Origin of the sequence: Staphylococcus gallinarum (assembly GCF_000875895.1) — a bacterium.
GTDB classification, from domain to species: domain Bacteria; phylum Bacillota; class Bacilli; order Staphylococcales; family Staphylococcaceae; genus Staphylococcus; species Staphylococcus gallinarum.
The window spans coordinates 1-57671 of the sequence record NZ_JXCF01000012.1 but is presented as its reverse complement, the minus strand read 5'-3'; the positions used below and the strand labels follow the sequence as shown (position 1 = coordinate 57671).

Annotated in this window: 56 protein-coding genes and 3 pseudogenes (1 of these 59 running past the window's edge); 39 read left to right on the top strand and 20 right to left on the bottom strand. The window is 30.8% G+C overall.

Annotated features, from left to right (window positions below; translation table 11 throughout):
- The 5 genes from tsaE to SH09_RS09510 form a co-directional block, all read left to right on the top strand.
- Positions 1-26, top strand: the final stretch of a protein-coding gene (gene tsaE, locus SH09_RS09530; protein ID WP_042739417.1) for a tRNA (adenosine(37)-N6)-threonylcarbamoyltransferase complex ATPase subunit type 1 TsaE. 436 nt of this gene lie to the left of the window's left edge; only the last 26 of its 462 coding nucleotides appear in the window; its start codon lies off the left edge, out of view; the stop codon is at positions 24-26.
- Positions 7-669, top strand: coding sequence for a tRNA (adenosine(37)-N6)-threonylcarbamoyltransferase complex dimerization subunit type 1 TsaB (gene tsaB / locus SH09_RS09525; RefSeq protein WP_042739416.1), 663 nt, complete (start codon positions 7-9; stop codon positions 667-669). Before tsaE ends, tsaB begins: the two co-directional genes overlap by 20 nt.
- A gap of 11 nt (positions 670-680) precedes the next feature.
- A complete protein-coding gene (rimI, locus tag SH09_RS09520; RefSeq protein ID WP_371663842.1) occupies positions 681-1106 on the top strand; it encodes a ribosomal protein S18-alanine N-acetyltransferase in 426 nt (141 codons plus the stop codon).
- Entirely contained in the window at positions 1099-2121 is a 1023-nt protein-coding gene (gene tsaD, locus SH09_RS09515; protein WP_042739414.1) for a tRNA (adenosine(37)-N6)-threonylcarbamoyltransferase complex transferase subunit TsaD, read from the top strand. Before rimI ends, tsaD begins: the two co-directional genes overlap by 8 nt.
- A gap of 172 nt (positions 2122-2293) precedes the next feature.
- Entirely contained in the window at positions 2294-2716 is a 423-nt protein-coding gene (locus SH09_RS09510; protein ID WP_042739413.1) for a VOC family protein, read from the top strand.
- Between the two features lie 245 nt (positions 2717-2961).
- Here the strand turns inward: SH09_RS09510 and SH09_RS09505 are convergent, their stop codons facing one another.
- Positions 2962-4554: a MutS-related protein gene (locus SH09_RS09505; protein ID WP_042739412.1), complete on the bottom strand. Its 1593-nt coding sequence runs from the start codon at positions 4552-4554 to the stop codon at positions 2962-2964.
- Positions 4555-4917: 363 nt separating this feature from the next.
- A complete protein-coding gene (locus SH09_RS09500) occupies positions 4918-6846 on the bottom strand; it encodes an ABC-F family ATP-binding cassette domain-containing protein (RefSeq protein WP_042739411.1) in 1929 nt (642 codons plus the stop codon).
- Positions 6847-6992: 146 nt separating this feature from the next.
- On the opposite strand from SH09_RS09500, the gene SH09_RS09495 reads away from it, so the two are divergent.
- The 8 genes from SH09_RS09495 (at position 6993) to SH09_RS09460 (ending at position 15477) form a co-directional block, all read left to right on the top strand.
- On the top strand, positions 6993-7640 hold the full coding sequence (locus SH09_RS09495) for a redox-sensing transcriptional repressor Rex (RefSeq protein WP_107512835.1): 648 nt from the start codon (positions 6993-6995) through the stop codon (positions 7638-7640).
- A 195-nt stretch (positions 7641-7835) separates the two neighbouring features.
- Complete coding sequence (locus tag SH09_RS09490) at positions 7836-8828, top strand: glycoside hydrolase family 43 protein (protein WP_042739409.1); 993 nt, start codon at positions 7836-7838, stop codon at positions 8826-8828.
- On the top strand, positions 8821-10080 hold the full coding sequence (locus tag SH09_RS09485; RefSeq protein WP_235307496.1) for an oligosaccharide MFS transporter: 1260 nt from the start codon (positions 8821-8823) through the stop codon (positions 10078-10080). Before SH09_RS09490 ends, SH09_RS09485 begins: the two co-directional genes overlap by 8 nt.
- A 430-nt stretch (positions 10081-10510) precedes the next feature.
- Positions 10511-11605 (top strand): YeeE/YedE family protein, encoded by a 1095-nt coding sequence (locus tag SH09_RS09480; protein ID WP_042739408.1) that lies wholly within the window; start codon positions 10511-10513, stop codon positions 11603-11605.
- Between the two features lie 20 nt (positions 11606-11625).
- Positions 11626-11850, top strand: a complete 225-nt coding sequence (locus tag SH09_RS09475; protein WP_042739407.1) for a sulfurtransferase TusA family protein — start codon at positions 11626-11628, stop codon at positions 11848-11850.
- A 146-nt stretch (positions 11851-11996) separates the two neighbouring features.
- On the top strand, positions 11997-12959 hold the full coding sequence (locus SH09_RS09470) for a LacI family DNA-binding transcriptional regulator (protein WP_042739406.1): 963 nt from the start codon (positions 11997-11999) through the stop codon (positions 12957-12959).
- 67 nt (positions 12960-13026) lie between these two features.
- On the top strand, positions 13027-14508 hold the full coding sequence (locus tag SH09_RS09465; protein WP_042739405.1) for a sucrose-6-phosphate hydrolase: 1482 nt from the start codon (positions 13027-13029) through the stop codon (positions 14506-14508).
- A gap of 3 nt (positions 14509-14511) precedes the next feature.
- The gene (locus SH09_RS09460) at positions 14512-15477 is read left to right on the top strand and encodes a carbohydrate kinase family protein (protein ID WP_042739404.1); all 966 of its coding nucleotides are present in this window, start codon (positions 14512-14514) and stop codon (positions 15475-15477) included.
- 68 nt (positions 15478-15545) lie between these two features.
- Here the strand turns inward: SH09_RS09460 and agrA are convergent, their stop codons facing one another.
- The 6 genes and pseudogenes from agrA to SH09_RS09430 all read right to left on the bottom strand — a co-directional run bounded on the left by agrA (position 15546) and on the right by SH09_RS09430 (position 21014).
- Positions 15546-16262 (bottom strand): quorum-sensing response regulator AgrA, encoded by a 717-nt coding sequence (gene agrA, locus SH09_RS09455; RefSeq protein ID WP_042739403.1) that lies wholly within the window; start codon positions 16260-16262, stop codon positions 15546-15548.
- A gap of 12 nt (positions 16263-16274) precedes the next feature.
- Positions 16275-17535 (bottom strand): annotated as a pseudogene (gene agrC / locus SH09_RS09450) (quorum-sensing sensor histidine kinase AgrC).
- Between the two features lie 25 nt (positions 17536-17560).
- Entirely contained in the window at positions 17561-17698 is a 138-nt protein-coding gene (gene agrD, locus SH09_RS09445; protein ID WP_042739402.1) for a cyclic lactone autoinducer peptide AgrD, read from the bottom strand.
- On the bottom strand, positions 17698-18270 hold the full coding sequence (locus SH09_RS09440) for an accessory gene regulator AgrB (protein ID WP_042739401.1): 573 nt from the start codon (positions 18268-18270) through the stop codon (positions 17698-17700). Before SH09_RS09440 ends, agrD begins: the two co-directional genes overlap by 1 nt.
- A 1114-nt stretch (positions 18271-19384) precedes the next feature.
- On the bottom strand, positions 19385-20173 hold the full coding sequence (locus tag SH09_RS09435; RefSeq protein WP_042739400.1) for a carbon-nitrogen family hydrolase: 789 nt from the start codon (positions 20171-20173) through the stop codon (positions 19385-19387).
- 211 nt (positions 20174-20384) lie between these two features.
- Positions 20385-21014, bottom strand: coding sequence for a nitroreductase family protein (locus SH09_RS09430; RefSeq protein WP_042739399.1), 630 nt, complete (start codon positions 21012-21014; stop codon positions 20385-20387).
- 187 nt (positions 21015-21201) lie between these two features.
- Here SH09_RS09430 and SH09_RS15800 point away from each other — a divergent pair, with 187 nt between their 5' ends.
- Positions 21202-23415 carry an SdrH family protein gene (locus tag SH09_RS15800; protein WP_052495431.1) on the top strand — a complete coding sequence of 738 codons (2214 nt, stop codon included), beginning with the start codon at positions 21202-21204 and terminating at the stop codon, positions 23413-23415.
- A 134-nt stretch (positions 23416-23549) separates the two neighbouring features.
- On the opposite strand, the gene mroQ is transcribed toward SH09_RS15800, so the two are convergent.
- Entirely contained in the window at positions 23550-24293 is a 744-nt protein-coding gene (mroQ, locus tag SH09_RS09420; protein WP_042739398.1) for an intramembrane glutamic endopeptidase MroQ, read from the bottom strand.
- Between the two features lie 177 nt (positions 24294-24470).
- On the opposite strand from mroQ, the gene groES reads away from it, so the two are divergent.
- Positions 24471-24758, top strand: coding sequence for a co-chaperone GroES (gene groES, locus SH09_RS09415; RefSeq protein ID WP_042739397.1), 288 nt, complete (start codon positions 24471-24473; stop codon positions 24756-24758).
- A gap of 55 nt (positions 24759-24813) precedes the next feature.
- Complete coding sequence (groL, locus tag SH09_RS09410; RefSeq protein WP_042739396.1) at positions 24814-26439, top strand: chaperonin GroEL; 1626 nt, start codon at positions 24814-24816, stop codon at positions 26437-26439.
- A gap of 379 nt (positions 26440-26818) precedes the next feature.
- On the opposite strand, the gene SH09_RS09405 is transcribed toward groL, so the two are convergent.
- Positions 26819-27061, bottom strand: a complete 243-nt coding sequence (locus SH09_RS09405) for a hypothetical protein (RefSeq protein WP_042739395.1) — start codon at positions 27059-27061, stop codon at positions 26819-26821.
- A 280-nt stretch (positions 27062-27341) separates the two neighbouring features.
- Positions 27342-27905 (bottom strand): dihydrofolate reductase family protein, encoded by a 564-nt coding sequence (locus SH09_RS09400; protein ID WP_042739394.1) that lies wholly within the window; start codon positions 27903-27905, stop codon positions 27342-27344.
- Positions 27906-28274: 369 nt separating this feature from the next.
- Between SH09_RS09400 and SH09_RS09395 the strand changes: the two genes are divergently transcribed.
- From SH09_RS09395 to SH09_RS09385, 3 genes are all read left to right on the top strand, one after another.
- The gene (locus SH09_RS09395; protein ID WP_042739393.1) at positions 28275-29441 is read left to right on the top strand and encodes a YbfB/YjiJ family MFS transporter; all 1167 of its coding nucleotides are present in this window, start codon (positions 28275-28277) and stop codon (positions 29439-29441) included.
- 18 nt (positions 29442-29459) lie between these two features.
- Positions 29460-30305 carry a LysR family transcriptional regulator gene (locus tag SH09_RS09390; protein WP_042739392.1) on the top strand — a complete coding sequence of 282 codons (846 nt, stop codon included), beginning with the start codon at positions 29460-29462 and terminating at the stop codon, positions 30303-30305.
- A gap of 256 nt (positions 30306-30561) precedes the next feature.
- On the top strand, positions 30562-31029 hold the full coding sequence (locus SH09_RS09385; RefSeq protein ID WP_042739391.1) for a DinB family protein: 468 nt from the start codon (positions 30562-30564) through the stop codon (positions 31027-31029).
- Positions 31030-31109: 80 nt separating this feature from the next.
- On the opposite strand, the gene SH09_RS09380 is transcribed toward SH09_RS09385, so the two are convergent.
- Entirely contained in the window at positions 31110-32399 is a 1290-nt protein-coding gene (locus SH09_RS09380; RefSeq protein WP_042739390.1) for an aminotransferase class I/II-fold pyridoxal phosphate-dependent enzyme, read from the bottom strand.
- A 197-nt stretch (positions 32400-32596) separates the two neighbouring features.
- On the opposite strand from SH09_RS09380, the gene SH09_RS17010 reads away from it, so the two are divergent.
- The 7 genes from SH09_RS17010 (at position 32597) to pmtD (ending at position 36815) form a co-directional block, all read left to right on the top strand.
- On the top strand, positions 32597-32692 hold the full coding sequence (locus SH09_RS17010) for a Trp-rich small protein (RefSeq protein WP_229367409.1): 96 nt from the start codon (positions 32597-32599) through the stop codon (positions 32690-32692).
- A 222-nt stretch (positions 32693-32914) separates the two neighbouring features.
- Positions 32915-33103, top strand: a complete 189-nt coding sequence (locus tag SH09_RS17005) for an SE1626 family protein (protein WP_042739389.1) — start codon at positions 32915-32917, stop codon at positions 33101-33103.
- A gap of 151 nt (positions 33104-33254) precedes the next feature.
- Positions 33255-33635 carry a PSM export ABC transporter transcriptional regulator PmtR gene (gene pmtR / locus SH09_RS09370; RefSeq protein WP_042739388.1) on the top strand — a complete coding sequence of 127 codons (381 nt, stop codon included), beginning with the start codon at positions 33255-33257 and terminating at the stop codon, positions 33633-33635.
- A complete protein-coding gene (gene pmtA / locus SH09_RS09365; protein ID WP_042739387.1) occupies positions 33632-34519 on the top strand; it encodes a phenol-soluble modulin export ABC transporter ATP-binding protein PmtA in 888 nt (295 codons plus the stop codon). Before pmtR ends, pmtA begins: the two co-directional genes overlap by 4 nt.
- 12 nt (positions 34520-34531) lie before the next feature.
- The gene (gene pmtB, locus SH09_RS09360; protein ID WP_042739386.1) at positions 34532-35215 is read left to right on the top strand and encodes a phenol-soluble modulin export ABC transporter permease subunit PmtB; all 684 of its coding nucleotides are present in this window, start codon (positions 34532-34534) and stop codon (positions 35213-35215) included.
- Positions 35215-36087: a phenol-soluble modulin export ABC transporter ATP-binding protein PmtC gene (gene pmtC, locus SH09_RS09355; protein WP_042739385.1), complete on the top strand. Its 873-nt coding sequence runs from the start codon at positions 35215-35217 to the stop codon at positions 36085-36087. The genes pmtB and pmtC overlap by 1 nt, the downstream gene beginning before the upstream one ends.
- Positions 36087-36815: a phenol-soluble modulin export ABC transporter permease subunit PmtD gene (gene pmtD, locus SH09_RS09350; RefSeq protein WP_042739384.1), complete on the top strand. Its 729-nt coding sequence runs from the start codon at positions 36087-36089 to the stop codon at positions 36813-36815. Before pmtC ends, pmtD begins: the two co-directional genes overlap by 1 nt.
- Positions 36816-36889: 74 nt before the next feature.
- On the opposite strand, the gene SH09_RS09345 is transcribed toward pmtD, so the two are convergent.
- Complete coding sequence (locus SH09_RS09345) at positions 36890-37450, bottom strand: thioredoxin family protein (RefSeq protein ID WP_042739383.1); 561 nt, start codon at positions 37448-37450, stop codon at positions 36890-36892.
- A gap of 166 nt (positions 37451-37616) precedes the next feature.
- Between SH09_RS09345 and SH09_RS09340 the strand changes: the two genes are divergently transcribed.
- The 3 genes from SH09_RS09340 to SH09_RS09330 all read left to right on the top strand — a co-directional run bounded on the left by SH09_RS09340 (position 37617) and on the right by SH09_RS09330 (position 39612).
- Positions 37617-38111 carry a hypothetical protein gene (locus SH09_RS09340; RefSeq protein ID WP_042739382.1) on the top strand — a complete coding sequence of 165 codons (495 nt, stop codon included), beginning with the start codon at positions 37617-37619 and terminating at the stop codon, positions 38109-38111.
- Between the two features lie 92 nt (positions 38112-38203).
- A complete protein-coding gene (locus tag SH09_RS09335) occupies positions 38204-38764 on the top strand; it encodes an HAAS signaling domain-containing protein (RefSeq protein WP_042739429.1) in 561 nt (186 codons plus the stop codon).
- Positions 38761-39612, top strand: a complete 852-nt coding sequence (locus SH09_RS09330; RefSeq protein WP_042739381.1) for a DUF4097 family beta strand repeat-containing protein — start codon at positions 38761-38763, stop codon at positions 39610-39612. The genes SH09_RS09335 and SH09_RS09330 overlap by 4 nt, the downstream gene beginning before the upstream one ends.
- Positions 39613-39673: 61 nt before the next feature.
- On the opposite strand, the pseudogene SH09_RS09325 reads toward SH09_RS09330, so the two are convergent.
- Positions 39674-40715 (bottom strand): annotated as a pseudogene (locus SH09_RS09325) (C45 family autoproteolytic acyltransferase/hydolase).
- Between the two features lie 454 nt (positions 40716-41169).
- On the opposite strand from SH09_RS09325, the gene SH09_RS16365 reads away from it, so the two are divergent.
- Positions 41170-41340 carry a hypothetical protein gene (locus SH09_RS16365; protein WP_107512689.1) on the top strand — a complete coding sequence of 57 codons (171 nt, stop codon included), beginning with the start codon at positions 41170-41172 and terminating at the stop codon, positions 41338-41340.
- Between the two features lie 110 nt (positions 41341-41450).
- Here SH09_RS16365 and SH09_RS09320 read toward each other — a convergent pair whose 3' ends face one another.
- A complete protein-coding gene (locus SH09_RS09320) occupies positions 41451-41762 on the bottom strand; it encodes a YolD-like family protein (protein ID WP_052495430.1) in 312 nt (103 codons plus the stop codon).
- A gap of 195 nt (positions 41763-41957) precedes the next feature.
- On the opposite strand from SH09_RS09320, the gene SH09_RS09315 reads away from it, so the two are divergent.
- From SH09_RS09315 to SH09_RS09300, 4 genes are read left to right on the top strand one after another with little or no spacing between them, the layout of a single operon-like run.
- Complete coding sequence (locus SH09_RS09315; protein ID WP_000706213.1) at positions 41958-43070, top strand: tyrosine-type recombinase/integrase; 1113 nt, start codon at positions 41958-41960, stop codon at positions 43068-43070.
- Between the two features lie 2 nt (positions 43071-43072).
- A complete protein-coding gene (locus tag SH09_RS09310) occupies positions 43073-45136 on the top strand; it encodes a tyrosine-type recombinase/integrase (RefSeq protein ID WP_000026850.1) in 2064 nt (687 codons plus the stop codon).
- 8 nt (positions 45137-45144) lie between these two features.
- A complete protein-coding gene (locus SH09_RS09305; RefSeq protein ID WP_000410574.1) occupies positions 45145-45510 on the top strand; it encodes a DUF6262 family protein in 366 nt (121 codons plus the stop codon).
- 4 nt (positions 45511-45514) lie between these two features.
- Positions 45515-46885: a hypothetical protein gene (locus tag SH09_RS09300; RefSeq protein ID WP_000368919.1), complete on the top strand. Its 1371-nt coding sequence runs from the start codon at positions 45515-45517 to the stop codon at positions 46883-46885.
- A gap of 42 nt (positions 46886-46927) precedes the next feature.
- On the opposite strand, the gene SH09_RS09295 is transcribed toward SH09_RS09300, so the two are convergent.
- Together SH09_RS09295 and blaZ are read right to left on the bottom strand one after the other, a co-directional pair.
- Entirely contained in the window at positions 46928-47338 is a 411-nt protein-coding gene (locus tag SH09_RS09295; protein WP_000612779.1) for a YolD-like family protein, read from the bottom strand.
- Between the two features lie 313 nt (positions 47339-47651).
- Entirely contained in the window at positions 47652-48497 is an 846-nt protein-coding gene (gene blaZ / locus SH09_RS09290; RefSeq protein WP_000733622.1) for a penicillin-hydrolyzing class A beta-lactamase BlaZ, read from the bottom strand.
- Positions 48498-48603: 106 nt separating this feature from the next.
- Here blaZ and blaR1 point away from each other — a divergent pair, with 106 nt between their 5' ends.
- From blaR1 to pglS, 3 genes are all read left to right on the top strand, one after another.
- The gene (gene blaR1, locus SH09_RS09285; protein ID WP_001096367.1) at positions 48604-50361 is read left to right on the top strand and encodes a beta-lactam sensor/signal transducer BlaR1; all 1758 of its coding nucleotides are present in this window, start codon (positions 48604-48606) and stop codon (positions 50359-50361) included.
- A complete protein-coding gene (blaI, locus tag SH09_RS09280; protein ID WP_001284658.1) occupies positions 50351-50731 on the top strand; it encodes a penicillinase repressor BlaI in 381 nt (126 codons plus the stop codon). Before blaR1 ends, blaI begins: the two co-directional genes overlap by 11 nt.
- A 372-nt stretch (positions 50732-51103) precedes the next feature.
- On the top strand, positions 51104-52141 hold the full coding sequence (pglS, locus tag SH09_RS09275; RefSeq protein ID WP_042739380.1) for a 6-phosphogluconolactonase: 1038 nt from the start codon (positions 51104-51106) through the stop codon (positions 52139-52141).
- Between the two features lie 361 nt (positions 52142-52502).
- Here pglS and SH09_RS09270 read toward each other — a convergent pair whose 3' ends face one another.
- The 3 genes from SH09_RS09270 to SH09_RS09260 all read right to left on the bottom strand — a co-directional run bounded on the left by SH09_RS09270 (position 52503) and on the right by SH09_RS09260 (position 55560).
- Positions 52503-53882 carry an aldehyde dehydrogenase gene (locus SH09_RS09270; protein WP_042739379.1) on the bottom strand — a complete coding sequence of 460 codons (1380 nt, stop codon included), beginning with the start codon at positions 53880-53882 and terminating at the stop codon, positions 52503-52505.
- A gap of 141 nt (positions 53883-54023) precedes the next feature.
- Positions 54024-54953: a manganese-dependent inorganic pyrophosphatase gene (locus SH09_RS09265; RefSeq protein ID WP_042739378.1), complete on the bottom strand. Its 930-nt coding sequence runs from the start codon at positions 54951-54953 to the stop codon at positions 54024-54026.
- A gap of 55 nt (positions 54954-55008) precedes the next feature.
- Positions 55009-55560 (bottom strand): cysteine hydrolase family protein, encoded by a 552-nt coding sequence (locus SH09_RS09260; RefSeq protein WP_042739377.1) that lies wholly within the window; start codon positions 55558-55560, stop codon positions 55009-55011.
- Between the two features lie 139 nt (positions 55561-55699).
- Here SH09_RS09260 and SH09_RS09255 point away from each other — a divergent pair, with 139 nt between their 5' ends.
- Together SH09_RS09255 and SH09_RS09250 are read left to right on the top strand one after the other, a co-directional pair.
- A complete protein-coding gene (locus SH09_RS09255; protein ID WP_042739376.1) occupies positions 55700-56782 on the top strand; it encodes a glycosyl hydrolase family 28-related protein in 1083 nt (360 codons plus the stop codon).
- Positions 56783-56906: 124 nt separating this feature from the next.
- Positions 56907-57584, top strand: a pseudogene (locus tag SH09_RS09250) (SLC13 family permease); the annotation flags it as partial.
- Positions 57585-57671 lie beyond the last annotated feature (87 nt).

The window sequence follows — 57671 nt, the reverse complement described above, 5'->3', positions numbered from 1 at the left end:
TTGAACGTGAACTATCTTTTGATTGATACATCGAATCAACCATTATCAGTGGCAGTGGTACAAGATAAAGAAACGCTAAGTGAGATTAATACGAATATTAAAAAGAATCATTCCATACAATTAATGCCGTCGATTAAGCAAGTTATAGCAGATAGTGGTTTAGACAAAAGTGCAATAGATGGTATCGTTGTAGCAAAAGGACCTGGTTCTTATACCGGATTAAGAATTGGAGTAACAGTTGCTAAAACATTAGCCTATGCAATGAATGCTAAATTATACGGTGTTTCTTCATTAAAGGCGCTTGCAGCAACTGCAAAAAATGAACAAGGTCTTATTGTACCTGTGTTTGATGCGAGACGAGAAGCGGTCTATACAGGTGTGTATAAATATGTTGATCAACAACTTGTAACTGTTATTGAAGACCAATATTTGCCAATTACTCAATTACTACAAGCATTACATGAACTGGGGGAAGATTATACGTTTGTTGGACCTGACACAGACCATTTGCAGATACATCTAGATGGTAAATGTGTTGCAAATATACCCCAAGCAAAATATATGATAGAAATGCTCGAGTCACCCGAAAATGTGCATGAATTCACACCAAACTATATTAAATTATCAGAGGCTGAGAGAAATTGGTTAAACCAACAGAACAAGAATTAAATATACGATTTATGACAAAGGACGATGTACCACAAGTATTTGATATAGAGCGGGCTAGTTTTAATGATAGTAGTTGGTCAATTGATGCTTTTTTCCATGAAATTGAAAAGAATGAATTTGCAAATTATTTCATAATTGAATATGATGCACAAATCATTGGATATATAGGCATTTGGATAGTTATTGATCAAGCGCAAATTACTACTGTAGCTATAGATAAAGAATTTAGAGGTTATGGTTTAGGACAATTATTATTAAAATACGCCATGAATTATGCACAATCAAAATGCGATGTTATGAGTTTGGAAGTAAGAGTAGAAAATACGGTAGCACAACATGTGTACACAAATTTGGGTTTTCAATATGGAGGAAAGCGCAAAAATTATTACGGTGAAGGTGAGGATGCGTTAGTCATGTGGGTGAATTTAAATGAATAAAGATACGGTTATATTAGCAATTGAATCAAGCTGTGATGAAACAAGTGTCAGTATTATAAAAAATGGCACACAAATAATGAGTAACATCGTATTAAGTCAAATTGACAGCCATAAGCGTTTTGGTGGGGTTGTACCTGAAGTAGCTAGTAGGCACCATGTAGAAGGTATAACTACAACTGTTGATGAAGCGTTGTTAGAAGCAGGTATCAACATGGAAGATGTAGATGCGATAGCAGTTACACAGGGTCCTGGATTAATAGGTGCACTATTAGTGGGCATTAATGCTGCTAAAGCACTAGCCTTTGCATATGATAAACCACTTATACCTGTCCATCATATTGCAGGACATATTTATGCCAATCACTTAGAAGAGCCGCTTCAGTTTCCTCTTATTGCACTTATTGTTTCTGGTGGTCACACTGAATTAATTTATATGAAGGATCATTTGAACTTTGAAGTAATAGGTGAAACGAGGGATGATGCAGTTGGTGAGGCATATGACAAAGTAGCAAGAACAATTGGTTTAAGCTACCCTGGTGGTCCACAAGTAGATAAATTAGCTGCACAAGGTGCGGATGTATATGAATTTCCGCGTGTATGGCTAGAAAAAGATAGCTATGATTTTAGTTTTAGTGGTCTGAAAAGTGCAGTCATCAATAAACTTCATAATTTGAAGCAAAAGGGTGAAACTATAAATAATGCAGATGTGGCAACAAGTTTTCAAAACAGTGTTGTCGAGGTACTTGTTGGTAAAACAATAGCTGCATGCAATGCATATCACGTACAAAACTTGATCGTTGCTGGCGGAGTTGCTAGTAATAAAGGATTACGACAGTCTTTAAATGAAGCCTGTAAAGAAAATAATATTAGTTTAGCTATACCGAGTCCTAAGTTATGTACAGACAATGCTGCGATGATAGGAGCGGCAGGGTATTATCTATATAAAGAGAGTGCGACTGCTGACCTAGCGCTAAATGGCTTTGGTAATATGGATATTGAACTCTTTTCACAATAAGTTTTTTAAATAGAATTTGTATGCTAGATAAGATAGTTTGCCTTTGTTGCGAACTATCTTTTTAATTTATGCAAAGAATTGTAATATTTAAATTTAGTTAAAATGGGTATAAACATTTTAGTATCAAAATATAAAAAACATAGCAAAGGATAAAAATTAGGGGGACTTATTTATGAAAGCAGTTCAATATTTTAATTTTCAAAATAGCTTAGCGGCATTAAATTTCTATGAAAAGCATTTAGGAGCAACAAATATCCAACGCTTAGGTGGAGACAATGAGATGTTTGACGACATGCCAGATGAATATAAAGTAGATGCGGATTTCACTATGCATGCCTCATTTGAAGTGTTTGGCGAAACATTTTATTGTAGTGATACATGGAAAAATAAAAAAATTGATAACAGTGGTGCGATTGTTGCATTCACATTTGATCAATCAGATGAAGCAGCGAAAAAACGTGCAGTAGACTTCTTTAATAAGGCAGTAGAAGCGGGATGTGAAGCAACGATGCCTTTAGGTAAGACAGAGTGGTCAGAATTATATGGTATGTTTAATGATCCATTTGGGGTTACTTGGATGATTAATGCTGAATAACATTAATTTGATCTTGCATCGATCTTACTATTTAAGAAATTAAATTCAGTTGCAAATTGAAATATAAATATAAAAATTTAAATCAAAATCCAGCAAATGAAATGGCTCATTTGCTGGATTTTTATATTTTTGTAACAGAGTGTCATGTTGTATTAAGTAAGTACACCGTCTTAACTTTGAACTTAGGTAAGAAGTATTTGGCAATTTCAACTAACGTGTAGCTTAATTATTTATACAAAGTAAAGTTATTGTGTTGTCGATTTTGCGCGTTCATAAATAGAATTTGGAAAGTCAGTGATACGTAATAATTCAATAGCATTTCGTGTGTCAGCTTTTCCAGATTTAATCTTATAATCAAAGTCTATTGTGTTACCTGAAATGGATTCATTGAAATGGTAATTGGAATATTGATGATCTAATAGTTCAGATAATTCAATATCGTGCGTTGCAGCAATAACTGTATAACCATCTTGTTGGTCAAAATAATTGAGTACTGCTTCAGACGCTGCTATACGTTCAGTGGTATTTGTTCCTTTAAATATTTCATCTATAAAGCAATAAATATGGTCAGTTAGTGTTAAATCAAATAGGCGTTTGATTGACTTTATTTCGGTCATAAAGTAACTGTCACCAGAAAGAATATCATCTTGGTTAACCATTGATGTATAGACATAACCTGGTTGATATTTAAATATAGTTGCTGTTGCAGTGTGAATAGTTTGAGCTGTAATTAGGTTTAAGGCGATTGCCTTCATAAATGTTGATTTTCCTGAAGCATTTGAACCAGTTAATAAAATATGATTATCAACATTCAAAGTATTTGGTACAGCATTTGGAATTAAGGGATGGGTCAATCCTTCAAAGGTCACTTCTTGATGATTTACAACTTGAGGTAAGCAATATTCATCTAACGTTTCTCGCCACAATGCTACTGCATAATGATTATCTACTTCTGCAACATAGTCATAGCATGCCATGACTTCGGATTCATATTTTTTAAAGCTATTTTGAATGAGATGGAAAACATGATAATCAAACATAAATATTAACTTAATTAACATAATAAGTATGAAGGTTTCATCATTAGAATTAGCTCTCCCTAATAAACCACTGAACTTTCGTGCTACTACAAAGTGTTTAAAATTCACAGCTGTTTCTGGTGTACCATCTATTTTGTGAATATCATAAGCACGTTTAATTACATTTGAAGTATAGAATATAGAATTTAAATCTTGGTCAAATGTTTTGCGAATCGTTCCACTCAATACCATATTAAATAATAGTGAAGCTATGGTAAGTAATAATCCATATTTAGCATTGAATATAGATAATATGAGAAAGATAAATGGTAGGTAAGTACAGGCCATATAAAAATTATTTCGCTGTATGTATGCTAACTGATTAGGAAACAATGGATAAATTGATTTACCTAATTTTGCTAAGTGAATGGAGACATTTTCTCTGAATGATACATTTGATTTAAATCGCTTGATTAATGATTCATTCTTCACTTGATACATTTGCCTTAGAGTAGCGTATAAACGCATTTCACCAATAGAAGTGAAATTAAAGTTTATATTTTGAAATAACTGGTCCATATTTAAATCAGACCATGTTTTATCATCGATTAATTTGTCTGATTGATGCTGATGTTTGAATGTATCGTATTGATAATGATAACGATGGTATGGACGAATAAAGCACTCTAGTGGTTTTTGTCTATACCATAAGTTTTTAATATCATTCTTAAGACGGTAATTAATTACGATATTAGAAATAATCGCAATAATTAAACTAGCTAGAACAAAAGCAATAAAGAACCACAAAATCGTGGGCATGGTGAAACACAGTCCTTTCTCTCTATATAGTGAAGTCCTTTTTTATTATGACATTCATATAAAGAGATAACAATGTGGGTTCTTAATATTAAAACGTCTGAACAATGTCAATAGGGAACGTGCGTACTTATTAACAATAAGTGCATAAGTTGTGGATAAATAAGAAGATTAATGTGGATATGGAGTGTATTTCCAAAAAATCACAGCAATAAAAGTTACTTTTTACCTGTGTATAACTAGGATAACTTTGTGGATAGCTTACAATTCAAGGATTTTTATTGTGTATAAAAAAGTGTAAAATATATCCTATGAAAAAAAGCCAATGTATTAAAATATACATTGGCTTAAGTGTAAGTCAGGATATTATTGTAATAATTCTTGTAATTCTGCCCATTCTGACATAACCTGTTCTAATTTTTGTTCGGTTTCTGCTTTTGCTATTGCAATATCATTTGCTTTATCTGGATTTGAAAAAATTTCAGGTTTAGTGAGTTGAACGTTTAAATCATCGATTTGTGCTTCGTAATCTTCAATTGCTAATTCACATTGTTCTATTTTACGAGTGATTTGTCGCTGTTCTTTCTTTTGTTGCTTTTGATCAATGTAATTATTTGTTTTAGGTGTATTGTCTATTTGTTGTTCTACCTGTGATTGTTCATGCTTAGATTTTAATGCTTCAGTTTCTTCTAGTTTATCAACATAATATTGATAGTCACCTAAATAGAGCGTGCCTCCCGTTGTGTCTAAATCAAATACTTTGTTAGCTAATTGATTGATAAAATAGCGATCGTGGGAAACAAATAACAATGTACCATCGAAATTTAATAAAGCTTGCTCTAACATTTCTTTAGAATCAATATCTAAATGGTTAGTCGGTTCATCCAAAATTAATACATTATTACGTTCCAGCATTAATAGTGCAAGTTGTAGACGTGCTTTTTCTCCACCTGATAAATCATTGATAACTTTTTTTACGTCTTCTTGTACAAATAAAAATCTGCCTAATACTGCTCGAACATCTTTTTCATTCATGGTAGGGTATTGATCCCAAATATAATCAAGAATTGATTTTGTTGATTTAAATTCTGCTTGCTTTTGGTCATAATAGCCAATCTTTAAGTTTGCACCTTTAGTGATGTCGCCTGAAATTTTTGGTTGGCGTTCTGCTATAGTTTTGATCAGCGTAGATTTACCAATACCATTTGGTCCAATGATCGCGATATGATCACCTTTGGTAATTTCTAAATTGATATTTGAAGTGATTGGTTCGTCGTAACCAATGGCTAAATTTTTTATATGAAAAACATCGTTACCCGTATTGCGTTCAAAATCAAATTCAATATTTGCACTTTTAGCATCTAAGATAGGCTTATTAATAAGTTCGATCTTTTCTAACATTTTACGTCGGCTTTTTGCCATACCCGAAGTTGATGCACGAGCGATATTTTTTTCTACGAATGTCTCTAATTTTTTAATTTCTGCTTGCTGACTTTCATACTCTTGCATCTTTTTTTGGTAATATTTATCTCTTTGTTCAATGAATTGACCATAATTTCCAACATAATGTTGTACATCACCAAGTGCGACATCATATATTTGATTAACAATTTTGTCTAAGAAGTACCTATCATGACTGATTATGATAATAGCGCCTTTAAAGTAATTTAAGTAACTTTCAAGCCATTGTGTCGTCTCCATATCTAAGTGGTTAGTAGGTTCATCTAATAGTAGCAGGTCAGGTTCATTCAATAACATTTGAGCTAAAGATAATCTAGTCTTTTGTCCACCACTGAAATCGTTAATTGGTCGATTGAAATCATCTTCCGTAAAGTTTAATCCATGTAATACAGTTTTAATTTTACTTTCATATTGATAGCCTTCTTGTTGCTCAAATTGGTTTGAGATATTTTCATAGCGCGCAATATGTGCTTTATATTCGTCAGTATCATATTCCTCTGCATGTTTAGCTAACCAATCTGTTTCAAATTTCATTTGTTCTTGCATTTCTTTAATATGTTCAAAGGGCTTCGTCATTTCTGCGATTACCGTTTGATTGGTATTTAAAGTCATTTGTTGTGTTAAATAACCCATTTTTAAATTTTTAATTTTTGATATATGTCCAGAATCATAATCTTCGACACCTGCAATAATTTTCATTAATGTAGATTTACCAGCTCCGTTACGTCCAACAATACCGATACGTTCCCCCGTCTTAACTTCTAAATCTACGTTGTTGAAAATATCATCCCCGTCGAATGATTTTGTAATATCGTTTAATTGTAATAATATCATTCGAATTTGCACCTCTCTATTCAAAATCTATTTTACCGTATAAAGCGTATGGATAAAACTATCAGTGTTTATTTTTATATATCATTAATGTATAATGTTGTAGTAATTATTAGATTATTTAGTATTATTATTTAAATTAGGGGGACATGATCTTGGCTAATCAAAGCGATAAGATTCCTCGTGCAACGTTGAAACGTTTACCGTTATACTACAGATTCGTCAATACATTAAAATCAAAAGGTATAGATAGAGTGAATTCAAAGGCAATCAGCGAAGGATTGAATATAGATTCTGCAACTATTCGTCGTGATTTTTCATATTTTGGAGAACTAGGAAAAAAGGGTTATGGCTATAATATCGATAGCTTATTACACTTTTTCAAAAATGAAATTAGTGAAAATGATGAAATTAAAATTGCCATTGTTGGTGTTGGGAACTTAGGTAAAGCATTGTTAACTTACAATTTCTCAATCCATGATGAAATGACAATAACGGAAGCTTTTGATATACGAGAAGATGTGATAGGTACTGAAATCGGTCAAGTAAGTGTTAGTAATTATGCAGATATTACCGAGGTTCTAGAACGTGAACAAATAGATATCGTAATCCTTACTACACCTGAAGATGTTGCGCAGCAAGTAACAGATAAGTTAGTAGATGTTGGAGTGAAGGGGATATTAAACTTTACACCAAGTCGTGTATCTACGCCATCTGATGTGCAAGTTCATCATATTGATTTAGGTATAGAATTACAATCATTATTATTTTTTATGAAAAATTATAGTAACAAATAATTTTAACAAACGAGTTTACTTATTTAATAGAGATAAGTAAACTCGTTTATTTTTGACTTACTTTTTGTTAAAGAAAGATTTCAATATTATCTTTTATTTGTACGGACAAAGATTAAAATATATTGACTTATACGGACAAATATAATACATTGTAATTGTAAACGTTTTCATAAAAAAGGGGTTAAGGGGGATTTTATGGAGCAGATAAACAATCCAATTGTAATACAGAGAGCAGATCCGTTTGTTTTTAAGGAATCAGGAACATATTATTTTACTGGTTCTTATCCGAAATATGACCGTATTGTTTTGAGGAAAGCATCGTCATTGAATGAGCTAAATGAAGCAAAAGAACATGTTGTATGGACTAAAGATTTAGATGGAGAAAAAAGCGCATTGATTTGGGCACCTGAAATTCATAAAATAAATGATAAATGGTTTATCTATTATGCAGCAGCACCAAATGATTACATTGAGGATGATACATTTAATCATAGAATGTTCGTCTTAGAGAATAGTAATGATGACCCACTTACAGATAACTGGATAGATAAAGGGAAAATAGATACAGGATGGGAAACATTTTCGCTGGATGCAACCGTTTTTGAATTAAATGGGCGTTTATATTATGTTTGGGCACAACAAGATATAGAGATACCAGGACACTCAAATATCTATATTTCTGAAATGGAAAATCCATGGACATTAAAAGGGTCACCAACAATGTTAACGATACCCGAATATGACTGGGAGTGTAAGGGTTTTTGGGTGAATGAAGGACCAGCCGTTTTAATAAAAGAGCAACGTATATTTTTAACATATTCTGCGAGTGCAACAGGTATTGATTACTGTATGGGAATGCTTGTTGCTTCTGTAGAAAGTAATCTATTAGATGTTAATGCTTGGGATAAAGTTGAAGAACCTGTATTTACAAGTGCTATTGAAAATGGACAATACGGTCCAGGACATAATTCATTTACAAAATCTAAAGATGACTTGCATGATGTGTTGGTCTATCATGCTAGAAATTATACAGAGATTGAGGGCGATCCATTGTATGATCCAAATCGTCATGCACGTGCGCAATTTATAAAATGGTATAATGGTTGGCCGGATTTTGGTTCACCTGCTCGTGATACGCGTTCAACACCTCATTCTACCAATGTAATTGGAAGTGATGCCATTGATTAATTTAAAGCGTATTACATTTTGGAGATTTGGTGGCATTAATTTCTCTTATTTTGCTATCTGGACATTAATCATTACATTTTTGCCATTGTGGTTAAATAGAGTAGCACATTTAAACACAGCAGAAGCTGGAATTGTATTTTCAACAATGTCTATTGTAGCAATTGTACTTGAACCAATTTATGGCGTCATACAAGATAAATTAGGATTAAAAAAGTATTTGTTTGCATTTGTTATTTTTTGCTTACTGCTAATAGGACCATTTTTTGAATATGCTTTTATTCCATTAATCAATATGAATGTGCTGTTAGGTAGTGTATTAGGTGGTTCATTTATTAGTTTGTGTTTGTATAGTGGTGTGGGGGTCGTCGAATCATATTGTGAAAAATCGAGCCGAGCAAATAACTTTGAATACGGCCATGCAAGATTATTTGGTTCAATTGCTGGCGGTTCGTTCGCATTTATTGGTGGCATTATGTTTGTGAAACAGCCCAATAGTATATTTTGGGTATGTACTATAGTAGCACTATTACTTGGTATTATTCTCTGGTCTGTTAAAGTTAAAGCATTTGAATATCAAAAGGATGATAAAACGAAAAATGAAAGAGCATATGTAAATAAAAATACGATTCTAAAGTTATTTAAAAATAAAAGTTTTTGGGGATTGTGTTTATTAATTATTGGTAGTGCCAGTTTATATGATGTATTTGATCAACAATTTCCTAATTATTTTGTTAAATTTTTTACAAATCAAAGTAATGGGGAATCATTATTTAGTAAATTAACTTCAACTCAAATTTTTATTGAAGCGGTTGTTATGATATTTATGCCATGGATAATTAATAAAATAGGTTCTAAGAATGGCTTATTCTTATTTGGTATTATTTTATTTTTGAGGGTCATAGGTACGGCATTCACAGATGAAGTTTGGTTACTATCATTCTTTAGACTATTAGCAGCGATAGAAATGCCACTAATGTTAGTTTCTATAATGAAATATATCGTAGGTACATTTGATATTAGGCTATCTGCTACAGTTTACATGCTTGCATTTAATGTAGCGAAGCAATTAGGGGTGGCATTTTTCTCTTTAGTAATGGGGAAACTTTATGTAATTATCGGTTTTCAAAACACTTATATTGTTATGTCGCTAATTATTATTGTCCTTGTTAGTCTAGGTGCTTTATTAATGAGTAATGATAAAATAGATTATCAAAAACTTACGATGAATAGAAAAATAAAAAAAGTAAGTTAACCTTATATATATAAACCAAATATATATTAATCAAGCCTCTAGAACATAAATACCTAGCATTAAGCCCATCAAAGATTTTTGATGGGCTTGTTATTGCTTGCTTTCCTAAGGTAGCGAGTCTCGGTCTCGACACTCAACATACTCCCTCAGGTGTCTCGCAAACAATTCGCAGTTCTTAAATGTAATTACTACAATAAATAAGACACTTTAAAATGAATTAATTGAAACAGAAACTATCCTTGAGATAAAACAAAAAATAAAAAACAAATTAAGTGATGAAGATTTAAATAAAATCATAAATCATCGATTATTTACTAAAATTTCTATTTCTAAATATATTAAATATATAAAATGAGCAAAGAGGTTGAAAAGTTACTCTGATTCTAATATTATTAATCTTATTGATTTTATCGGGGAAAGAGGTTATTGAATGACTTGGTTAATTTTTAGTGGGCTCATTGTAGGTGCACTATTAGGTTTTGTAATGCAACGCACACGGTTTTGTTTAGCAGGTGGCTTTAGAGATATGTATGTACAAAAAAACAATAAAATGTTTTATGCATTATTAATCGCAATTACGGTTCAAAGTATAGGTCTATTGATTCTTACGTCAACTGGAATTGTTGAAATACCAACAGCATCATACCCATTAATAGGTACTATTATTGGATCATTTATATTTGGTATAGGGATTATCTTATCTGGCGGATGTGCAACAGGTACATGGTACAGAGCGGGTGAAGGTTTAATCGGTAGTTGGTTAGCACTTGCAGCATATGCATTTACATCAGCAGCAACTAAATTTGGGATTTTATTGCCATTAATGAATGGCTTAAATAAACCAACTAATGTCAATACAAGTATGGCACAAACAACAGGCATTCCAACTTGGATTTGGGTGTTAATATTAACAATTATTACTGTATTTGTAGTGGTTAAGACATTACGTAAGCCAAAACCTAAATTTGCAGTACCACAATTAAAACAAAAATTCACTGGAGTTAGACATTTACTATTTGAAAAGAAATACCATCCTTTTGTTGCCGCAATTGCTGTTGGATTAATTGCATTATTGGCATGGCCAGTCAGTGAGACAACAGGTAGAATGTATGGTTTAGGTATAACGACACCATCAGCAAATATAATTCAATTTCTCGTTACAGGTGATACAAAGTTACTAGACTGGGGCGTATTCTTAGTTTTAGGAATTTTCCTAGGTTCTTATATTGCAGCTAGAGGATCAAGAGAATTTAAATGGAGACTTCCAGATAAAGCGATAATACGTAATAGTGTTATCGGTGGTGTGCTGATGGGATTTGGTGCGTCAGTAGCTGGTGGATGCTCAATTGGTAATGGCTTAGTAGAGACAGCGACAATGTCTTGGAAAGGCTGGATTGCATTGGCATCGATGATATTAGGCGCATGGACAATGAGTTACTTTTTATTTATAAGACCTATGAAAAAAGCACAAAAATCACAAGTAAATAATAAAAATACAGTTACTTCAGGAACACAAATGACTTAAAGTTAAAGGAGATAATAACTATGGTATATGAATTAGGTACAGTAGGTATGGTTTGTCCGTTCCCATTAATTGAAGCTCAGAAAAAAATGGACACATTAGATAATGGTGATGAATTGAAAATTGATTTCGATTGTACGCAAGCAACAGAAGCACTACCAAATTGGGCTGCTGAACAAGGTTATCCAGTTACAAATTATGAACAACTAGACGATGCTTCTTGGACAATTACTATTAAAAAAGCTTAATAAATAAATTAAAGAAGAACCATCTTGGACAGGCATAAAATAATGCGTCAATTCAAGATGGTTTTTACTTTAAATGGTATTTAAAGCGGTTCCAATATGGTAGAATAGTAATGTTTACAATAGCTAAATAATGAGAGTGAGAGTATATGAAAAATATTGCTGATATTGCAAAAATTGCAGGCGTATCCAAGAGTACTGTTTCTAGGTATCTAAACAATGGATCAGTTAGTCTAAAGACAAAACAAAAACTAGATAAGATTATTCAAGAAAATGATTATCAACCTAATCAATTTGCTCAAAGTTTACGTGCCCATAGAACAAATATGATAGGCGCAATTATTCCGAGAATGAATTCTTATGCTGTGGATGAAACAGTCAAGGGAATTAAAACAATATGTGACGAATTAAATTATAGTTTGTTGTTAAATTACACTAACTTAAATTCAGAAAAGGAACTAGAAGCTTTAGAAACATTTTACCGTAGTAAGGTTGATGGCATTGTGTTAATGGCTACTGAAATTACAGATCGTCATTTAGCTATTATTAACAAGATTCAAGTCCCTGTAATTATTGTTGGACAAGAGCATGAATCTTTACATTGTGTCATACATAACGATTATCACGCTGGGTATATTGTTGGTAAAAAATTAGGTCAGCAAAATTATAAAAATATTAAATTTTTCGGGGTAACCGAAAGCGATATTGCAGTTGGTATTGATAGAAAATCAGGGCTTATTGCAGGATTGAAAGCGTATGGTCTAGAGCCAAATATTTCATTAACTTCATTTAATTATCAAGAAGCGATGGAAGATGTTATTTCTGAATTAGATGCACATCCACATTATGATGCAGTTGTTGGCGCTACAGACTCAATAGCCTTAGCTGTGCATAAATATATTTCAGAACATGATCAACAAGTGAAAAATCAACGAATTGTTGGCTTTGGTGGAGATCCTGTTACAGAAATTGTGTCACCATCGATTAGTACAGTTATATATCACTTTGAACAAGCGGGGGAAGTAGCAATGACACAATTAAATCATATGATTAAACAACAACCAATTGAACAAAGGTTAACTATTGATGTCAGCCTATCATTTAAATCTTAGTAGAAACATGATATGATGTAAAAGTATATTGTGGAACCGGTACCAAAATTATTTAGGAGGATAAAAAATGACGGAGTGGACAAGAGAACAGCGTTATCAAAGAATTGAAGATGTAGATCAACAAACAATAGATGCATTGACGGAACAAGTAGATGCATCAAAATATAGACAAAGATATCATATACAACCTACAACGGGATTACTAAATGATCCTAATGGTTTAATTTATTTTGATGGTAAGTATTATGTTTCTCACCAATGGTTTCCTTTAGGACCCGTACATGGATTAAAATATTGGTATACATATACTAGCGATGATTTGGTACACTTTGAACCAATTGGTCCTACATTAAAACCCGATACAAAAGATGATAGTCATGGAGTCTATAGCGGAAGTGCCTTTGAATATAATCAACATTTATATTATATGTATACTGCAAATCATCGTGATAAAGATTGGGCTCGTTCATCAAGTCAACATATAGCAAAAGTTGATGCAGATGGTAAGGTTGAGAAATTCCCTAAAGCTGTTATTGCTGAACCTCCAGCTGGTTATACTCAGCATTTTAGAGATCCGAAGGTATTTACAAAGGATGGGGTCTATTATGCCATCATTGCAGCACAAAATGATTTAGAACAAGGTAGAGTATTACAATATCGCTCTAATGATATTGTGAATTGGGAATTCCAAGGTGAGATTGAAACAAAATTAGATGAATTTGGCTACATGTGGGAATGTCCCGATTACTTTAATTTAAATGGCTATGATATCTTAATGTTTTGTCCACAAGGATTAGCATCAAAAGGCGAGCATTTTAAAAACATATATCAGTCTGGTTATATTATGGGGCAATATGATATTGATAATTTAACTATGAATCATGGAGATTTTCACGAATTAGATCATGGGTTTGATTTTTATGCACCACAAACATTTATAGATGAACAAGGTAGACGCATCTTAATTGGTTGGATGGGATTACCTGATACAAATTATCCATCGGACGAAGATGGCTGGGCACATTGCTTAACTATTCCTCGTGTATTAACGATAGAGGAAGGTAAGCTCAAACAAAGACCTATTCCTGCATTAGAATCATTAAGAACTAATGAAGAGACAGCACTTGGGTATGCTAATAAATTCCCAAGACAGCTTCATCCTTATGAAGGTACACAATATGAATTAATAATAGATATTTTAGAAAATGATGCAACTGCTATTTATTTCGAATTAAGAACTTCTAAGCAACATTCAACACTTATAACTTACGACACCAAATCTAGAACGTTAACTTTAGATCGTAGTGAAAGTGGTTTGTTACCCGATCCAGTTGAGGGAACTACACGTACAACAACACTAAGTCAAGATTTAACACAATTAAGAATATATGTTGATACATCAAGCGTTGAAATATTTTGTAATAATGGAGAAAGTGTATTAACATCTAGGATTTTTACTGATGAAAATGCAACCGGTATTAAAACATCAACAGAATCAGGACAAGCATACTTAAGATTTACTAAATATGATTTGAAGGATGATAAATAAGTTATGAAACGTTTACTAGCAATTGGAGAAGCACTTATAGATTTTATACCTAATACAACAGATTCTAAATTAAAGGATGTAGAAGGATTTTCTCGCCAAGTAGGTGGCGCGCCATGTAACGTTGCTTGTACAGCGACTAAGTTAGGTGGTAATGCTGAAATGATTACGCAATTAGGTGATGATGCATTTGGTGATTTAATAGTCGAAACGATTGAAACAATCGGTGTTCAGACAAGTTATTTAAAGCGAACACATGAGGCAAACACTGCTCTAGCATTTGTAAGCTTAACTAAAGATGGAGAACGTGATTTTTCATTTTATCGTAAACCATCTGCAGATATGTTGTTTTCTGAGGAAGATGTCACAAATATTGAAGTAACTAATAAGGATATACTACACTTTTGTTCAGTTGATCTAGTAGAAAGCCCTATGAAAAAAGCACATAAAGCATTGATTGATAAGGTTAAATCAGCAGGCGGCACAATTGTCTTTGATCCAAATGTTAGATTACCATTATGGGATAGTGAAGCGGATTGCAAAAACGCAATTCATGAATTTCTATCACTAGCTAACATTATTAAAATTTCGGATGAAGAATTAACATTTGTGACAGGCGAGGAAAATGAAAAACAAGCTATTCAATGGTTATTTCAAGGCGATGTTGAAGTTGTTATTTATACGAAAGGCCCAGACGGAGCGGTGTTATACTTTAAAGACGGGACTATTATAGAACAACAAGGCATTAAAGTAAAAGCCATCGATACAACTGGCGCTGGTGATGCATTTATCGGTGCATTAATCAGCAGATTGTTAACATCAGACAGTACAAATGCAGTAATTCAATTAAAAGAGGAAGGGCAAGCAATTCTAAATTTCAGTAACTATGTAGCAGCTATGGTTACTACGAAATACGGAGCAATTGATAGTTTGCCAAATTTAGAAGAAGTAAATGCAGCATTAAATAAATAACAAAATAAAACGCCATATAAAGCTTTCACTATGAAAGGATACTTTATATGGCGTTTACTATTTATGAATTATATTTTTTTAACGTTCCTTACTGATGCATAACAATGTTCACTATTTTTAAAATATACGATACGAGATTTAGAGTCTATTGATTCTATGTTGTGTCGATTTACGACAAAGCTATTATGACAACGGAAAAATCTTTCATCTAATTGATCAATTTCCTTTAAGTTGCCATAAAATTCAATTTGACGATTATCCAAATGTGCTATCAACCGATGTGATTTTGATGAAGACTCGAAAAACATGACATCATCATATTGCACATAAACCGAATTACTACCACGCTTTAACTCAATTGTTTCGACATTACTTTCTTTAGATAATAATTTTAATCTAGATTCTGAAGTTTCTAAACAGTCTATTATTCTTGATTTAAGTTCATCTGGATCATCTTTAAAGATAAAATCCATTGCAGCAACTTTATAAACAAAAGTTAAATAAGTTAACTCACTATGACTTGTCACAAAAATAATATTTCCCACTGGGTCATGCTTTCGAATCTCACTTGCTAACTTTATTCCATTAATATCCGCTTCAAGTTGAATATCTAAAAAATAACAACCAATGTCATTTAAATCTTTAGAACGTTCTAAAATTTCATAAGGATCATCTGTAGCAACTTCAATTTCCATAGGTTTTTCTTCAATCATAATGTAATTGTTTATAATTGAAATCATATTCTCGCGCTGTTTTGGGTCATCTTCACAAATGAATATCTTCATGTTTCCACGTCCTTATGAATTAGAATTTAAAATTTCCACTTTTTGAATAAAGTAATTATTATCAATTGTTGTATCTAATAAAACATTAGAAGTTGTATCTGTCAATTCCTTTAAGGTAGAAAGACCTAATCCACGATTTTTCCCTTTTGTAGAAAAGTTTTCTTTAAAGAGGGTGTGTACTCTAGGCATATCAGGCTCACATTTATTCATAACAATAAACATAACAGAATCATCATTATTTTTGATAAAGGCAATGCGAATCAAGGGATCATCTTCAATTTTTTCTGATGCTTCAATTGCATTATCTAAAATTATGCCAATGGCTCGACTTAAATTAACGATAGGCATGTCTATTTTGTCAATTGGTTCTGGAACTTCAATACTGATACGAATATTTTTCTCTTGAGCTTGTAATATTTTAGTTGTTAACAAACCTTTTATCTCTCGTACTTTTAAATTTTCAATACCATTGATCTTAATGGCATTCATTTGCATACTATCTTGCATTGGTAAAATTTCTTCATTGAAGTATTTTTTTAAACCGTCCATATCATTTTCTCTAATAAATTCTGACATGGTGGACAAAATATTTACATAATCATGTCTAAACTTACGCATTTCATTATTAATGTTTTCAATTTGCAGTGTATATTTGTAATAATTTTCAATTTCTTGCATATTACGTTTATACTGAATCTGCCTTACAATACTAAATGAAATTGTGATAATTAGAATAGCTAGCGTAATGATGAAAATTGAGTATAACACTACTAAAAATTTTGTATCCGCAAATGACATAATTTGATTAGGTAAATAGAAATAAACAACTAATAAACAAGTTAATAAAAATAACGCTACAATAGTCAAATAAATTTTATTGAATGATAAGTCCGATGATAATAATTTCTTCACAAAATATCTTGAAATAAAAGAAAACCCTAAGGTTGTAACAGCAAATAATATCAAATAAAGGGAATTAAAAAGCAAATCACTTTCAATAAGGTTATATGAAATAGTTGCTAACCATATAGTTATAAAGTTGGCTATGTATAATATAAAGAAACTAATTAATACAGAAACAAAGCCAATAATCCTATTTTTGAAATACATATAAATAACAGAACAGAGTAAAAGAAAGATCATTGCTTTATTATGGAAAAAATAGAATACAATAGTTGAAGGGATTATAAGATATACCATTAATTATCTTGATAATAATAAATAGTATAACAGCTTGAAATATTGATAATGTAAGTGAAGTTAATATTGTCATTCTTTACACACTTTCTACTGACCAATTATTTGTGTAATTCTGTTATTTCTGCTGGTACTTCTGGCTCATCAAAGAAACCGCCACATGGTCTAGCACCAACTGAAGCACCTAATGCTGAAAAGAATTTAGTAGCTAAATTTAATAAAGAATCTAAAATATTCATTATGAAACATCCTCCTTAGGGAAAAATATTGGTAGTTGAACCACTGAAATTAATACAATACCCAAAAGTATTAATTGTTGATAGGGTTCAGAGAAAAATACTGAAATCACTAATAATAATAAAGTTACTACAATCGTTTTTATTTTCTTACCTTTTCGAAGTCTTTCAGGTATAGGTTGCTTCTTGGTTTCTGCAGGTGCATAAATAACAAGAATAATAAATCCCATTATTGCAAGTATATACATTATTAATGGAGACACTTGCATATACCCAATTAACCAAGGTAATAAAACAAAAAGCAATAAATTTTGCACGTGACACAAAAATGATGATTTCGCATGTGCACCGTGTGCATAAAGCCTAATGAAAAAATAAGTTAAATGTACAGTTAAAGTGTATAAAAAGAGATGACAGAGGATAGAAACGCCATAAGTAACTAATGCTTTAAAAAAGTTAATTGCAACTGCTTGCATACCCAAACGGATTTTTAAAAACTCAATATGTTCTAAATTATTGCGTTGTTGCAAATAACGTGAAAATTGTTCGATTTTATTATCAATAAGCTTAGACATTACGCTTCTCTCCTTGCTTGTATTATACAAATTTAATTAAGTTTTGAGCGTCTTATTGCTCAACTGTACTTTTTGAGTTCCTAACTGTTTCATTTACCTATCTGTTTAATTTTAACATATATATTTTTGCAGTTTGGAATAAATTTTGACAAGTTAAGAAAAAATGACCAAGTCACTTTTAATTCATGGTTAAATGGTCATGTATCACAAAGAAGTGATAAACATTTTACAAATCATTAATCATTTTGTTTGTAATGATTATGATTGATTGAACTTAAGAGCAGGGGTTCAATTAATTAACTATTAAAGGTAAGTTCACTTTTGTATAGTTGAGTGAAATACTGGTAATAGTGGTCGTTTTTCAATTCTTTGAATACAAACAAAGGAGGCTGATGTAGTGACAAATTACTTTTCAGCATTAGTTAGTGACTTTGTAAAATAGCACAATTTTGTTTTATTCAATAGAATAAGCAAAGTTATTTTGATGTTATAGAATATTCCCAATTCTATATGTCAGAATATTGTTTTATCAGTTTTTTTGATTTGATGATTATTCCCAGTCGCAAATCAACAGTAACACATTCGTAGATCTTTCCCAATCTCGAATGCGTATCATTTATTACTCATACTTAATAGACCATTCCCAGTCTCAAAATGAGTATTTTAAAGTACTTAATATCATTGACCTTTCCCAGTCACAAATTAAGTACGAGCTATTACATTGATTTAAGATCATTCCCAGTCTTTAAATCAAGTATCAATTAATCACTCAAACATGAGATCAATTCCCAGTCTCAGATGAGTGCCATTAATACTTTTGTGATAAGGATTTTCCCAGTCTTTAAGCAAAGGGTATTACACATTGAGGACAGACCTTTCCCAGTCTGAAATCAATATTCAAACATCTATAACAGAGATGTTTGGAATGTTAAGATGTAAGCTATCGTAAACATCATTCAATTTATCATTAATTAACGGTAAATTCACTAAAAATTTTTTCATAATTAATAACATCCCCAAAAAATAGATAGAGAATTAACTGTAAAAACATTCCCTTAATAATAAGTTACAAAAACCGTGAGCCCCTCCCAAGCTCACGGTTTTTTTATGTTTTTTAGTATTTATATAAATCAGTTCTTAAATTATCAAATACAGGTATGGCAGCTCTTTGCTGTTCAACTTCGTTTAAATCTATCTCGCATGTTATATGTCCTTCTTTTTCTTTGAGCTGTTCTACAATTTCACCGTTCGGATTAATCACTGCTGACTTTCCAGCATATAATGTATTGCCGTCATCTCCACAGCCATTACATGCAACAATAAAGATATTATTTTCAATAGCGCGAGCCTGTAATAATGCTAACCAATGATTCGCTCTTACTTCAGGCCATTGTGCCACATAAAATGCAATTTGTGCGCCATTTTTTGCTGGATATCTCAATAATTCAGGGAAGCGCAAATCATAACAGATGATTTGTGTAGCTTCGATACCATTAGAAAGTTTGAATTTCTCTGGTACAGTTGTGCCAGGCGTCATAAATCTAGGTTCGTCTAGCATAGGGACTAGATGCACTTTGTCATAACTATTTACTAAAGTACCATCTTTTGTCACTGTAAAAGCACTATTATAAATATGATCATTTTTAGAATTTGACACTGAACCAGCTACAATATCTACTTTAAATTGTTTAGCTAATTTACTAATAAAAGCATAACTGCGTGTTAAATTTTTATCAGCGAGTTGATGTAATTGGGGAAGAGCATAGCCGTTGTTCCACATTTCTGGTAAAACAACCAGGTCAGTGTCATTGGAAACATATTTTTCAAACCAATTTAAGATAGTTTCTTCATTTAAAGTTACGTTTGCAGGTTCTACTTTAAATTGAAAGATCTCTATATTCATTTAAATCGCCCCTTAATTTGTTGTTAGAGTTAATATACTAAATAAATATAGATAATTCAAAATTATTCGAATTTAACCAATAAAAAAGAAGTTAATCTAATATACATATAGTAAAAATAATTTCATCCAAAAAAGTAAGTATTATGATTCAATCAAAATACTTACTTTTTATTACTATATACTATTGATTAACTTCTATATTAATTTAGAGCTATTTTCTTACTAAGAAACGAGCGTTAACATCTTGGAATTCTTTTTCTCCAGCAGCTTCACGAATGTTACCAAATGGCATTTGAGCAATTAATTTCCATGTTTTTGGAATATCAAAAGCTTCTTGTGTAGCTTCGTCTACTAATGGGTTATAGTGTTGTAATGACGCGCCTATACCTTCAGTGCTTAAAGCAGTCCATACTGCAAATTGATGCATTGCATTAGTTTGATTAGACCAAATTGCGAAGTTTTCAGCATAACTTGGCATTTGCTGTTGTAATCCCTCAACAACTTCTGTGTCTTCAAAGTAAAGAATTGTACCGTATGCATGTTTAAAGTTATCAATTTTATCTGATGTAGGTTGGAAGTCTCTGTCGTCACCCATAACTTTTTTCAATTCATTTTTTGTAATATCCCAAAACGCATCATGTTTATCATTTAATAATAAGACAATACGAGTAGATTGTGAGTTAAATGAAGATGGAACATGTTTGATTGCATGTTCAATGATTGATTCTACTTCTTTATCTGAAATTGAAATTTCTTTTTCTAAACTATAAATTGTGCGTCGTGTTTCGACTGCATTTTGAAAACTATCTAATGTTTTTGTGTTTTTATTAAATAAACCCATGGCTAAAACTCCTTATCCGATTTAAATTATATATTAAGTATAATAATTATATCTTAGTTTGTAAATAGGTTTTTACATAAAATTTCAAAGATATTAATATTATCTTTCAATAACTAACTTTTAATGAAATAATAGATGAATTCTAATATACTGAAATTGATATGAGAAATTTTAGGGAGGCGAATTAATGAAGCATCCTTTTTCACAAAAAATGGTCGTTTCAAGCTTTGTATTTGCACTTAGTACTGTGTTAGTTACAAAGCCGACATATGGTGCAATACAACAAAATAATGATTCACAATACAAAAGTGTAGATAATATAGAAAATAGAGATACAAATCAACGAGATAGTTTAATGAGAAATGTTAAATATCCGGAAACAAATAATAATGCAGACGTTACAAACACGAGTGATAATAATAGTCAAAACACCTTGAACAGTGATAAGGCCACAACAACTTATCAAGATGTGACAGAACAACCAACGAATACTAACACGACAGCTGATGATAGTAAATCGCAAGATACGCTATTAACGCAAGATATTAATTCGAATCAAACAGATTCGATACCGCAAGAAGATAATACGACAGAACAATCAAATGATTCTGAGACAAATGATTCAAATTCAGATGATGGTACAGGAGAGACTTTGCCAGATTATAGTACGGATGATTCAGATAGTGGGGAACCTAATAATAATGGTGAGCCAAGTCAGTCAGATAATAACAATGAGCCGAGTACTGAAAATCCAACCGATACAGATCGTATTGATAATTCAATACCAAATTCTGATGATCAATCAAACTCTAATGTCCCAACTGATAACACTAATCCAAGCCAGACAGATGGGACGAATAACGATACATCAGGTTCAAATAATTCAACGCCACAGGATGGCTCAGACAGTACAACGAATACAGGAGATGCATCAGACGATTCAAAACCAAATACTACAGATAATTCAAATGACTCAAATGGTGATGATTCAACAGGCAATTCAAATCAAACAGATGGTACAGGATCAGATGGCTCATCAACTGGTGATTCAACAGACAATTCAGGGCAAACAGATGGTACAGGATCAGATGATTCTAATAGTACGACGCAACCTGATAATCCAGATGATAATGTGAATCCTGATAACACTGGAGATGATGATAATTCTCAAGCAGATGGAGACAATTCATCAGAAAATCCAGATGACACAAATCAACCGAATAGTGATGTGAAACCACCACCTAGTCATACTGGAGATACTTCGGACGATTCAAAACCAAATGCTCCAGATAATTCAAATGACTCAAATGGTGATGATTCAACAGACAATTCAGGGCAAACAGATGGTACAGGATCAGATGGCTCATCAACTGGTGATTCAACAGGCAATTCAGGGCAAACGGATGGTACAGGATCAGATGATTCTAATAGTACGACGCAACCTGATAATACTGGAGATGATGATTCTCAAACAGGTGATATGCAGCCACCAAGTAAACCTAATAATACGGATAAACCGCATCAACCAACATCACCGGATAAATCAGAGGATGATAGTACAGGACAGATGCCAAGTTCGAATGAACCAGACAATTCAGGGCATCAATCAACCGAACAACCAACACATGATGATGCATCGACGATAACTCCAGGTGATACCCATACTACTCAGAATACGCGACCAGATAATACGACAGCTAGTAGTAATACAGGAAATCAATCGAGTCACCATTCGGTCAACACAGATACTACAACAGTAAATCACAACCAAGATAATCATGCTTCTGAACATCCAGTGAATACAGCTGCACCACAATATAGTTCAGATGAAAATAATGGGGTAACCTATGGCGAATTGTCAGCAAATAAGGAACAACAAATTAACCGTAATAATGGTGATACAAGAGTTGTGAATCGTTTTAAACAAATGTCTAGTGGATCGTTTAAATATAATCCATTTGTGTTAAATCAGGTTCGAGAATTAAACAACAAAGCCGCAAGTGTCACCGATAAAGAAATCTCTGCAGTTTTAAAAAAGCAGAGATTTGAAGATAATGCATATTTAAATTCATTGCAAAAAGGAACAAACTATTTTAAATTTGAATATTTTAATCCTCTAAAATCAAGTACGTATTATAAAAATTTAGATAAACAAGTATTAGCATTAATTACAGGGGATATTGGTTCAATGCCTGATTTGAAAAATCCTAAAACGAAAGCATCTTCAGGTAAGTATGAATATCATTCAAGTAGTGAAGAAGAACTGACAGATACAAAAGAAAAGAATGAAAGTTCAGCGATTGATATCAAATTTGAAAGAACATTATTTGCATTAATAACTGCAATGATAGTTATATTCTTAGGAATGGTGATTGGTTACTTTGTTCATAGAAGAAAATAAACTATTCGCTACTTATGTAAATAAAATGAAACATTAAGATAGGATGTTAAAAAGAAAATTGTGAAGTCTTAAATAATTGCTAAAAAAATAGAGCTAATCATAATAGATTAGCTCTATTTTTTTATTAGTCAATATCAACAAATGAAATGAATGATAAATGATGTTGTTTCTTGTAGTTGTTTTATTTTTTCAGGTCCAATAACAATTTGGATAATGACAACTAAACTATTTTGCATAATATGTACTAAAATAGGAACCCAAATGCGCTTTGTATATGCATATAATGCAGAAAAGATAAATCCCATACCAAAATAAATAATAAAGAATGAAGGGTCGCCGTGAGCAGCACTAAAGATTATAGAACTAACGATTGCTGCTATAAGAAAGCTTACTACTTTATTTCCTTTGATTAAGTTATATATTTCCCCGAATATAACCTTTCTAAATACAAACTCTTCTAGAATGGGACCTACTGTTGATATTAAGATTATAAATAAAGGTATTTCTTGTGCGACTTTCATTAATCTTGCAGTATTAGGGCTTTTATTTGGTGCTCCAAATACGTACATATTTATTGTACCAGCAATAATTTGATATATCATTACTATAGCAAAACCAACAACTGCCCACAATATTACATATCTTTTCTTTTCCTTGGTTTGACGTTCAATGTAGGAAGGGTTTTTTATAAAAAGATTAATAAGTATGATGAGTATTGCAGCTACAATAAAGCAAGCTACCTGAGAATATATACTAGCAAAAAGCAATTCTTTCCCAGAAAGATTGTCAAAAAGGCCTAACAATTGAAGTATGACTACTCCTAATTGTGCTAGTCCATAAATTAATAATGTCAAAATTGACGCCCATAATCGAGACATGGTGAACCTCCAATAATAAGTATAGTATTTATTCTATCGTAAATAGCAGACATGTACAAAATTTACGATGAATAGTTTTAACTTGAATTATTGACCAAATTTGATTATTATAGAAAGTGTATTAGCACTCAAGTACATTAAGTGCTAACGATTTACTATTTTGAGGAGGAACAGTCAATGTTAAAGCCATTAGGTAGTCGAGTGATTATACAAAAAACAGAACAAGAACAAACAACGAAAAGCGGAATCGTATTAACAGATAGCGCTAAAGAAAAATCTAACGAAGGAACTGTTGTAGAAGTAGGTGCAGGACGTACTTTAGAAAATGGTACTCGAGTTGTTCCTGAAGTTAATAAAGGCGATAAAGTAGTCTTCCAACAATATGCTGGTACAGAAGTTAAACGTGGAGACGAAACATACTTAATCGTTAATGAAGATGACATTTTAGCAATTATTGAAGAATAAAGACCTTATATATATATTTTAACAATAAAAATTACAGCACGGGGGTAAGAAAATTATGGCGAAAGATTTGAAGTTTTCAGAAGATGCACGTCAAGCAATGCTACGAGGTGTAGATAAATTAGCCAACGCAGTCAAAGTAACAATTGGGCCAAAAGGTCGTAATGTTGTTTTAGATAAAGAATATACTTCACCACTGATTACTAATGATGGTGTAACAATCGCTAAAGAAATTGAACTAGAAGATCCATACGAAAATATGGGGGCGAAATTAGTACAAGAAGTAGCAAACAAAACCAATGAAATAGCTGGTGATGGTACAACAACTGCAACGGTACTAGCGCAAGCGATGATTCAAGAAGGACTTAAAAACGTTACAAGTGGTGCTAACCCAGTTGGTTTACGTCAAGGAATTGATAAAGCTGTTGAAGTTGCAATAACTGCTTTACATGATATTTCTCAAAAAGTAGAAAATAAAAATGAAATCGCACAAGTTGGTTCAATTTCTGCAGCTGACGAAGAAATTGGTAAATATATTTCTGAAGCTATGGAAAAAGTAGGTAATGACGGAGTTATAACTATTGAAGAATCAAGTGGCTTCAATACAGAATTAGAAGTCGTTGAAGGTATGCAATTTGATAGAGGATATCAATCTCCATATATGGTTACTGATTCAGATAAAATGATTGCAGATCTTGAAAGACCGTACATTTTAATCACTGATAAGAAAATTTCATCATTCCAAGATATCTTGCCATTACTTGAGCAAGTAGTTCAAGCAAGCAGACCAATCTTAATAGTTGCAGATGACGTTGAAGGCGACGCATTAACAAATATCGTTTTAAACCGTATGCGCGGTACATTTACTGCAGTAGCAGTCAAAGCACCTGGCTTTGGTGACCGTCGTAAAGCAATGTTAGAAGATTTAGCAATCTTAACAGGTGCACAAGTGATTACAGATGACCTTGGGTTAGAGCTGAAAGATGCGACAATAGATATGTTAGGTACTGCTAATAAAGCAGAAATTACTAAAGATAATACTACTGTTGTAGATGGTAATGGAGACCAAAACAATATCGATGCACGTGTCAGTCAAATCAAAGCTCAAATTGAAGAAACAGATTCAGACTTTGATAGAGAAAAATTACAAGAGCGTCTTGCTAAATTAGCAGGTGGTGTAGCAGTAATTAAAGTTGGTGCAGCTAGTGAAACTGAATTAAAAGAACGTAAATTACGTATTGAAGATGCATTAAACTCAACAAGAGCTGCCGTTGAAGAAGGTATTGTTGCAGGTGGTGGAACTGCATTCATGAATATCTATGATAAAGTGGCGCAAATTGATGCTGAAGGTGATGTAGCTACAGGCGTTAACATCGTATTGAAAGCATTAGAAGCACCTGTACGCCAAATTGCTGAAAATGCTGGTTTAGAAGGATCAGTTATTGTTGAAAGATTGAAAAATGCAGAAGTCAGTGTAGGATTTAATGCAGCTACAAATGAATGGGTTAACATGTTGGATGCAGGTATCGTTGATCCAACAAAAGTTTCACGTTCTTCATTACAACACGCAGCAAGTGTTGCGGCAATGTTCTTAACTACTGAAGCGGTAGTTGCTAATATTCCAGAAGAAAATAATGGCAATGATGCTCAAGCAGGTATGGGTGGCATGCCAGGAATGATGTAAAACGGCTTATAAAAGCCGTTGTTACAACGTTTTTCGATTTTCGAAGACATAACAATGACTTAAAAAGTTCAAATAAATGCCCGATAGGTTCAGCTGAACTTGTCGGGCATTAAAATTATTCTTTGAGACGCTTTCCATGAGTATACTAAACTTTTGGGAGGTGTCTTTGTTATATGAAATATAATGTAATTTGTATTGTTTAAAAGTGAGTATCTACTATTAATATTTATTTTAGGTATTTAAAAAATAGTTGGATTAGTAGCGGAAATATAAAAAATTTCAATAGATAATTTATAGTCGCTGACTCTTAGTCTTCGTTTACATAACTAAATTGGTAATAGAGCAAAGTAACCATCTATTTATAATTTAGAGATGGCCATTAATTATTTATTATACTTATTAAATATAAAATACCTGCTATTAAATACAGTAACGCAATGATTTTCGATCTTCTAATATATATAATAAACATGGTTATAAAGAAGGCGAAAAAATATAAATTTCCAAATTGATTATTAATATGTATATAATCAAACAGGATTAAAGCTCCCAAGGTTAGAAATACGATAGCAATAACAGTAAATATCATTTCATAAACATTTAGTTTATCGTCTTTTTTCATAAAATCACTCCTGCTAGAATAATTTTTAGCATAGATTGTTTTTATAAAGTGAATAACAGTGGTATTGTTGTACCAATTTAATATGTTTATGGTGATGTTAGGTTGTTAATTTATTGATTATAAGCATGAGTCATAATAGAAAGTGCTATCATTAATTAAATTGTTATGGATATCATTACTTTTTAATTAATTTTTTTCTATTAGCAGTCTTATTACTTTGATGTTAATTTTACTTTTAGTAAACGTTTGGCATAATATTATCATCAAGATTTCTATAATTCTAGTGGGTACGATAAATGAGTTGAACGACACCGGAAGTAAAGGTGTTTGTTTCAATCAATGTTAAATTTAATCTATGCTTTAAATCATCGAATAGTGGTTTTCCTGATCCCAAGATAACAGGGTGTATTGAGAGTCTATATTCGTCAATCAAATTTAATTCAATAAATGTAGTGATTAGGCTTGAACCACCATATAACCATAGGTTTTTTGTAGATTCTTGTTTTAATCGATTCACTGTTTTGGAAATATCTTCGCTGATAACGTGAACATTTTCCTCTGGATAGGTTTGCGATTTAGAAAATACATATTTTACTTTGCTGTGAATTATATTCCACATTTCCTTTTCATCTTCAGTTGCGTCATTCGTTGGCGTGAATTGTCCCCATAAATCATAACTTTTTCTTCCATATAGTATTGTGTCAATTTGATTTAGGAACGTTGTAAAGGACATCTCAGGATCCATGATGCACCAATCAACTTCACCATTTTCTCCTTCGATAAATCCGTCTAATGTAATAGCCAAATCTAAAATTACCTTGCCGGTCTCCGATTTCGAAGTCATCATCATACCTCCTATTATACGAAAGATTGTCTATCGCTTAATACTATTGATTATATTTCGATATTATCATAAGCACAACTACACGTCACTGGGACATCGTTTTTAACTCTAAGTTACGTCATCATAACGTGTAGAATGAATTGTAATGTCTATGGCACCAATTTAGAAAATGCTTCACCTAACATGATTACAAGACAAATACGTATAAGAGGAAAAATAAATTTATAGAATTATAAGGAGAAATTGACTTAAATCAGAAGAATTGCCATCAATAATGTTGATTGAATTAATCAAAAATCATCATTTTTATTGATAGTATTTTCGCCGTATAATATAAAGTATAATTCTGATTCGAAAAGAGGGCAAAGCATGTTAGATAGAACATACAAGCAATTGATATCAGGAATGATAGCCTTATTTATAGTTATGGCAATCAGTAGGTTTGCATTTACACCAATATTACCGATTATGCAATCAGCTACAGCGTTAAATAGTCAAACTTCAGGTTATTTAGCAACTTCCAATTATTTAGGTTATTTGATTGGCGCTATTATACCAATTTGGTTTATTTTCAAATCAAAAGCGATCGATTTGAAAATATATTTACTAATTAATATTGCTAGTACAGTATTAATGGGAGTATCGAACCATTATGTTGTATGGTTGGTCTTACGTTTAATAGGCGGTATTACTAGTGGGACAGTGTTTGTATTGGCTTCTAATATTGTGTTAGATGCATTAAGACAAGCATATAAAGAAAGTATTTCTGGTCTATTGTATAGTGCTGTTGGTATGGGACTCTTTGTAAGTAGTATTTATATATTTTTCGCTACGGATTATGTATCGTGGCAAGCGTTATGGATTACATTAGGTATATTTTCAATGATTATAGCCATGTTTGTCTTTTTTACAATGAAAGATAATACACATTTGAAAAAGGAGAGTGCACAAGGTCATAACCATTTAGCAACACAATCTATTAATGCTAAATTTAAAAGGTATTTCTATATTGCATATTTCTGTGAGGGGGCAGGATATATTATAACAGGTACATTTTTAGTTGTTATTGTGAAATCTATACCGCAATTTGCAGACTATGCTTCGCTCAGTTGGATGTTTGTTGGATTAGGTGCAATTCCTTCAACAGTACTTTGGTCAATGATTGCTGATAAGATCACTAGAGAGAAAGCAATATATTTAGCATTTACTTTGCAGATAATTGGTGTTTGTTTACCAATCTTTTCTCATAATATAGTTAGCATTATTATTAGTTCTATATTATTTGGTGGTACTTTCTTAGGTCTAACTACACTCTTTTTATCTCAAGGTCAAACTATGATGTATCGCTTTAATACTAAGACTAACTTTGTTGCCTCGTTAACCGTAATCTATAGTGTAGGACAAATGATTGCGCCTAGTATATCAGGTGTTTTGATAGGTGAATCGGGAAATTATAACTTAGCTTTAGGATTTGCAACGGTTATTTTATTGGTTGGTTTGATCAGTAGTGCTAAGAGTTATAGCGTGATGCGTTAAATTGGAGTGATATGAAAAATGCAAATTGAGGATTTAAAAACATTTAAAACGGTATGTGATATGAAAAGTTTTACCAAAGCTGCAGTTGAATTAAACTACGTACAGTCAAATGTAACTGCTAAGATTAAGCGCTTAGAAAAACATTATGATGCGCAACTACTTTATAGAGATAAGAGAGAAATTACACCTACAGCAAAAGGTCAGGTACTCTTAACTTATATTAATGACATACTTTCTCTTGTAGCAAAAGCAGAAGCAGATATTGTTAAAGTAAAACAATCTACATTAAAAATTGGTTCAATTGAAACGATTGCAGCGACAAGGTTACCTGAAATATTGGAAGCCTTTCGCAGAACAGATAATAACACTAAATTAAATGTTACTACTGGTTCATCTAAACAGCTCATTGAGTATATTAAAGCTAGAAATCTAGACGGCGCATTTTTATCAGGAGAGGTTAATGAAAAAGAACTGCTACAAGTCCCATTATACGAAGAAAGAATGATTGTTATTTCTCAAAAGGGTAGTGAGGACTTGTTACAGACCAACTTACCGCAATCAATTATTGTCTTTGAACAAGGTTGTTTTTATAGAAGTTACTTTGAACATTGGTTGGACTATAATCATATAGCTATTCAAAGTGTCATGACTTTAAATACTTTAGATGGTATTTTAGGTTGTGTGAAAGCTGGCATAGGCATTGCAATGTTACCATTGTCTGTATTACATAACAGACCTGATATTGATGTTGATTTTTATGAAATAAATGAAATTTTTGAAGATGTACCCATTTCTTTTGTTTATCGTAAAGACAATATAGGTACACCTGCCTTTTTACAATTATTAGCTATATTACAGAAATAATTATTGAATAAGGTTAATACTTTGTTTAACTCCATCGTAATATTAAAGCATATGTTAGTGTTAATAAGTTGATTTAATTTCTAATAAGGAATGAATTTGATATGCTACTTATTAGCTATTGATATTTTATAAATATTCTAGTATTTATTGTGCACTGAATAAACATTTGATATTAGGGTAGAGTTGAAAATAGTTTCGCTACAAAGGTGTAATGCTTTGTATGATTTTCAACTTGTTTACGAAAGGGAGAATAATTATGACAAAGAAAACAGTTTATGAGGTTATTGATACTGGAATTAATTATCTATTGTCTGGATATGAAAAATGGGATAACGATCAAGTTTTAGATGACAAATTTGAGCTGTTTCCAAATACAATTCATTGGCAATACGGACATGTATTAACGATATTTGAATCTGGCTTATCTCTATGTGAACAAAACGAAGTAGATGTGGTTAAATATAATGAATTATTCGGATATGGTAGTTCTCCAACAGAATGGGGAGATAAAGAAATACCATCAATCGATGAAATTTTTAATTATTTAAAAACTGTACCTGATAGAGCGAGAAATTTAACGGATCAACAATTAGAACAGGAATTGACTGAAACAATTGCAGGTTGTAATACATTAGATGAATTGCTTGTATTAAATGCGATACACATTCCATTACATGCCGGTAAAATTGAAGAAATGTCACGAGTATTAAAACAACAACAATAAATAAAAGGAACAAACACTAATTTAACGTTTCACTAATAAAAGTGACGTTGTAGTTTAGTGCTTGTTCCTTTTTAGTTTAATTAATTTTGTAATTCTGCAATTGCTTTTGCGATAGAATCAAATACATGCGGTATGTCTTCTTTTTCTACACAACTAAAGGCAATTCTGATATCTGTCTTATTTAAAGCGATAATACCGATTGAATAATTTTCAATTAAATGTGTGCGTAATGTCTCAGGATCTACACCTTTGACTTGTACAGCCATGAAGTAACCTGAATTAAATTCATATGGTTGCCAGTATGGTTTATATTTTTCATCATAAACGACATCTTTAGTGACTTCATAGCGTGCTTGTAACGTATCGATATTGTGTTGAATTTCTTGGTCGAACGTTTCATTATGTTCTAACACGTATTTCACTGCATTTTGGGAAGGCATAGGACCACTAGAAATATTACTTCTAATCATACCTTTAACCTTTGCTTCTAATACAGATTTTGCTGTTTCATCATTTACACCAAATGTAATGAAACCAACTCTTAAGCCCCAAGCAAAAAATTCTTTAGTTGCACCGTCTAAACGTATAGGAAGTAGATTTTTTAACTGTAAGTTTGTTAATGCAGTAAATAAAGATTGAGTATAGACATCTTCATAGAATAATCCGTAATATGCATCATCAACAAGAGCGATGACATTAGTACCTCGTTCTGCTAAGTCTTTGATAGCTGTCACGATTTGATTAACTTGATCTTTAGTAGGTGTGTAACCTGTTGGGTTGTTTGGATAATTTAATATAAGTACTACTTTATCTTTATTATAATTCGCTAAAGTATTCACTAAAGCATCTGTAGTGTAATTACCATTTTCATCAAAAATATCATACGTTTCGAAAACAGCACTATGTCTTGTACTATAAACAAGTTTGTAGTTACCCCAGTTATGTGTAGGCAATAATATTGTATCACCACTGTTTACAAACATATCGCCAACTAATGATAAACCATGAGTCAATGCATTTGTGATAATAGGTCTAGTCATATCCGTTTTATTTAAATCTGGATTTTCTTTCAACATTTTTTCTTGCCATAAATCACGTAAGGGTTCGATACCTTGAGGAGGTGAGTAAGGGAAAATTTCATCAGGTTCTAATTCGCCAAAAACGTTATTTAAAGTGTCTGCGTACATCTTTTTATTGCTATAAGTTGCCATACCAATAGTGGCATTATATTTTGTAGCTTTGGCTTCAGCAGATTGAGATAAAATACCTTTCGGATAATACATTAATTTACCTAAATCTGAAAGCATATCTGCAATTTCTGGATTTGATTTAGACAATTGTTCATTTAAATCTAAAGCTAATGGATTCATGGATGGTCTACCTCTCTTTACATATTGTTACTTCCTATATTATCTTGAAATCATTTAAAATTAAAGTCCTGACCACATTTTAAATAAAATTTATAAAAAAACTGACACCTTTATCGAACATATGTTCTATTTGTGTTAAAATAAGAACAGGCCATCAAATTCCACATGGCACTTTTTACTGTGGGAGGTGTAGTATGATATCGTGGTGGCAAGAAATTATAGGAACGCTAATAACGGGTTGCTTACTTGTTATTTTCCGTGTTTGGTTAGAAAATAATTGGAAAGACAAATAGGTGGCCCTACACAAAAACCCCAAGTCTGCGACACCAGACTTGGGGTTGTGTAGTATAATTCGTGGATACATTTACAATTTTATCATCAATGATATAACTCTGCAAACATTATATTTTATTGTATATAATAGAATTAGAACTGTTCATATACTAATAAATTTAATAGTATATTTAGAAAATTAAATTATTGTTTGCTATAATAACGATGTTCGGGGTGATTAGGTGAGACATTTAACTAAAGTTTTTGTGTGCTTAGCAATTATTTCATTTATTGTAGGATATTATTTACAGGCGAATGGTAATGAATCATCTGGTATTAAATTATTAATAGCTGCAATAATGTTTATGATTTGCGCGTTTATTAATCGAAATAATAATAGGAAAGAACGAAATAAACACCACAAAAAATAATTTATAAGTAATTACAAGGCTTAACTGTGTATATACTGTATACTCAATTAAGCCTTTTTCCATGTATTAATCACATATTTAACAGAAAGATGTTTACAACTAATGATATATTGTGTATATTGTGTATATACAGCGATAAGGGAGGACGTTAATGAAAATACTTTTAAAAAATAATAGTGAGAGCCCCATATATGAGCAAATTAAACAGCAAATTAAAGAAAATATTTTAAAAGGCTACGTTGATCCCGGCGAACACTTACCTTCAATGCGTGAATTAGCACAAGATTTAAGTGTTAGTGTAATTACCACCAAACGTGCTTACGAAGATCTCGAGAAAGATGGATTCGTCTTCACTATTAGAGGAAAAGGCACCTTTGTAAAGGAACAAGATAGTTCGATATTGAAGGAAAAACAATTTATTGTGATTGAATCCTTAGCCAAGTCAATTAGCAAAGAAGCTAAAACGATTGGTATGTCTCTCTCTGAATTGCAAGATATCCTAGCAATGATATATGAGGAGGACGAGGAATGAATGCAATAGAAGTTAATGCCGTTAATTACGAATATGGTGGCTTTGCATTAAAAGATATTAACTTTCAAGTTCCAAAAGGGTATGTAACAGGCTTTATCGGCTCCAATGGTGTTGGGAAGACGACCATGATTAGAATGATAATGGATTTAATTGAGCCAAGTAGTGGAGAAATCTTTGTGTTTGATAAGTCAATGCGCAAACATGCTGTGGCGTTGAAAAATAAAATTGGTTTCGTTTACTCGGATTTATATTTAAATGAAAAATGGACTATTAATAAGGTTGAATCGGTTGTAGCTCCTTTTTATGACGATTGGAATCATGAGTTATTTAACAGCTACTTAAGAAAATTCAATTTATCATATAACAGTAAGATTAAGACTTTATCAACTGGAATGAAGATGAAATTATCAATTGCGATTGCCTTCAGTCATCAAGCTGAGTTATTCATTTTAGATGAGCCGACCTCTGGATTGGATCCAATCGTACGCAACGAAGTCCTAGATATAATACAGCAAGAATTGATTAATGAAGAAAAAACAGTCTTTTTATCGACACATATCATTTCAGATCTAGAGAAAATTGCAGATTACTTAATTTACTTTAAAGACGGTAAAGTTGTATTGAATGATTATTTAGATCAAATTATGAATCAATATCAAGTTGTTAAAGGTGATTCTGAACACCTAGACGATGAGTTGTTTGGATTGATGCATTACTATGAAAAAAATAAAACAGGATATGTCGCCTTAACTGACCAAGCCAATGTCTTCAAAGAAATATTTGGTAATAAAGTTGCAATTACCAAGCCGACGATAGAAGAATTAATGGTTTACTTGGAAAAAGGTGACAGTACAACAGTGGAACATGAAAGTGAGAATAAATGAAGGAGACGTTAGATGAAAAATTTAATTATTAGAAACTTTAAATTACGTAAAAAAACCATTGTGTTGTATAGTCTCTTGCTCATTTTTGCACCAATTCAATTACTGATTAACAATGATTTGTTGATCATTAGAATACTTTCATCTATTGTTGCAATGATTATTCTTTTTGTTTCATTGTTAGATTCTGGTCATGCCTTTCGCTTTCACAGTAGATTGGGTCACAAACAATCACTAGACTTCTTTGGTAGTTTACCAGTGTCTAAGAAAGCATTATTAGATTCAACATATATTACTATTTTATTATTTACTTTAATCGGTGCAGGTATTTTATCTTTATATAATATTCCTAGTTCAACAGTTTCTAAGACGGGAATTTCGTATAGTATAACCTTGCCATTTTCTTATATAGCGATTAATTTATTCGCTGTACCAATCGCATTTAAGAGAAATTTAGAACAAAAATCTGAGAATATTTCATATTTAGTTTACTTATTGATAATGATTTTATTTATACCATTTTTAATGATTCTCATTGCTGTAGGCATACAATCTTTGATAGGGCATCAACCTATATTTTTGAATTACTTAGAATTGCTCTATAAATATGGTTTTTTAATTATTAGCATTATTTTCTTTATTAGTAACTACTTTATACAATACAAAAAAATAAGTAACCAACAAAAGGAGGCAAATTAATGCAATTACACGATATAACTAAGACCTATGGTTCTAATAATGTACTGGATCATATAGATTTTGATTTTGGCCATAGCCAAATTGTAGGTTTAATTGGTAAAAATGGTGTCGGAAAAACGACTTTAATGAAAGTAATGAATGGAAATATTATTAATTATAAAGGTGAAGTAAAATTAGGAAATAAAGAAAATATCGGTTATCTAATTGAACATCCTAAATTATATGATAATAAATCAGGACTATATAATTTGAAATTATTTGCACATGTCTTAGGAAAAGGTTTTGACAAAAAATATACAGATTATATTATCGATGCATTTGGTATGAGACCGTATATTAAGAAAAAAGTTAAAAAATATTCAATGGGAATGAAACAAAAATTAGCAATAGCAGTTTCATTAATGAACAAACCCAAGTATCTTATTTTAGATGAACCTACTAATGGCATGGATCCAGATGGTTCTATAGATGTATTGAAAACAATTCAATCATTAGTAAAAGAATTGGAAATGAAAATATTAATTTCTAGCCATAAATTAGAAGATATTGAGTTGATTTGTGACAGAGCAGTATTTCTAAGAGATGGTAATTTCGTGCAAGATGTAGATATGAAATCAGGTGCACCTACTGATTCTACAGTGGTTATTGTAGCAACAGACGAATTTGATAAAACATTAGCACATTTAAACGAACATCATGAAGTTATTCAATCACTAAAAGAAAATAATGAAATAATATTGAATGCTCAAAAGAACTACAAATCACTATTAAAAGGATTAGCTGAAATCGGCATTTATCCAGAATTTATTGAAACTCGTAAGAGTTCTTTACGTGATACTTACTTTAATATTAATCAGAAAGGCGGGAAATAATGAATAGTTTACAATTAGTAAAATATGATATGTATAGTATTTTTAAAAGTCCTTTGACTTATTTAGCATTACTGCTAACTATTATTCCATTAATAGGGTTTACTGTATTGTTTGTTCAACAGTCAGATCAAATGAATGGTAATACATTACTATCGGCAGGTAGTTGGTTCTTCTCATTAATGGGTTTACTGTTTGTTATTAAAACAATCACAAGAGATATCTCACAAGGTACGATTCAATTATATATGAATAAGAAATCAAGTCGTGCTGGCTATGTTATCGCCAAAGTGATTTCTATACTGTTGATTTCAATTATGATAACTGCCGCTCTGGTTGTATTTGTCTTAATTGTACAAGGTATTGTAGATGGTAAAAATGTAAAAACAGATAAATTCTTTGAACTCTTATGGTTTTTCTTTATTTTCCATTTATTCTATGGATTATTGCTTTATTTATTCTCATTAATCGTTCCTAAAACGGCATTAATCTTTACATTAGGAATCTTTTTAGTATTAATTGTTCCATTTGCTGAACCATTCTTACCAATGATTCCTAAAATTGGGGACGACATTAAAGATTCATTAAAATATGTACCATTTAGCTATTTAACTTCTAAAACAACATCAGGTGATTATACATTCACGCATTGGCAATGGTTCATTTCATCAGCATCTATAGTTGTGTTATTTATCGTCAATTTATTTTATGCAACTAGAAAAGATATATAAGATTTAACCGAATTTCACAATAAAAAGAGACGTATGAATCAACGGTTAGAAAACCTATTCATACGTCTCTTTTTTTATATTGTGATAAGTTTGTCTAAAATTGAATCATAAACATGTTTCCACATTTGAGAATCTGTCTTATAGCGGTTACTAATAATTACATGTGTTTCTGCAGATTTATCTTCATATGTAGGATCATCTTTAGCTGGTAACTTTGCACGCGTTTCGTCTACAAAATGCTGTACTTGTTTAGCACGTGGACCCCACACTGAAACTTGTTCAAAATTATCATTTAAAAAGACAAAAATTGGAATGGACCTAGCAGTTCCATTTGTTAGATATTGATCTATTAAATCAGTATTTTCATCACGATGGAAGACACGAACTTCCAAGTTTAGTGCTTCACTGATATGTTTTAAAATTGGAATGTTCATCATAGCATCGCCACACCAATCTTCTGAAATTACCAAGACTTTGCTGTAGTTTGATGTTTTAAGTTGATCTAGTCTTTGATCATTATTTGGTAAAGAGAATGAATGATATATTGACTCTAAATTCTCTTTGTTTTCTGTCATTGCTGCAATATACTGATCAAGTGGTTGACTGTTGTTGAAATACGTTTCTAAACTTGTCATAGTACTTCCCCCTTTAGTTTATTAGGTATTATTATATCAATAAATATAAATGAAAGAAAATTTTTAATACTTATAAAAGTAATATGTTTTAAAAAGTATAGTTTATGGATGAAAGTATGAAATTCCTATGCTATATTAATTAAGTGATATGGAATGTGGTGACAAAATGAAGTTATTGAAAAATGTTAAATGGATAATTACAGTTGTTTTCATACTTATTACTATTGGCACCGTAGTGATATTCGTCAATCATAATAGGTTACATACTAATACTAATTTGAGTAACTTTAAAATTGATAAATTTAAGATTGGTTCAAAAATGAATAAGCATAAATTTGAATTAGATGATGATGTTTTATTAAAGAAGGTTTATGTTTATTCAATGGTTGATCATCCTGAATTTATAGTATTAGTAAATAAGCGTAGTAATCAAATTGTTGGGATGTCATTATTAAATGACGATAGTCTACAGACAAATTATGGTTGGAAAATCGGTGACGATATTTCAAAAGTGAAGGCGAGTTTAAATGCAAATTATAGAGAAAAATCACTACATAATGGATTTAAGTCTTTGATTTTTATTGATAAAAAACATAAAATAAAGTTGTTTGTTGTACATAAGAATAATAAAATAAAAAAGATTGAAATTCATAATAAATAACAATTTAAAATGACATTGCCAACAGGTATGTCATTTTTCTATTTGAACATATAAAGTGGATTGAATTCTATACTTGAATGGCGGTAGATATTTTGGATAAAATCACTTTTTTAAATGAATTAGAACAAGAGTTAGATAATTTACCAAGAAGTGAAAGAGATAAAGTAATGTATGAATATGAGGATTACTTTTTCGAGCAAGAAAGTGAAGGTAGAAATGAGTACCAAATTATTGGTGCATTAGAATCACCGAAGAAAATTGGTAAAGAGATTATGGCGAAGAGTGCTATAGCCTCAGCTGAATATAAACCGAATGTAAGAACCATTGTTCGTGCGATTATGGCATCATTGGGCATGGGTATCTTGTCTGTAGTGATTATCTTGATTCCAATGATATTTGTAGGTTTCTTTATGGTTATCTTATTATTATGTTCTCTATTCTTTACACTTAGTCCAGTGTTACTGATTATCAATGGTATATTTAATCATAATATCAGCTTTGCGGTTAGCAATTACTTGTTTGCAATATCATATACTGGCTTAGGCATTGTACTTTTCGTTGCAATTGCTAAATTAGCTCAATTTGTATATCGTTTAATTTTGAAGTATTTACGTTGGAATATCAAAACGATTAGAGGGAGTGCAGTTGAATGAAGAAGTTATTCATAAGTGGATTAATCTTATTTATAGTATGCTTCCTCTTAGGCTGCTTGACTTGGTTTGGATTTGAGCAACAAAATAATAAACTTAATTCTGTAAATAAAACCTTTGATTCTAAAAAGATAAATAGTCTTAAGTTAGATAGTCAAAATAGTTCGATTAACATCAAACGAGGTAAACAATTTGCAGTTAAATATAGTGGTAAGAAAAGGTTGAACATTGATGACTCTAATCAAGAATTAAGCATTCAAGAAAATAGTAATAGTGAAGATCATTATGGTTTGAATTTTAACCCATTTAGACGAGTAAATGACCAGATGACAATAATAGTTCCAGATAAACAATTAGATAAGTTAACACTATCATGCGAAACAAATGCGACTACCATAAATAATGTGGATATTAAATCAGCAAAAATTTTATTTAATGACACTGGCGGTGCGCGTATTACAGTAAAAAATTCGACGATAAATGATATGTTTTATAGAGGGACTAATTCTCCAATTCACTTAACTAAAAGTGATATAAAGCATGCAAATATTAAATCGAAAAATGAAAGCATCATAGTTAATGATTCCTTAATTGAATCTTCAGTATTGCTTGCGAACAAAGGGAATATTGAGTTGAATAAAATGGATGTAAAATCTGATTTTAAAGCCTCTACACAACACGGTAATATACACATGAGATATAACAAAGAACCGAACAATACGTTGTTAAAGTTAAATCCCGAAAATGGCAATGCGCATGTAAACAATAAAATGTTTATCGATGGTAAAGTTGGAGATGGACAAAATGTCTTGGAATTTTATACCAATCATGGTGATATTCATATAGATTAATAGAGCGTAAATGAAAGAACCGAGTTTAACATTTTGTGTTATTGTCGGTTCTTTTTATAATTTATTCAGTGGCAAATGTTAAATCAGTATCAATTTTTCCAGTGATTTGTGTTTCATTTAATGATGATCCAGTTAACCATTTTGAAAAGTCGACTTTAAGTGGAGATTGATTTTCACCTAAAGCAATATAAGCTGTTAGTGACTGGGGCTCATACATACTTGTGTGTATCGTCCCTGACCAACTTTTAAATAATTTACTATAAATTTCAAATTTTGGATCATTGAACATCTGGAATGCGTCCATTTTATCAAGATGTTGTGGTGTTTTTTTTAACAATCTCGACAATCGCTCCTTCGATTCTTTGGTGTAATTTCTATTCTCATGTGTTAATAATTTAAAATGATTGGTACATGTTCGATCATAGCGAACCTCGATGGAACGTGGTGAAACTTCAATGATTGCATGATTTAAATGCTTATCCATAACAATATAACTGAAAGAACTTCGGTGAGGTATTTCTTCTAGTAATTTTATTGCTTCGGGAACATCTTTACAGTATTGAAGTATTAATCTACCAATCATATAGCATACAAATCCGTTTCCTGGATGCTTTCTATGCATGAAAATTATAACCCATAGCTAGGCCGGCCTCATTCATACCATCCATTCTACCTGTTACTCTAGATGTAGGGGCAACATGTGCTAGTCCACCATCATTTGGTTGGAACAATAAATAACGTCCGTCATATGTAGCAGGGTGATAATCATAATTTCTAACCATATAATCATTGCCTAGAAACACTGTGCAGCCACTATTCTTAAGTGGTGTGAAGCGGTAATGAGCAAAATTTAATATCATTTGGCTAGTTGGGATATTTAATACTTCTTGCATGCCATTAATCTCTTCCCATATTTGTGGTGCATAGACTTGGAATATATCATATGTTTCCTTTATATGTATGTCAAAACGTGGAACACGCTTTTTCCATTCTTTTTCTCTGTTTTTCAATAGTGGGGTTTGTTGCATCCATTTAGCAGTCTCTATACCTAAATCAAAGTGAGAACCGCGATGCGTGAAAATATCTGATTTTACATTTTGCATAAACAAAACTCCTAATTTATTATATATTAACTTACAGAACTGTAATTCTTTTGTAACTTCATATTAATTGTATTATGTAAGTAGAATAGTTATTATAATAATAACATCAGCGAATAACTAATAAAATTAGTTTAATGAGGTGATTATAATGTCAAACTACTATGATTCATTTAAAGACGCCGTATCAACTTGGTGGAATAATTAAATTAACTATATTAAAGGCTAATACAATTGCTATTAGTCTTTTTTATTTTGATATTCTATATACATTGTGCTTATATAGTTGTGAGAAATTTAATGGAAGCATGGATGCATTTATACATCAATAACATAAAATTACTTTAGAATTTTGTAGAATAAAAGCTATAAAAGTGGGTATATATTTATTGATGCTTTTAATTGTGCTATCATTAGGTATAGACATTGTTAATAAATTATTGAGGTGAACAGAATAATGTGGAATTTTATTAAAGGTTTATTTAAATTTGTTTTCGGTACAATCTTTACCGTTTCATTAATCGCTGGCGTTGGTGCTGTAGCATTCGCCTATATCTTCAAAAAAGATTTTGAAGAAATCGAAAGTAAAACTAAAGAAATCGTTTCAGATATCGAAACAAATAATTAATTTATTGATAGAACACGTTAAGTGTTCTATTTTTTTATGCGAATTTGAAAATTGCGAATCAAAGGGAGTAAATAGTAGCTATCTTAGCAGTTAATTACTGCCAAGATAACCTATTCAATTGATGTACGATTATCAGTGGTGAGTATCTTGGTGATGTCTAATAAAGATAATGTCATCGTGCGTGTTGAATTTGTAATCTCACCCTCCAAGTTCATTTGTAATAAATTGATACGCTTGATTCGTAGCTCAACGGTTTCTAACCAACCATCTTGGAAGTATTCTATTGAGACAGGAATGTCTCTATGTAATGCTTGATGTAGTTGGCTGTTCAATTCGTTTAATTGATCATCTGATAACAAGGGACGGTCGATTTTATTTTGATCTATAATATATTGTTGAATCGACTCGAATTGTTCTGGCAATGTGGCAAACGGTTATATATATGTTGAAGAATATAGACTATTTTGTTTAAAATGAATCATATTTTAAGAAAAAATGAACAAAGTAAAAATATTAAATAGTCTTTTTTTATTACGTGTAATAAGTTTAATATGTATGATGTAAAAAGAATTTGAATAGTGTATACTTATACTATTAAAATTAGAAATGAGATTATTATGAAAATAGTAGAAGTAAAATCTAAGAATGGTACCAATTTTATGATTTTAGATGGTAATAATGAACCTATAGTAGATGCAGTAAGATATTTGAAGTATCTGGATAGTGTTAAGAAAAGTTTAAATACCAAGAAAACCTATGCCTATGCACTAAAAAATTTTTTTGTTTACTTAGAAAGTAAAAAGATATGCTATAAAGAAGTTAGTTTTGATAACTTTGTTGATTTTATAAGATGGATGAAAACACCTTTTGAATATGAGAATGTCCTCTCTTATCACCGAAAAGAAAAAAGCATTAGTCCTAAGACAATTAATCTGACTATGACTGTAGTATCTAATTTTTATGATTATCTCTATAGGAGTAAAAAATTAGATGTTAATTTCTATGATTTTATGCATATGGAAAGTAAATACTCTAAAAAATATAAAAGTTTCATGCATCACATAAATAAGGACTATAGAACGTTGAAAAATATTTTGAAAGTTAAAGAACCAAAGAAAAAAATAGAAGTGTTAACTAATGCGGAGGTTAAGAAATTATTAGAGGAAGCTAATAATATTAGAGATAAATTCTTAATACAATTACTATATGAAACCGGATTACGTATAGGTGAGGTATTATCATTACGTATTGATGATATTAAATTTGACTTTAGAAAAGGCCATCAAATAGTTTTGAAAAATAGATTTAATGATAATGGTACTTATTTGAAAACTGGGGAAAGAAAAATATTTATTTCCCAATCGTTAATTGATTTATACGATGATTATGTCTACGAAATAATTGACGAACTTTCAATATGTTCTGATTATCTTTTTGTAAAAATAAAGGGGAGAAATGTAGGAGAAGCTATGAATTATAGTGATATATATTCATTATTTAAAAGGCTAAAACATAAAACATCTATAAATGTTCATCCTCATTTATTTCGCCATACACATGCAACTGTTTTTTATAATGAAACTAAGGATATAAAACAAGTTCAAGAAAGACTTGGTCATAGTAATATACAAACGACTATTAATTTATATGTTCATCCCACTGAAGAAGATATACGTGAAGATTGGAATAAAGTAAAGCATCAATTTCAAGTTTTTAATAAAGGGGAATGACTATGTCAATACCAATTAATTTACCTACAAACAGTACTATGATTAATGAATTATGTACATTACAAAGTAGAACCATCAATATAAAAGGAGAGGTTTTAATAACTGAAATATATGATGATTACTTTTTTAAAAATGATGAGTGGCACATTACAGCTTTTAACAAATTCAAGCAATTTCAAGATAGTATCAAGAACTATAGAGACAAAAGAAAAAATGTTTTCTTTAGGATTAAAAGTAAAAATTTGAATTTAGAATTTAAATACCTTTTTTTGAAACTGATAGTTAAAGAGGATTGGTCCTTATCTAATTTATTTAATACTGGAGCAGTAAAGCTTAATAAGATTGCTAAGTTCTTTAATGAAGTTTATCCAAATTTAAATTCTTTACTTGATTGTGATATAAATACATTAGAAAAGCACTGGTTTAATTGGCTGACTGAAAATAATATACCAATAAAAAGAAGATCATCAACAATAGTTTTTGGTGATTATGAATACAAAAGCGGACTGGCTTCTTTTTTAAAGAATATGTACATTAATCTAATTAAGTTCATTGATAAGCGAGAAGAATGGGAAAAAGATAAATGGGATATTAGAAATTTAGAAAAATATGGATTGAGTTATAATAAAACACTAACTGGCAATTATTTAAACTTTGAAAAAATTGAGTCAATTAAAATGCGAGAATTAGCAAAAAAATATTTAAAAAATCGTTTGATAACTGGTGATATAGCATTTGCTACAGCAAGGTTTTATATAAGAGTTTTAACTAGGTTTTTTCAAAATATATCTAAAAATAAAGAAACAAGGAATAGTTTAAATGAACTAGATAGATGTCATATCGAAGCATATATAGAATTTTTGTTTGAATATGCAGCTAATAAACATTTGCAAAGTACTAAGAATTTTGTGAGAGAAGAATTAAAAACAATTAGAAGGTTCTTAAACGATATTATAACTCAAAACTATGCTATAGCACCGTACCAAGATATACGATTTTTAATTTATCCTCAAGACTTACCTAAACACGAAAAGAAAAATAGTAGCCAAATTGATTATATCCCAGATTTTGTATTGGAACAGCTTTTTGAGCATATAAATGATTTGCATAAAGATTTAATACCTGTAGTTTGGATAGCTTTTAAAACAGGATTAAGAATTTCTGATGTATTGACATTACAAAATAATTGCCTTGCAAAAGTTAATGGAAAGTATTCAATAATCACAGATATTGCTAAAACTTTTGTTAAAGGACATAGAATACCAATTGATAATAAATTAGCTGATATAATAGCAGTTTTAATAGCCGATTCTAAAAGTAAAAGTACAAAAGATAATAATCCTAATAATTATATTTTTGCTATTTATAAAGGAAAAAGAAAGGGAATGCCCTTTACACAACATATGGTCAGAGCACACTTAAATCATTTATCAAAGACTAAAAATATTATTGATGAACAAGGAGAAATCTTCCATTTCAAAACTCATCAATTTAGACATACCTATGCAGTAAAATTGTTAAATGGTGGAGCAGATATATTAACGATACAAGAATTATTAGCACACTCCTCACCAGAAATGACTCTAAGATATGCTAAGTTACTTGATGATACAAAGAGAAAGGCTTTTGAATCAGTTATTGATCAAGGAGCTTTTAGTTTTGATGTTGACGGTAAAATTAAAAATATACAGCATAGTAGTGAACTATCTGAAAAAGCATTGAATTCTTTATGGCAAGAACATAAATTAAACGCAATGGACAATCCTTATGGCACTTGTCATGCTAGATTGAGTGGTGATTGTCCATACATGGAAGCTCCGCCATGCCTGACTTGTAATTCTGGGAAACCATGTAAGGATTTAGCTATTGGATTTTCTGATTTAGATGTTGAAAAATATGAATTACATATCAAATCAACGGTCAAATCTATAGAATTAGCTAAAAATAATAATAGACAAGATATGGTTGAAAAGCATATAAATATATTAAATAAATATGAAGAAATACTAGGTAATATAAAAGATGGAAACATTATATTCGGGAGAAGTAATAGAATAAAAGTATAGAGGTTAAGATGGAAAAATTTAATAGACAAGAACAATTAAAACAGTTGCATGCAGAACGAAAAGTTAAAACCGAGAAAAAAGTTGATAAAGCAATAAATGATTTAGTTCAAAAAAATAAAGAAATTAACTTTAACATCGTTTCTAAACATTCAAAAGTTTCGAAAGCTACATTATATAAAAATAATAAAATTCGAAAGAAAATAGAGAAGTTACGTGAACAAAACAGAGAAATATTTGTTCATAAAAATAAAAATGACGGTAAAGATGCGTTAATCTCCTCTTTAAAAAGAAAAGTAAATTCTTTAGAAAAAGAGAAAAAAATGTTGAAAGAAGAAATTAGCGTTTTATATTCTAGGCTGTATGAGGATATTTAAAATAATGGACAATAAAATTGAAAAGATTCTAGAAGATATTAATAAATTACAAGGCTATAAAGTAACATATCAATATGCTACTGCTATAAATATAAAAGATAATAACATGAACCCTTGGTTTGAAAAAATTGAGGAAATTCTATTGAATGTAAAAGGAGTTATACGCATTTTATCTCCTGACAACCCCCCGGTAAATTATGATTATTGGATTTTACCTGGAAGATATAAAAGACATACAAAAGAATATCACGAAAAACTAGAAAAATTTTTAGAAAAATTTGCTACTAATGCAAATATTAATGATGGATTGTTTGATCAAAATAATATACATGGATACAAATATAAAAAATATATATTCACTCCACATATTGAAATTACTCATGAGAACACTTTGAATTTATTTTTTTTAACCTTAACTATATTTAACAATGGTACATTTGTTATAGAAATCATTGAAGACTTAGAGAGTATAAACTTTGGAAGCGACTTGTATAGTACTTTCTCATGTGTAAAAGATAAGATATATCCTCTAATTAATCAAGAAAAAAATAATAGACAAAGACAGTATCAATTGTATGGTAATAGACATTGTAAAAATATTAGAGATGTTTCTAGACAAATTAATAGAATTATAAAAATTAATAGTAAGGATATTTTTGAATATAAAGTATCTAAAAATATGGGTTTTGAAGTTTATTATTTAGCTAATGAAAATGAATTTACTGATGATCCTTTCTATGAGGACGTGAAGATTCAAGAGTGGTTAGTAAATGCGCCTATTTTTTCATTTGAAGGAAAAAGTAAACATTTTAGGCAAGATGGTTATAGCGATAATTATATAAACTTCTTGAATAAAGCATCTGTTTTTGTAGTTTGGATGGATGAGCAAGAAGAAGATGTTTTAGAAAAATGTTCTCAAATGGCACTTTATTTCAATAGTTCTGCTAATTTCTTTTTCTTAGAAACTATGTTAAATGAATTACAATTGTATGGGTATCAACAATATAATTTAAATGGAAAAAAAGAAGCCCTATATTTTAGACAATGGATACTAAATTTCAAGAGATCTATTGCAATTATTTATAGAACAGAGCTTTTACCTAGTTTATATTTATATTTGTATCTAAAGAATAATAATGATTTTAAATCTCCACAATATATTGAAGAATTAAACAAAGAAGAATTATCACTAATTGAATTGGAGCAGTCATATAAGGAAGAAGAAAGAAGCGAAAAATTAAATAAACTTTTGTTAATAATAAGTCTTTTATCAATTTTCCAAGTAGTAGAAATTTTTTTCAGTGATAAAAATAATATATTTAATATCAGTATGATACTTATAATGATTTTGCTAGAAGTATTTCGAAAAAGGTAATTATAAGAACACTATTTAAACTTTTTAAAAGTTTAAATAGTGTTAAGTGATACTACAAACGTTAGCATTATTTAAATTATATATATTATTGTTAGTATCAGAAAAGGAAAATGTATTACTAATTTCATCCTTTTTTAAAATTTTTCCTGTATATTTTGAAATGTTACCGTCTTCCCAATATGAGATTGTACATAACTCATCATTTTGAATTTTTATTTGAAAAATCTGATCTAAATTATCTAATGAATCATGTGTTAGCAATGGTTTTTCTATTTTATTTTGATCCTTTATAATTTGTTCTAAAATTTCAAACTGTTGCGGGAGAGTCGCAAAAGCTTGCCATTTGATTTTTCCACGCCCTTGAGGGATTTTAGGGTTTAAATATTTTCTTGGTATTTTTCTATAATCAGTTTCATATTTATATTCATCTGGCGCATTAGGATTTGGAATCATGTTTACCACCTCATCATCATTGTAGAACGTATGTTCTTTTTTGGCAAGGATTATATAATTTTTTAATGTGATTAATTAATTAATTTAAAATAAGTTATTTTCTATATGGAAAAGTTGAGTAAGATTATCGAGCATTTATAATTATAGTAACTGGAATTATGATGTTTGGTATGTTAATAGTATTTTCTCTTTTAAAAAATGTGAACATAAAAAAATAGAACATATATAATTATAAATAATATATATGTTCTTCGATATTATGAAGTTTTATGAAAGATAGAATTATATCAGTTTTTGTAGTACATTTAGACTATTAAAATTTGTTTATTACATTCTTGGCGGTTTCACTTATCAATTTATCATTAGGTTTATCACTTTTATTGTCTTTATTCGTAAAAATGACTAAAATAATAGGTTCAGATTGGTTCTTAGGATAAACAAAAGCTACATCATTTCTAGAAGCATATGTTATTGCTTGACCACTTTTATCAGCAACCTTATAGTCTTTTGGAACACCATCTTTAATTAAAGTGTCTCCGTTTTTATTATTTAACATTAAATCAAGTAAGAAATTTTTATTTTTTTTGCTTAATTTTCCATTTGCGATAAGTTTATTTAAAGTCTTGCCGAAAGCAGCAGGCGTTGAAGTATCTTTTTTGCTCTTTGGTGAATAGTAATTTAATTCTATTTCATATCTAACTGGATTTGTTACTTTATCTCCCAATTTTTTTAAACGTTTTTTAATTTTTTTGATTCCACCGATTTCGTTTATAATTTTATTGTTTGCTGTATTATCACTATACTTCATTGAAGCCTCAATAAGTTCTTTTAAAGTGATATCTTTTCCTACATATTTTTCTAAAATAGGAGAATAAGCAACTATATCATCTTTGTTAATATGTACTTTTTTATTTAACTTATTATAAGGTACTTGTTCTAACAAAATAGCACTATTTATCGCTTTTGAAGTTGAAGCATAGGCAAATCTCTTATCGGCATTAAATTTTACTTCCTTACCACTTTTAGTATCTAATGCATAGACACCAATATTAGCATTATATTTCTTTTCTAAATTATTTAACTCTTTAGCATGTGAACTGGTTGAATTACATGCACTTAAAACTAAAGCAATTGCAATTAAAAGTATTAACTTTTTCAAAATATACCCTCCAATATTACAGTTGTAATTTCTATAAATCAATAATATTACAATTGTAATATTCGCGTCAATAGTTTATTATAAATATTTGAAAGAAGGTGTTGAAATGGCTAAGTTATTAATAATGAGCATAGTAAGCTTTTGTTTTATATTTCTATTGTTATTATTTTTTAGGTACATATTAAAACGCTATTTTAATTATATGTTAAATTATAAAGTTTGGTATCTAACTCTTCTTGCAGGATTAATTCCTTTCATCCCTATTAAATTCTCTTTTTTTAAATTTAATAATTTGAATAATCAAGAGCCCACAGTTGAAAGTAATTCACACAATTTGAATCCTAACATAAATACCACTAAACCTGTTCATGAGTTTACAACAGACATCCATAAGTTTAATTGGGATTCAATAGATAATATCTGCACAGTTATTTGGATAGTTTTAGTTATTATTTTAAGTTTTAAATTTTTAAATTCTTTATTATATCTTAAGTATTTAAAGAAACAGTCACTTTATCTAAATGAAAAAGAAAAAGATAAAATAAACAAGATACTTTTCAATCATCAATATAAAAGAAATATTGTGATTCGAAAAGCAGAATCTATTCATTCTCCAATAACTTTTTGGTATGGAAAATATATTATTTTGATTCCCAGTTTATATTTTAAAAGTATAAATGACAAAAAACTAAAATATATAATATTGCACGAGTATGCTCATGCTAAAAACAGAGATACTTTGCATTTAATTATCTTTCATATTTTTTCTATTGCTATGAGTTATAATCCACTAATACAAATTGTAAAAAGAAAGATGATTCATGACAATGAAGTAGAAGCCGATAGATTTGTCCTTAATAATATTAACAAAAATGAATTTAAGTCTTATGCGGAAGCTATTATGGATTCCGTATTAAAAACCTCATTTTTCAACAAAAATATATTAAGCCATTCATTTAATGGTAAAAAATCATTACTCAAAAGAAGATTAATTAATATAAAAGAAGGCAATCTGAAGAAGCAGTCAAAATTAATTCTAATTTTTATTTGTATTTTTACTTTTTTTATCATGATAATTCAAAGCCAGTTTTTAATGGGGCAATCCTTAACTGATTATAATTATAAAAAGCCCTTACAAAGCGATTACCAAATTTTAGATGAAAGTAAAAATTTTGGTTCAAATAGTGGATCTTTCGTTATGTACAGCATGAAGAAAGACAAATACTATATTTATAATGAAAAAGAAAGTAGAAAAAGATATTCTCCTGATTCAACTTACAAAATTTATTTAGCACTGTTTGGACTTGACCGTCATATTATAAGTGATAAAAATTCACGTATGTCATGGAATCATAATCATTATCCTTTCGATTCTTGGAATAAGGATCAAGATTTAAATACGGCAATACAAAACTCAGTTAATTGGTACTTCGAACGTATTAGTAATCAATTATCAAAGAACTATACTTCTGATCAACTCAAGCAATTAAATTATGGTAATAAAAATTTGGGAAGTTATAAAGCCTATTGGTTGGAAGATAGTTTGAAAATATCTAATCTTGAACAAGTAATAGTTTTAAAAAATATGATGGAACAAAATAACCATTTTAGTAAAAATGAAAAGAAACAATTATCTTCTTCGTTATTGATTAGAAAAAATGAAAATTATGAATTGTATGGGAAAACAGGTACAGGTATAGTAAACGGGAAATATAATAATGGGTGGTTTGTAGGTTACGTAATTACAAATCATGATAAGTATTATTTTTCTACACATTTATCAGATGAAAAAGCCTCTGGTGAAAATGCTAAATTCATAAATGAAAAAATATTAAAAGAAATGGGTGTTTTAAATGGCCAATAAGCAAGTTGAAATATCTATGGCTGAATGGGATGTTATGAATATAATATGGAATAAAAAATCAGTATCAGCTAATGAAATTGTAGTTGAGATTCAAAAAAATAAAGAAGTTAGCGATAAGACGATTAGAACATTAATTACAAGACTATATAAAAAAGAGATTATAAAACGCTATAAATATAATAATATTTATTTTTACTCATCAATTATTAAAGAAGATGATATTAAAATGAAAACTGCTAAAACCTTTCTTAATAAATTGTATGGAGGGGATATGAAAAGTTTAGTGCTTAATTTTGCGAAAAATGAAGAATTAAATAACAAAGAAATTGAAGAATTGCGAGACATTTTAAATGATATTAGTAAAAAATAAATAGATATAGGGTTCAAACATAATACATATATAAATTATGTTTGAACCCTATTAAATTAGATTTTTTATGAGATTAGTACATATAATAAACGGCGCCCATTTTACCATGCCTCGTCCTTGGGGAATATTTGGATTGAGAAACTCTCTAGGAATCTTTCTATAATCCGTTTCATCTTGGTATTCTTTAGGAATCATAAAATCACCTCACCACAATAATAGAACATATGTTCGTTTTTGGCAAGTGATATTTTAACAGAAGAAATGTTCTGAAAATGTCAATAACATAGTATTTATAAAGAATATATTTTCAATTGATTGTTTATTATGTAGATATTTATTAGAATAAAGATATATGAAAATGGAGGGGTTTACATGAGGACGATTGGTTACATAGGCACATATACTAAAAAAGAAGGTAAAGGTATATATCGCTTTGAATTAGATGAACAAACAGGAAAAGTCACAGAAGTAGACACTGGATTTGAATTAGAAGCATCTACTTACGTGAATCAACATAATAAGTTCTTATATGCTATTAATCGTGAAGGTGAAAATTGTGGCATAGCTAGCTTAGAGATTTTAGAAAATGGGGAACTAAAATTAATTAATAAATGTTTAGCATCGACAGAGGGAACTGGTTGTTATGTAGATATTTCACCAGATGGTAAGTATATCTTTGAATCCGTATATGGTGCAGGCTTAGCTAGAATATATGAGGCGAATCCTGAAACAGGTGAAATCATACGCTTAATACAAGAGTTAGCTCATGATTATCCTACTGGTCCAGACGAACGACAAGAAAGCTCGCATGTACATTTTCTAAAGACAACGCCTGATGAAAAATATGTTGTGGCGGCAGACTTAGGAACAGATAAAGTCGTGACTTATGAATATGGAGATGAAGGTCTAAAAGTATATGCTGTTAGTGATTTTGAGCCAGGTGATGGTCCAAGACATATCGCATTCCATGAAGATGGTAAGCATGCATATATAGTACATGAAATTTCTAATATGGTAAGCACTGTTGCATATAACGATGGTAAATTTACTGAAATAGAGCGTCACTCAACAATACCTGCTACATTCGAAGGCGAAACTAAACTTGCAGGTATTCGATTATCGAATGACCAAAAATTTATTTATATTAGTAATAGAGGTCATGATAGTATTGCCATCTTTAAAATAGGAGAAAAAGGTTCTTCGATTTCATTTGTAGATATTGTGTCAAGTGGTGGAGAATTCCCACGAGATTTTAATATTACAAATTCAGATGAATACCTAGTTTGTGCACATCAAGAAGGTGATTACGCATTAACTGTGTTTAAGCGTAATAAAGTGACAGGAGAATTAACTCAAGTCGATCATCAACAACAAGCGCCTGAAGGTGTATGTGTACAATTTTTACAGTAATAGTCAAACGTGTTTGATATAAAAATTCTGAAAAAGTCAGTAAATGAGTAGTACGTATCCTTTAAGGTTTCATTTTTTAAAATACCACCTTGAAGAACGCGTATCAGAAAATTCATTTACTGACTTTTTATTTTGATGATTTCTCGTATCGTAATTGTTCGATGATTTAAGTATTGCATTGAGACATGGTATAGACTCGCGCCATGCTATCTTAGATGTCTTTATAAAAAGCGTATCAATGTAAAAAATAAGGCACATCGTCCCATTTAATAAATAATTACTAAATGAACGAAGTACCTTATATTATGATATAACAATGCTCAACTAACATATAATTTGGTGTTGTTATACTCAGAACTTGTTAATTATTAAAAAACGTTTTTATATATTTGAATTTCCCTTTATATGGTGGGAAGAATAAGCTTGATTCTAATCTTGTTGATTTGAAAATATAAGATTTATCATGACTAAAGGTATTGAAACTATATTTGCCGTGATATTGACCAATACCAGAAGCGCCTACTCCGCCAAATGGTAAATTAGGATTGGCAAGTTGCATCACAGTATCGTTGATAGCACCACCACCGAAAGAAATTTCCTTTAATACACGTTCAGTAGCATTTTCATCTTCGCTAAATAAATACAAACTTAATGGTTTAGGTTTAGAACGGATTAATGAAACGGCTTCGTCAAAATCATCATAAGTGATAATAGGAAGTAGTGGGCCGAAAATTTCATCCTCCATAATTTTGGAATCAAAGGTAATGCCTTCTAAAAGTGTCGGTGAAACATAACATTCATCCGCGTCTGTTTGACCACCAAAGATAATATCTTGCTGATGAATGGTAAGTAAATCATGCAAACGATTGAAGTGCTTCGAATTAACAATTCGTCCAAAGTCAGGACTTTGTTGTATTGATTTGCCGTAGAATTCAGTGATCGTTTGTTTAAGTGCAGTGATAAGCGCATCTTGAACCTTACGATGAACTAAAATATAATCTGGTGCGACACACGTTTGTCCAGCATTAGCAAATTTACCAAAGCAAATACGTTCACTGGCAACTTTAATATTTGCTGTCTCGTCTACAATAACAGGTGATTTACCACCTAATTCTAACGTGACAGGTGTTAAATGTGAACTTGCTGCCTGATAGACTATACGGCCAACCTTTTCGCTACCAGTAAAGAAGATATAATCAAAAGGCAATTCAAGTAGTTGTTGTGTGACTTCGCTGTTGCCTTGACAAATACTTACGTATTCAGCATCGAATACTTCTTCAATAATCCTTTGAATGACTGTTGAAACAGTTGGTGTATATTCAGAAGGTTTCAATATGACAGTATTCCCAGCAGCAATTGCCCCGATTAAAGGTTCGATCAATAGTTGAAAAGGATAGTTAAACGGACCAATGATTAATACTGTTCCATAAGGCTCTTTCATAATATAACTTTTGGTTGGAAACATAAAGATAGGGGTGTTGACTTGCTTTGGTTTCGCCCAATTTTTAAGTTCTTTACGTGCAGTTTTAATATTTTTTAAAGTGAAACCAATTTCTGAGGCATAAGTCTCTACTTTGTTTTTTCCTAAATCTTTCTGAAAAGCGTCGAGTAATTCATCTTCATGATTACGTATACTTTTACTTAACAGCTTGAGCTGCTTTCTTCTAAATTTAATATCTTTGGTTTCGTGAGTATCAAAATATTTTTTACTATTATGGAAAGTCTGTTCTATCACATTCAAATGGAATCCTCCTAATCTGACAAGTACTAGATAAGTATACTTGGATAAAAAACTGGAACATATTTAAATATGTTCCAGGATTACTATATTGATAATATAACAACAATAATTGCTAATTTATAAATAATATAACGTATTAAACTATTTAGTTAAAGTTTCTGTAATTTGAGGAACAACTTGTTTCTTACGAGATACAACACCTGGTAAGAATGCAGTACCATTTTCAAGTTTAACATCAAATGCAACGCCAACTTGGTCTTTTTCAGCACCAACAACAAGGATTTTTGAATCACTGTTAATAATATCAGTGATGACAAGAACAAATAAATCATATTTTTCATTTGCACTTGCTTCTAACATAGCTTTTTCTAATTCATCTTGACGTTCGAACACTTCATCTATATCTACAGTGTTAACTTGAGCGATGCGTGTAGTATAGTCACCCATGTTGAATGATTTTGCATCTGCAGTTAATAAGTCTGTTGCAGATTTATCTGAAGTTGAAGCCCCAGCTTTAAGCATTTCTAGACCATAAGATTCTAAGTCTACGTCAGCAATCGCTTTTAATGCTTCTGCAGCATTAACATCTTCTTCAGTACATGTAGGTGATTTGAATAGTAAACTGTCAGAAATAATAGCTGAAACCATTAATCCTGCAATATGTGGTTTGATTTCAAAACCACGCTCTTGATACATTTTATATAAAATCGTAGCAGTACAGCCTACAGGTTCAGCACGGTAATACAATGGTGCTGCTGTTTCAAAGTTAGCGATTCTGTGATGATCTACAACATGCTTCACTTGTGCATCTGCAATTGAATCTGCACTTTGTTGGAATTCGTTGTGATCGACTAAGATAACTTCTTGATCAGCTAAATTATCATTTAATAATTCAGGTGCGTCTACTTTAAAGTGATCTAAAGCATATTGCGTTTCAGCATTAACGTCACCTAAACGATAAGGTGTAGCTTCAGTATTACCAGTTTGTTGTTCAAAGTCTGCCATAATAATTGCTGATGAAATTGCATCAGTGTCTGGGTTTTTATGACCGAAAATATATGTTTTTGCCATGTTTAAATTCTCCTTATTTTTATATTTAATTTTATTTTATCATGATTAATAGTCGTTATTCTACTACTGCACCCAAGGAATTTTTAAAATGTGTTAACGCCCATTCATGTCCGGTTGGATTAAATGAGGCCACACCTTTATGTGAGATAAATAATTCGTAGCCTAAATTATAAGCGGAAATTGCAGTATGTAGGACGCAAATATCAGTACATACACCTACGATTTCAAGTTGTGTAACGCCTCGTTCTCTCAACATAATGTCTAATGGTGTTCCGAAAAATGAATCGTAACGTGTTTTATCTAAAAAATGTACGTGTTCATTAAACAGAATATTTTGATAAATATCATTAACCTTACCGTACAATTCTCTTCCAATCGTACCTAAAATATTATGTGGTGGAAAAAGTTTACTCTCAGGATGGTAATGATTATCTTCGTAATGTAAATCCATCATAAAAAAGATTTGTTGCTTTTTATTATTGTAAGCTTCAATTCTTTCAACGATATAGTTTTCTATTTGTTGACCGGCTTCCCCACAAGTCAATTTGCCATTATCTGCAACAAAATCATTTGAGTAATCAACTATAATCAGTGCACTATTTTTCATTAACCTTTTACACTCCCTAATTATAAAGTTAATAGTCATTATATACTAACTCGTAAAAACATCAAAGGTGTATATATAGGGTTTAAATTAAATAGAATTTGTTTAATATATAGTAGTCAGGATAGAAAGGAAGTTTTCGATGATAATCAACGCGGCAGATTTTGGATTGAAAGGAAAGCGTAAATGGGCTGATACTAAAGCATTACAACGTGCATTAGATATTGCAAAAACACAGGAGAAGGTCACGATACAAATACCAAAAGGTGAATACCATATACGTAGATCTTTGAAAATATATGAAGGTACAACATTGTTACTTGATGATGAAACGGTCTTGAAGCGAATAGGAAAAGATGCACTGTTAAAAAATGGTCGTAAGCTGAAACGTTATTATGGTTATAACGGAAATAGTCATATTCATATTGCGGGTGGTACATTTGATATGAATGGTTACGAATATCCATATAATAATACAGCAATGAGTATTGGACATGCGCAAGATATCCAAATTGTAGGCGTTACCTTTAAAGATATTGTCGGTGGTCATGCAATAGATGCATGTGGCATAAATGGATTATATATGAGTCAGTGTCAATTTCTTGGATTTAATGATGATAATGGAGAACGAAGTTTTTCTGAGGCAATCCAAATTGATTTACAAGTTAAAGGCGCATTTCCAAAATTTGGTGCGACAGATGGAACAGTTACTAAAAATGTAATTATTGAGCATTGTTACTTTGGTGCTTCTACCACACCTACAATGAAAGCATGGAATAGAGCTATCGGCTCGCATGCCAGTCGATTTAATCAATTCTATCAGAATATTCATATACGATATAATACATTTGATGGATTGAATCAATACGCTTTAACTCCTTTAAAAGCAAAGGATACTTATATTCATGATAATCAATTTATTAATTGTGTTGGAGGCATTCGTTTTTTAGCAGTAAAAGATGGCAAAAATGCGCAAGATTTATCAGGGAGACTATGTAATACGCAGGCAGGCGAAAATTTAAATATTTATCGTAATACCTTTATAGGGCCAATGACGAAAGAAGCGATTAGAGTTCAAAGTTACAATAAAGTCATGCATAAGAAAATAGTCATTGCGCATAATAACTTTGAGCATTGTTCTCAGAAGATTTATTTAAACCATGTTCAAGATGTGATTTTAGTTGGAAATGGTGATGCAAAAGTGGTTAAAAAACAAGTTGAATAAATAAGATGTACAGCGCTTATACCAAAGGTGTAAGCGTTTTAATTATACACTTTATTTGTTGTGAAGATATGTTATAATTGCTGTAATTATTGTGAATATTCAGACAATAATAAAGGGGGATTTTATGAACAAATTAAATGAAGGGGAGCGTCCGCTAAGCCATTACTTAACATTCTTTTCACAAGACAAAAAGTCATATAATACAGGACAAAAAATTGGTTTAATCTTAGGTCCACTATTGTTTGTGTTAACGTTATTATTCATACACCCAGAAGACTTGTCGCGAAAAGGGGTGTTTGTATTAGCAATAACGCTATGGATTGCAGTATGGTGGATAACGGAAGCGATACCTATAGCAGCAACGAGTTTATTGCCATTAATTTTACTACCAATGGGACATGTATTAAATCCAGAAGAAGTTTCAGCGCAATACGGTAATGACATTATATTTTTATTTTTAGGTGGTTTTATATTGGCCATTGCGATGGAACGATGGAATTTACATACGCGTGTAGCATTAACGATTATTAATTATTTAGGCACAAGTACTGGTAAAATTTTATTAGGATTTATGATTGCGACAGGATTTTTATCGATGTTTGTATCAAATACTGCAGCGGTGATGATCATGATACCTATAGGTATGGCGATTATTAAAGAGGCTCGTGAATTGAAAAATAGTGATATAAGTGAACATTCATTAAGTAAATTCGAACAATCTTTAGTGCTCGCAATTGGTTATGCTGGGACAATCGGCGGACTTGGAACATTGATACATAAACCATACTCCCGATTAATAAAATTCAATATCCTTAATTGTTAAGCTATTCGGTCTTTTGCCTCTAATACCTTTCTTGTATTTGAAATCAATTTTTTTGATAGACATTTT

Excerpts from the sequence above, each read along its gene's own strand:
- agrA (WP_042739403.1), bottom strand. The coding sequence starts at position 16,262 with ATGAAGATATTCATTTGTGAAGATGACCCAAAACAGCGCGAGAATATG.
- SH09_RS09345 (WP_042739383.1), bottom strand. The coding sequence starts at position 37,450 with ATGACAAGTTTAGAAACGTATTTCAACAACAGTCAACCACTTGATCAG.
- blaI (WP_001284658.1), top strand. The coding sequence starts at position 50,351 with ATGGCCAATAAGCAAGTTGAAATATCTATGGCTGAATGGGATGTTATG.
- mroQ (WP_042739398.1), bottom strand. The coding sequence starts at position 24,293 with ATGTCTCGATTATGGGCGTCAATTTTGACATTATTAATTTATGGACTA.
- SH09_RS09490 (WP_042739409.1), top strand. The coding sequence starts at position 7,836 with ATGGAGCAGATAAACAATCCAATTGTAATACAGAGAGCAGATCCGTTT.
- SH09_RS09495 (WP_107512835.1), top strand. The coding sequence starts at position 6,993 with ATGATCTTGGCTAATCAAAGCGATAAGATTCCTCGTGCAACGTTGAAA.
- SH09_RS09505 (WP_042739412.1), bottom strand. The coding sequence starts at position 4,554 with ATGCCCACGATTTTGTGGTTCTTTATTGCTTTTGTTCTAGCTAGTTTA.
- pglS (WP_042739380.1), top strand. The coding sequence starts at position 51,104 with ATGAGGACGATTGGTTACATAGGCACATATACTAAAAAAGAAGGTAAA.
- SH09_RS09510 (WP_042739413.1), top strand. The coding sequence starts at position 2,294 with ATGAAAGCAGTTCAATATTTTAATTTTCAAAATAGCTTAGCGGCATTA.
- groL (WP_042739396.1), top strand. The coding sequence starts at position 24,814 with ATGGCGAAAGATTTGAAGTTTTCAGAAGATGCACGTCAAGCAATGCTA.
- SH09_RS09265 (WP_042739378.1), bottom strand. The coding sequence starts at position 54,953 with ATGGCAAAAACATATATTTTCGGTCATAAAAACCCAGACACTGATGCA.
- tsaD (WP_042739414.1), top strand. The coding sequence starts at position 1,099 with ATGAATAAAGATACGGTTATATTAGCAATTGAATCAAGCTGTGATGAA.
- SH09_RS09470 (WP_042739406.1), top strand. The coding sequence starts at position 11,997 with ATGAAAAATATTGCTGATATTGCAAAAATTGCAGGCGTATCCAAGAGT.
- pmtD (WP_042739384.1), top strand. The coding sequence starts at position 36,087 with ATGAATAGTTTACAATTAGTAAAATATGATATGTATAGTATTTTTAAA.
- pmtA (WP_042739387.1), top strand. The coding sequence starts at position 33,632 with ATGAATGCAATAGAAGTTAATGCCGTTAATTACGAATATGGTGGCTTT.
- SH09_RS09310 (WP_000026850.1), top strand. The coding sequence starts at position 43,073 with ATGTCAATACCAATTAATTTACCTACAAACAGTACTATGATTAATGAA.
- SH09_RS09430 (WP_042739399.1), bottom strand. The coding sequence starts at position 21,014 with ATGGGTTTATTTAATAAAAACACAAAAACATTAGATAGTTTTCAAAAT.
- pmtC (WP_042739385.1), top strand. The coding sequence starts at position 35,215 with ATGCAATTACACGATATAACTAAGACCTATGGTTCTAATAATGTACTG.
- SH09_RS09330 (WP_042739381.1), top strand. The coding sequence starts at position 38,761 with ATGAAGAAGTTATTCATAAGTGGATTAATCTTATTTATAGTATGCTTC.
- rimI (WP_371663842.1), top strand. The coding sequence starts at position 681 with ATGACAAAGGACGATGTACCACAAGTATTTGATATAGAGCGGGCTAGT.
- SH09_RS16365 (WP_107512689.1), top strand. The coding sequence starts at position 41,170 with ATGTGGAATTTTATTAAAGGTTTATTTAAATTTGTTTTCGGTACAATC.
- SH09_RS09465 (WP_042739405.1), top strand. The coding sequence starts at position 13,027 with ATGACGGAGTGGACAAGAGAACAGCGTTATCAAAGAATTGAAGATGTA.
- SH09_RS09460 (WP_042739404.1), top strand. The coding sequence starts at position 14,512 with ATGAAACGTTTACTAGCAATTGGAGAAGCACTTATAGATTTTATACCT.
- SH09_RS09440 (WP_042739401.1), bottom strand. The coding sequence starts at position 18,270 with ATGTCTAAGCTTATTGATAATAAAATCGAACAATTTTCACGTTATTTG.
- SH09_RS09300 (WP_000368919.1), top strand. The coding sequence starts at position 45,515 with ATGGACAATAAAATTGAAAAGATTCTAGAAGATATTAATAAATTACAA.
- SH09_RS09435 (WP_042739400.1), bottom strand. The coding sequence starts at position 20,173 with ATGAATATAGAGATCTTTCAATTTAAAGTAGAACCTGCAAACGTAACT.
- SH09_RS09390 (WP_042739392.1), top strand. The coding sequence starts at position 29,460 with ATGCAAATTGAGGATTTAAAAACATTTAAAACGGTATGTGATATGAAA.
- pmtR (WP_042739388.1), top strand. The coding sequence starts at position 33,255 with ATGAAAATACTTTTAAAAAATAATAGTGAGAGCCCCATATATGAGCAA.
- SH09_RS09385 (WP_042739391.1), top strand. The coding sequence starts at position 30,562 with ATGACAAAGAAAACAGTTTATGAGGTTATTGATACTGGAATTAATTAT.
- SH09_RS09395 (WP_042739393.1), top strand. The coding sequence starts at position 28,275 with ATGTTAGATAGAACATACAAGCAATTGATATCAGGAATGATAGCCTTA.
- blaR1 (WP_001096367.1), top strand. The coding sequence starts at position 48,604 with ATGGCTAAGTTATTAATAATGAGCATAGTAAGCTTTTGTTTTATATTT.
- groES (WP_042739397.1), top strand. The coding sequence starts at position 24,471 with ATGTTAAAGCCATTAGGTAGTCGAGTGATTATACAAAAAACAGAACAA.
- SH09_RS09315 (WP_000706213.1), top strand. The coding sequence starts at position 41,958 with ATGAAAATAGTAGAAGTAAAATCTAAGAATGGTACCAATTTTATGATT.
- agrD (WP_042739402.1), bottom strand. The coding sequence starts at position 17,698 with ATGAATATTTTAGATTCTTTATTAAATTTAGCTACTAAATTCTTTTCA.
- SH09_RS09475 (WP_042739407.1), top strand. The coding sequence starts at position 11,626 with ATGGTATATGAATTAGGTACAGTAGGTATGGTTTGTCCGTTCCCATTA.
- SH09_RS09305 (WP_000410574.1), top strand. The coding sequence starts at position 45,145 with ATGGAAAAATTTAATAGACAAGAACAATTAAAACAGTTGCATGCAGAA.
- SH09_RS09400 (WP_042739394.1), bottom strand. The coding sequence starts at position 27,905 with ATGACTTCGAAATCGGAGACCGGCAAGGTAATTTTAGATTTGGCTATT.
- SH09_RS15800 (WP_052495431.1), top strand. The coding sequence starts at position 21,202 with ATGAAGCATCCTTTTTCACAAAAAATGGTCGTTTCAAGCTTTGTATTT.
- SH09_RS09260 (WP_042739377.1), bottom strand. The coding sequence starts at position 55,560 with ATGAAAAATAGTGCACTGATTATAGTTGATTACTCAAATGATTTTGTT.
- SH09_RS09480 (WP_042739408.1), top strand. The coding sequence starts at position 10,511 with ATGACTTGGTTAATTTTTAGTGGGCTCATTGTAGGTGCACTATTAGGT.
- SH09_RS09500 (WP_042739411.1), bottom strand. The coding sequence starts at position 6,846 with ATGATATTATTACAATTAAACGATATTACAAAATCATTCGACGGGGAT.
- SH09_RS09255 (WP_042739376.1), top strand. The coding sequence starts at position 55,700 with ATGATAATCAACGCGGCAGATTTTGGATTGAAAGGAAAGCGTAAATGG.
- SH09_RS09295 (WP_000612779.1), bottom strand. The coding sequence starts at position 47,338 with ATGATTCCAAATCCTAATGCGCCAGATGAATATAAATATGAAACTGAT.
- SH09_RS09380 (WP_042739390.1), bottom strand. The coding sequence starts at position 32,399 with ATGAATCCATTAGCTTTAGATTTAAATGAACAATTGTCTAAATCAAAT.
- SH09_RS09405 (WP_042739395.1), bottom strand. The coding sequence starts at position 27,061 with ATGAAAAAAGACGATAAACTAAATGTTTATGAAATGATATTTACTGTT.
- SH09_RS09340 (WP_042739382.1), top strand. The coding sequence starts at position 37,617 with ATGAAGTTATTGAAAAATGTTAAATGGATAATTACAGTTGTTTTCATA.
- pmtB (WP_042739386.1), top strand. The coding sequence starts at position 34,532 with ATGAAAAATTTAATTATTAGAAACTTTAAATTACGTAAAAAAACCATT.